Source organism: Streptomyces griseoflavus (assembly GCF_014649995.1).
Taxonomy (GTDB): Bacteria; Actinomycetota; Actinomycetes; order Streptomycetales; family Streptomycetaceae; genus Streptomyces; species Streptomyces griseoflavus.
Window position 1 is genome coordinate 902,177 of record NZ_BMUC01000001.1, and the last position, 56,233, is coordinate 958,409.

General features: G+C 72.7%; 56 protein-coding genes and 2 riboswitches (1 of these 58 only partly in view). Of the genes, 36 read left to right on the top strand and 20 right to left on the bottom strand.

From position 1 onward, the window contains the following. The first annotated feature begins 147 nt into the window (after positions 1–147). Together IE172_RS03935 and IE172_RS03940 are read left to right on the top strand one after the other, a co-directional pair. Positions 148–546 (top strand): cytochrome c oxidase subunit 4, encoded by a 399-nt coding sequence (locus IE172_RS03935; RefSeq protein ID WP_190095619.1) that lies wholly within the window; start codon positions 148–150, stop codon positions 544–546. 128 nt (positions 547–674) lie between these two features. Beyond that, complete coding sequence (locus IE172_RS03940; protein ID WP_190095620.1) at positions 675–1,949, top strand: L,D-transpeptidase; 1,275 nt, start codon at positions 675–677, stop codon at positions 1,947–1,949. 79 nt (positions 1,950–2,028) lie between these two features. Here IE172_RS03940 and IE172_RS03945 read toward each other — a convergent pair whose 3' ends face one another. Then, a complete protein-coding gene (locus IE172_RS03945) occupies positions 2,029–2,433 on the bottom strand; it encodes a response regulator (protein ID WP_190095621.1) in 405 nt (134 codons plus the stop codon). A 226-nt stretch (positions 2,434–2,659) separates the two neighbouring features. Between IE172_RS03945 and ctaE the strand changes: the two genes are divergently transcribed. From ctaE to IE172_RS03975, 6 genes are all read left to right on the top strand, one after another. Next, the gene (gene ctaE / locus IE172_RS03950; protein WP_190095622.1) at positions 2,660–3,271 is read left to right on the top strand and encodes an aa3-type cytochrome oxidase subunit III; all 612 of its coding nucleotides are present in this window, start codon (positions 2,660–2,662) and stop codon (positions 3,269–3,271) included. A gap of 79 nt (positions 3,272–3,350) precedes the next feature. Then, a complete protein-coding gene (qcrC, locus tag IE172_RS03955; protein WP_190095623.1) occupies positions 3,351–4,163 on the top strand; it encodes a cytochrome bc1 complex diheme cytochrome c subunit in 813 nt (270 codons plus the stop codon). Next, positions 4,160–5,218 (top strand): cytochrome bc1 complex Rieske iron-sulfur subunit, encoded by a 1,059-nt coding sequence (gene qcrA, locus IE172_RS03960; protein WP_190095624.1) that lies wholly within the window; start codon positions 4,160–4,162, stop codon positions 5,216–5,218. The genes qcrC and qcrA overlap by 4 nt, the downstream gene beginning before the upstream one ends. Further along, positions 5,215–6,852 (top strand): cytochrome bc1 complex cytochrome b subunit, encoded by a 1,638-nt coding sequence (gene qcrB / locus IE172_RS03965; RefSeq protein ID WP_190095625.1) that lies wholly within the window; start codon positions 5,215–5,217, stop codon positions 6,850–6,852. The genes qcrA and qcrB overlap by 4 nt, the downstream gene beginning before the upstream one ends. Before the next feature lie 156 nt (positions 6,853–7,008). Then, the gene (trpD, locus tag IE172_RS03970) at positions 7,009–8,073 is read left to right on the top strand and encodes an anthranilate phosphoribosyltransferase (RefSeq protein ID WP_190095626.1); all 1,065 of its coding nucleotides are present in this window, start codon (positions 7,009–7,011) and stop codon (positions 8,071–8,073) included. Between the two features lie 78 nt (positions 8,074–8,151). After that, a riboswitch (SAM riboswitch) is annotated at positions 8,152–8,268 on the top strand. Positions 8,269–8,432: 164 nt separating this feature from the next. Further along, positions 8,433–9,788, top strand: coding sequence for an aminotransferase class V-fold PLP-dependent enzyme (locus tag IE172_RS03975; RefSeq protein WP_190095627.1), 1,356 nt, complete (start codon positions 8,433–8,435; stop codon positions 9,786–9,788). A gap of 180 nt (positions 9,789–9,968) precedes the next feature. Here the strand turns inward: IE172_RS03975 and IE172_RS03980 are convergent, their stop codons facing one another. Next, a complete protein-coding gene (locus tag IE172_RS03980) occupies positions 9,969–10,250 on the bottom strand; it encodes an Lrp/AsnC family transcriptional regulator (protein ID WP_190095628.1) in 282 nt (93 codons plus the stop codon). After that, positions 10,247–10,981 carry a rhomboid family intramembrane serine protease gene (locus IE172_RS03985; protein ID WP_190095629.1) on the bottom strand — a complete coding sequence of 245 codons (735 nt, stop codon included), beginning with the start codon at positions 10,979–10,981 and terminating at the stop codon, positions 10,247–10,249. The genes IE172_RS03980 and IE172_RS03985 overlap by 4 nt, the downstream gene beginning before the upstream one ends. 157 nt (positions 10,982–11,138) lie before the next feature. Here IE172_RS03985 and IE172_RS03990 point away from each other — a divergent pair, with 157 nt between their 5' ends. The 5 genes from IE172_RS03990 to IE172_RS04010 all read left to right on the top strand — a co-directional run bounded on the left by IE172_RS03990 (position 11,139) and on the right by IE172_RS04010 (position 16,500). Next, positions 11,139–11,378 carry a hypothetical protein gene (locus IE172_RS03990; protein WP_004932140.1) on the top strand — a complete coding sequence of 80 codons (240 nt, stop codon included), beginning with the start codon at positions 11,139–11,141 and terminating at the stop codon, positions 11,376–11,378. Between the two features lie 67 nt (positions 11,379–11,445). Beyond that, positions 11,446–12,789 (top strand): NYN domain-containing protein, encoded by a 1,344-nt coding sequence (locus IE172_RS03995; RefSeq protein WP_190095630.1) that lies wholly within the window; start codon positions 11,446–11,448, stop codon positions 12,787–12,789. 231 nt (positions 12,790–13,020) lie between these two features. Continuing rightward, positions 13,021–14,061 carry a C40 family peptidase gene (locus IE172_RS04000; RefSeq protein WP_190095631.1) on the top strand — a complete coding sequence of 347 codons (1,041 nt, stop codon included), beginning with the start codon at positions 13,021–13,023 and terminating at the stop codon, positions 14,059–14,061. Positions 14,062–14,259: 198 nt separating this feature from the next. Further along, complete coding sequence (locus IE172_RS04005; protein ID WP_190095632.1) at positions 14,260–15,276, top strand: C40 family peptidase; 1,017 nt, start codon at positions 14,260–14,262, stop codon at positions 15,274–15,276. 33 nt (positions 15,277–15,309) lie between these two features. After that, positions 15,310–16,500, top strand: coding sequence for a hypothetical protein (locus IE172_RS04010; protein ID WP_229885765.1), 1,191 nt, complete (start codon positions 15,310–15,312; stop codon positions 16,498–16,500). 50 nt (positions 16,501–16,550) lie between these two features. Here the strand turns inward: IE172_RS04010 and IE172_RS04015 are convergent, their stop codons facing one another. After that, positions 16,551–17,786, bottom strand: a complete 1,236-nt coding sequence (locus IE172_RS04015) for a glycosyltransferase 87 family protein (protein ID WP_190095633.1) — start codon at positions 17,784–17,786, stop codon at positions 16,551–16,553. Between the two features lie 121 nt (positions 17,787–17,907). Here IE172_RS04015 and IE172_RS04020 point away from each other — a divergent pair, with 121 nt between their 5' ends. Then, on the top strand, positions 17,908–19,050 hold the full coding sequence (locus tag IE172_RS04020) for a glycosyltransferase family 4 protein (protein WP_190095634.1): 1,143 nt from the start codon (positions 17,908–17,910) through the stop codon (positions 19,048–19,050). Positions 19,051–19,173: 123 nt separating this feature from the next. Here IE172_RS04020 and IE172_RS04025 read toward each other — a convergent pair whose 3' ends face one another. Continuing rightward, positions 19,174–20,970, bottom strand: coding sequence for an AMP-dependent synthetase/ligase (locus IE172_RS04025; RefSeq protein WP_190095635.1), 1,797 nt, complete (start codon positions 20,968–20,970; stop codon positions 19,174–19,176). A gap of 298 nt (positions 20,971–21,268) precedes the next feature. Between IE172_RS04025 and IE172_RS04030 the strand changes: the two genes are divergently transcribed. The 6 genes from IE172_RS04030 (at position 21,269) to IE172_RS04055 (ending at position 26,560) form a co-directional block, all read left to right on the top strand. Continuing rightward, positions 21,269–22,066, top strand: a complete 798-nt coding sequence (locus IE172_RS04030; protein WP_190095636.1) for a metallophosphoesterase family protein — start codon at positions 21,269–21,271, stop codon at positions 22,064–22,066. A 139-nt stretch (positions 22,067–22,205) separates the two neighbouring features. Beyond that, complete coding sequence (locus IE172_RS04035; protein ID WP_190095637.1) at positions 22,206–22,649, top strand: SRPBCC family protein; 444 nt, start codon at positions 22,206–22,208, stop codon at positions 22,647–22,649. 83 nt (positions 22,650–22,732) lie between these two features. Beyond that, complete coding sequence (locus IE172_RS04040; RefSeq protein WP_190095638.1) at positions 22,733–23,905, top strand: ArsA family ATPase; 1,173 nt, start codon at positions 22,733–22,735, stop codon at positions 23,903–23,905. Between the two features lie 58 nt (positions 23,906–23,963). Continuing rightward, positions 23,964–24,488 carry a DUF5304 domain-containing protein gene (locus tag IE172_RS04045; protein ID WP_190095639.1) on the top strand — a complete coding sequence of 175 codons (525 nt, stop codon included), beginning with the start codon at positions 23,964–23,966 and terminating at the stop codon, positions 24,486–24,488. A gap of 126 nt (positions 24,489–24,614) precedes the next feature. Then, positions 24,615–25,568: an ROK family glucokinase gene (locus tag IE172_RS04050; protein WP_190095640.1), complete on the top strand. Its 954-nt coding sequence runs from the start codon at positions 24,615–24,617 to the stop codon at positions 25,566–25,568. A 236-nt stretch (positions 25,569–25,804) separates the two neighbouring features. Further along, on the top strand, positions 25,805–26,560 hold the full coding sequence (locus tag IE172_RS04055) for an endonuclease/exonuclease/phosphatase family protein (protein ID WP_190095641.1): 756 nt from the start codon (positions 25,805–25,807) through the stop codon (positions 26,558–26,560). 13 nt (positions 26,561–26,573) lie between these two features. Here the strand turns inward: IE172_RS04055 and IE172_RS04060 are convergent, their stop codons facing one another. Both IE172_RS04060 and IE172_RS04065 read right to left on the bottom strand, forming a co-directional pair. Next, positions 26,574–27,164, bottom strand: a complete 591-nt coding sequence (locus tag IE172_RS04060; RefSeq protein WP_190095642.1) for a hypothetical protein — start codon at positions 27,162–27,164, stop codon at positions 26,574–26,576. After that, positions 27,157–27,954 (bottom strand): alpha/beta hydrolase, encoded by a 798-nt coding sequence (locus tag IE172_RS04065; protein WP_190095643.1) that lies wholly within the window; start codon positions 27,952–27,954, stop codon positions 27,157–27,159. Before IE172_RS04065 ends, IE172_RS04060 begins: the two co-directional genes overlap by 8 nt. 255 nt (positions 27,955–28,209) lie before the next feature. Here IE172_RS04065 and IE172_RS04070 point away from each other — a divergent pair, with 255 nt between their 5' ends. The 4 genes from IE172_RS04070 to IE172_RS04085 all read left to right on the top strand — a co-directional run bounded on the left by IE172_RS04070 (position 28,210) and on the right by IE172_RS04085 (position 32,090). After that, complete coding sequence (locus IE172_RS04070; RefSeq protein WP_190095644.1) at positions 28,210–29,013, top strand: lysophospholipid acyltransferase family protein; 804 nt, start codon at positions 28,210–28,212, stop codon at positions 29,011–29,013. Between the two features lie 26 nt (positions 29,014–29,039). Continuing rightward, positions 29,040–30,299 carry a MacS family sensor histidine kinase gene (macS, locus tag IE172_RS04075; RefSeq protein ID WP_190095645.1) on the top strand — a complete coding sequence of 420 codons (1,260 nt, stop codon included), beginning with the start codon at positions 29,040–29,042 and terminating at the stop codon, positions 30,297–30,299. Further along, the gene (locus IE172_RS04080) at positions 30,296–30,988 is read left to right on the top strand and encodes a response regulator (protein ID WP_190095646.1); all 693 of its coding nucleotides are present in this window, start codon (positions 30,296–30,298) and stop codon (positions 30,986–30,988) included. Before macS ends, IE172_RS04080 begins: the two co-directional genes overlap by 4 nt. A gap of 106 nt (positions 30,989–31,094) precedes the next feature. Then, positions 31,095–32,090 carry a 2-hydroxyacid dehydrogenase gene (locus tag IE172_RS04085; RefSeq protein ID WP_190095647.1) on the top strand — a complete coding sequence of 332 codons (996 nt, stop codon included), beginning with the start codon at positions 31,095–31,097 and terminating at the stop codon, positions 32,088–32,090. On the opposite strand, the gene IE172_RS04090 is transcribed toward IE172_RS04085, so the two are convergent. Both IE172_RS04090 and IE172_RS35325 read right to left on the bottom strand, forming a co-directional pair. Further along, positions 32,042–33,946 (bottom strand): anthranilate synthase family protein, encoded by a 1,905-nt coding sequence (locus IE172_RS04090; RefSeq protein WP_190096006.1) that lies wholly within the window; start codon positions 33,944–33,946, stop codon positions 32,042–32,044. The genes IE172_RS04085 and IE172_RS04090 overlap by 49 nt on opposite strands. Positions 33,947–34,069: 123 nt before the next feature. Beyond that, on the bottom strand, positions 34,070–34,126 hold the full coding sequence (locus IE172_RS35325) for a trp operon leader peptide (protein WP_189556047.1): 57 nt from the start codon (positions 34,124–34,126) through the stop codon (positions 34,070–34,072). Between the two features lie 96 nt (positions 34,127–34,222). Between IE172_RS35325 and IE172_RS04100 the strand changes: the two genes are divergently transcribed. Both IE172_RS04100 and IE172_RS04105 read left to right on the top strand, forming a co-directional pair. Beyond that, positions 34,223–35,575 carry a class II 3-deoxy-7-phosphoheptulonate synthase gene (locus IE172_RS04100; protein ID WP_190095648.1) on the top strand — a complete coding sequence of 451 codons (1,353 nt, stop codon included), beginning with the start codon at positions 34,223–34,225 and terminating at the stop codon, positions 35,573–35,575. Positions 35,576–35,738: 163 nt separating this feature from the next. Next, entirely contained in the window at positions 35,739–35,966 is a 228-nt protein-coding gene (locus IE172_RS04105; protein WP_190095649.1) for a (2Fe-2S)-binding protein, read from the top strand. 16 nt (positions 35,967–35,982) lie between these two features. On the opposite strand, the gene bfr is transcribed toward IE172_RS04105, so the two are convergent. Further along, positions 35,983–36,501, bottom strand: coding sequence for a bacterioferritin (gene bfr, locus IE172_RS04110; protein WP_190095650.1), 519 nt, complete (start codon positions 36,499–36,501; stop codon positions 35,983–35,985). Between the two features lie 182 nt (positions 36,502–36,683). On the opposite strand from bfr, the gene IE172_RS04115 reads away from it, so the two are divergent. Further along, positions 36,684–37,331 carry a sulfite oxidase-like oxidoreductase gene (locus IE172_RS04115; RefSeq protein ID WP_190095651.1) on the top strand — a complete coding sequence of 216 codons (648 nt, stop codon included), beginning with the start codon at positions 36,684–36,686 and terminating at the stop codon, positions 37,329–37,331. A gap of 13 nt (positions 37,332–37,344) precedes the next feature. On the opposite strand, the gene IE172_RS04120 is transcribed toward IE172_RS04115, so the two are convergent. The 5 genes from IE172_RS04120 to thiO form a co-directional block, all read right to left on the bottom strand. After that, complete coding sequence (locus tag IE172_RS04120) at positions 37,345–38,223, bottom strand: deoxyribonuclease IV (protein ID WP_190095652.1); 879 nt, start codon at positions 38,221–38,223, stop codon at positions 37,345–37,347. Positions 38,224–38,271: 48 nt separating this feature from the next. Further along, on the bottom strand, positions 38,272–40,200 hold the full coding sequence (pknB, locus tag IE172_RS04125) for a Stk1 family PASTA domain-containing Ser/Thr kinase (protein ID WP_190095653.1): 1,929 nt from the start codon (positions 40,198–40,200) through the stop codon (positions 38,272–38,274). 163 nt (positions 40,201–40,363) lie between these two features. Beyond that, positions 40,364–41,158, bottom strand: coding sequence for a thiazole synthase (locus IE172_RS04130; RefSeq protein ID WP_190095654.1), 795 nt, complete (start codon positions 41,156–41,158; stop codon positions 40,364–40,366). A gap of 2 nt (positions 41,159–41,160) precedes the next feature. Next, positions 41,161–41,361, bottom strand: a complete 201-nt coding sequence (gene thiS / locus IE172_RS04135; protein WP_190095655.1) for a sulfur carrier protein ThiS — start codon at positions 41,359–41,361, stop codon at positions 41,161–41,163. Continuing rightward, positions 41,358–42,524 (bottom strand): glycine oxidase ThiO, encoded by a 1,167-nt coding sequence (thiO, locus tag IE172_RS04140; protein WP_190095656.1) that lies wholly within the window; start codon positions 42,522–42,524, stop codon positions 41,358–41,360. The genes thiS and thiO overlap by 4 nt, the downstream gene beginning before the upstream one ends. Beyond that, a riboswitch (TPP riboswitch) is annotated at positions 42,522–42,633 on the bottom strand. It overlaps the preceding gene by 3 nt. 50 nt (positions 42,634–42,683) lie before the next feature. Here thiO and IE172_RS04145 point away from each other — a divergent pair. The 6 genes from IE172_RS04145 to IE172_RS04170 all read left to right on the top strand — a co-directional run bounded on the left by IE172_RS04145 (position 42,684) and on the right by IE172_RS04170 (position 47,847). Continuing rightward, on the top strand, positions 42,684–43,046 hold the full coding sequence (locus IE172_RS04145) for an avidin-fold protein (RefSeq protein WP_190095657.1): 363 nt from the start codon (positions 42,684–42,686) through the stop codon (positions 43,044–43,046). A 9-nt stretch (positions 43,047–43,055) separates the two neighbouring features. Next, positions 43,056–44,297: an NAD(P)/FAD-dependent oxidoreductase gene (locus IE172_RS04150; RefSeq protein WP_190095658.1), complete on the top strand. Its 1,242-nt coding sequence runs from the start codon at positions 43,056–43,058 to the stop codon at positions 44,295–44,297. A gap of 91 nt (positions 44,298–44,388) precedes the next feature. Beyond that, entirely contained in the window at positions 44,389–44,754 is a 366-nt protein-coding gene (locus IE172_RS04155) for an Rv2175c family DNA-binding protein (protein ID WP_190095659.1), read from the top strand. 389 nt (positions 44,755–45,143) lie between these two features. Next, positions 45,144–45,806: a thiamine phosphate synthase gene (thiE, locus tag IE172_RS04160; RefSeq protein WP_190095660.1), complete on the top strand. Its 663-nt coding sequence runs from the start codon at positions 45,144–45,146 to the stop codon at positions 45,804–45,806. Positions 45,807–45,913: 107 nt separating this feature from the next. Further along, a complete protein-coding gene (gene metF / locus IE172_RS04165; RefSeq protein ID WP_190095661.1) occupies positions 45,914–46,837 on the top strand; it encodes a methylenetetrahydrofolate reductase [NAD(P)H] in 924 nt (307 codons plus the stop codon). 56 nt (positions 46,838–46,893) lie between these two features. Then, a complete protein-coding gene (locus IE172_RS04170; RefSeq protein ID WP_190095662.1) occupies positions 46,894–47,847 on the top strand; it encodes an SCO2102 family sporulation regulator in 954 nt (317 codons plus the stop codon). Between the two features lie 7 nt (positions 47,848–47,854). Here the strand turns inward: IE172_RS04170 and IE172_RS04175 are convergent, their stop codons facing one another. The 4 genes from IE172_RS04175 to IE172_RS04190 all read right to left on the bottom strand — a co-directional run bounded on the left by IE172_RS04175 (position 47,855) and on the right by IE172_RS04190 (position 53,267). After that, entirely contained in the window at positions 47,855–49,369 is a 1,515-nt protein-coding gene (locus IE172_RS04175) for a phytoene desaturase family protein (RefSeq protein WP_190095663.1), read from the bottom strand. Positions 49,370–49,793: 424 nt separating this feature from the next. After that, a complete protein-coding gene (locus IE172_RS04180) occupies positions 49,794–50,423 on the bottom strand; it encodes a TetR/AcrR family transcriptional regulator (protein WP_190095664.1) in 630 nt (209 codons plus the stop codon). A 35-nt stretch (positions 50,424–50,458) separates the two neighbouring features. Beyond that, complete coding sequence (locus tag IE172_RS04185; RefSeq protein WP_190095665.1) at positions 50,459–52,543, bottom strand: YhgE/Pip family protein; 2,085 nt, start codon at positions 52,541–52,543, stop codon at positions 50,459–50,461. Then, entirely contained in the window at positions 52,515–53,267 is a 753-nt protein-coding gene (locus IE172_RS04190) for an ATP-binding cassette domain-containing protein (RefSeq protein WP_190095666.1), read from the bottom strand. Before IE172_RS04190 ends, IE172_RS04185 begins: the two co-directional genes overlap by 29 nt. 175 nt (positions 53,268–53,442) lie before the next feature. Between IE172_RS04190 and IE172_RS04195 the strand changes: the two genes are divergently transcribed. The 3 genes from IE172_RS04195 to IE172_RS04205 all read left to right on the top strand — a co-directional run bounded on the left by IE172_RS04195 (position 53,443) and on the right by IE172_RS04205 (position 55,673). After that, positions 53,443–54,036 carry an SAV_6107 family HEPN domain-containing protein gene (locus tag IE172_RS04195; RefSeq protein ID WP_190095667.1) on the top strand — a complete coding sequence of 198 codons (594 nt, stop codon included), beginning with the start codon at positions 53,443–53,445 and terminating at the stop codon, positions 54,034–54,036. A gap of 176 nt (positions 54,037–54,212) precedes the next feature. Continuing rightward, entirely contained in the window at positions 54,213–54,983 is a 771-nt protein-coding gene (locus tag IE172_RS04200; RefSeq protein ID WP_190095668.1) for a methyltransferase, read from the top strand. A 288-nt stretch (positions 54,984–55,271) separates the two neighbouring features. Beyond that, entirely contained in the window at positions 55,272–55,673 is a 402-nt protein-coding gene (locus tag IE172_RS04205) for an SCO2097 family morphological protein (protein WP_190095669.1), read from the top strand. A 328-nt stretch (positions 55,674–56,001) separates the two neighbouring features. Here the strand turns inward: IE172_RS04205 and IE172_RS04210 are convergent, their stop codons facing one another. After that, positions 56,002–56,233, bottom strand: the 3' portion of a protein-coding gene (locus IE172_RS04210) for a transglutaminase TgpA family protein (protein WP_190095670.1). Its footprint extends 2,156 nt past the window's final position; the window shows 232 of its 2,388 coding nt (coding positions 2,157–2,388); the start codon falls outside the window, past its right edge; its stop codon occupies positions 56,002–56,004.

Here is a 56,233-nt window from a genome sequence, read left to right on the forward strand (position 1 = left end):
GCCGCGCCACAACTTCACCACCCTTCCGCGGATCCGCAGCGAATCCCCGGCGTTCGACCTGCACCACCCGGAGATCGCCGCGCTCGACCAGCTCGAGAACGCCGGTCACGGTGAGAAGGCCCTCGCTGGTGGCAAGGAGGCCGGCAAGTGAGAATCCAGGGCAACCTGTTCATGTGGCTGAGCCTCTTCTTCCTGATCGTCGCCGGTGTCTACGGCGTCTGGTCGAAGGAGCCGGTCGGCACCACCGCCCTCTTCCTGGCGTTCGGCCTGAGCATCATGATCGGCTTCTACCTGGGCTTCACCGCCCGGCGGGTCGACGTGGGCGCGCAGGACAACAAGGAAGCGGACGTCGCGGACGACTCCGGCGAGGTCGGGTTCTTCAGCCCGCACAGCTGGCAGCCGCTGGCCCTCGCCGTCGGTGGCGCCCTGGCCTTCCTGGGCATCGCGGTCGGCTGGTGGCTGATGTACTTCTCGGCGCCGGTGCTGCTGCTCGGCCTCTGGGGCTGGGTCTTCGAGTACTACCGCGGTGAGAACCGCACCCAGTAACACGCGCCACGGCACTTCGGGGCCCGGACACTCCGCCAGGAGCGTCCGGGCCCCCGCTTTTGCCCCGCGCCTCACCCGTTCGGGCCGTCCAGTGAGCCGACGCGGGCCCGGCTTCCTAGCGTGGGGCCATGAGACAGACAGAGTCCCCCCGTGGCGCGGGCGCCGGCCGGAGCCGCCTCGCCGGCTGCGCGCTGCTGGTGATCGCCCTGGGCGCGGGCGTCACCGGCTGCTCCTCCGACGGCAGCCCGCTGTCCGCCGAGCCGTACGACGCGACGGACCAGATCTCCTTCGTCGGGGTCGACGAGGGCAAGCCCACCGACCCCGACAAGCCCCTGGAAGTGGTCGCCGAGGATTCCGACGGCCGCATCACGGACGTCACCGCCGTGGACGCCTCAGGACGCCACGTGACGGGCGAACTGGCCGCCGACGGCAGCCGGTGGCACAGCACCTCGCCGCTGGCCGCGGACGCCCAGTACACGGTCCGGGTGAGCACCGAGGACGAGGACGGCGCCCCCGGCCGCAAGGTCATCACCTTCACCACCGGCCGGCCCACCTCCGCCAAGCGCCTGGACGTCGCCCTCGGACCCCGGGCGGGCACCTATGGCGTCGGCCAGCCCCTCACCGCCGAGCTGAACGAACCGGTCAGCGACCGGGCCCAGCGGGCCGTCGTGGAACGCTCCCTCAAGGTCGACTCCACGCCCGCCGTGACCGGCTCCTGGCACTGGGTCGACGACAAGAAGCTGCACTACCGCCCGAAGGAGTACTGGCCCGCCCACGCCACCATCCGGGTCCGCAGCACCCTGGAGGGCATCAAGGTCGGCGACCGCCTCCGGGGCAGCGCCACCGCGCCGCTCACCATCCGCACCGGTGACCGCGTGACGGTCCTCACCGACGCCGCCGCGCACCGCCTGACGGTCTACAAGAACGGCGAGGAGATCAAGCAGATCCCCGTCACCACCGGCAAGCCCGGCTTCGAGACCCGCAACGGCGTCAAGGTGGTCCTCGCCAAGGAACCCCTCGTACGCATGCGCAGCAGCACCGTGGGCATCGCCGAGGGCTCCTCGGAGTCGTACGACATGGACGTCCAGTGGGCCACCCGGGTGACGTGGAGCGGCGAATACGTGCACGCCGCCCCGTGGTCCGTCGGCTCCCAGGGCTCCGACAACGTCAGCCACGGCTGCGTGGGCATGAACACCGCCAACGCGCAGTGGTTCTTCGACACCGTGCGCGAGGGCGACGTCGTGGAGGTCGTCAACTCGGCCGGCGACACGATGGAACCCTTCGGCAACGGCTACGGCGACTGGAACCTCGACTGGGCCAAGTGGCAGGCCGGCAGCGCGCTGACGAGCCCCGCGCCCCAGGGCTCCGGCGAGCGGGCACGCCTCCGGCCGACGGCCGTGTAGCGCCCCGGAAGGGGCGCGGGGAGCCGCGCGAACGACCCCCACCGGCCGGCCGCCGCCGAAACGGGCGGGACCGACGGCGTCAGGAGGCGCTCTGCAACCGCTTCTGCCGCAGCAGCGCGGCCAGCGCGGACGCGAACTCCACCGGCTCGACCGGCAGGGTCACCGCGGCCTCCGCCCGGCTCCAGGTCGCCAGCCAGGCGTCCTGCGGCCGCGCGATCAGCAGCAGCACCGGCGGGCAGTTGAACACCTCGTCCTTGATCTGCCGGCACAGCCCCATGCCGCCCATGGGCACGGCCTCGCCGTCGAACACGCACACGTCGATGCCGCCCCGGTCCAGCTCCGTGAGCACGGCCGCCTGGGTCGCGCACTCCACGAACTCCACTACGGGCACGTCGGGGGCCGGCCGCCGGCCGGTGGCGAGCCGCACCTGCTCCCGGGTGTTGGCGTCGTCGCTGTAGACCAGCACCGTGGCGGTCGCCTGCATTGTTCCTCCACGCGTAAGAGAGAGGGCACGGCTCTGTCGGGAACTTCGGGTACCGATGGCGCGGATGCTACCCCCTCGGACCGCCTGTCAACACTGGTTCGGACACGGCTTCGAAGGGGCCCCGACGGGGCTCCGGGTGGGCCATCCGGGCAGTCCAGGACGGGGGAACACACCGAACGGCACCCCCGGGAGTGAGGGCGGGATAAGCGACCGACATAATGTCGGCGTGGCGACAGCAACGACAGTAGATACCGGGCACGCGCACCCGTCGGTCAACCGACCGAACCTCACCAGCGTCGGAACCATCATCTGGCTGAGTTCCGAGCTGATGTTCTTCGCGGCCCTCTTCGCGATGTACTTCACCCTGCGATCGGTGACCGGACCCGACTTCTGGTCGGAGAAGGCCGACCTCCTGAACTTCCCGTTCTCGGCGGCGAACACCACGATCCTCGTGCTCTCCTCCCTCACCTGCCAGCTCGGCGTCTTCGCCGCCGAGCGCGGTGACGTGAAGAAGCTCCGGATGTGGTTCATCGTCACCTTCATCATGGGTGCGGTCTTCATCGGAGGACAGGTCCTCGAGTACACCGAGCTGGTCAAGCACTACGGCCTGTCTCTCTCCTCCGACGCCTACGGCTCGGCCTTCTACCTGACCACCGGCTTCCACGGCCTGCATGTGCTGGGCGGACTCTTCGCCTTCCTGCTGGTCCTGGGCCGGACCTACGCGGCACGGAGGTTCACTCACGAGCAGGCGACAGCGGCCATCGTCGTGTCCTATTACTGGCACTTCGTCGACGTCGTCTGGATCGGCCTCTTTGCCACGATCTACATGATCAAGTAGCAGGGCCCACAGCCTCGCGCGCGAAGCCGCGCACCAACCAGAAGCATCGACGCAGAAGATCCTGACACCGGGGTAATCCGTGAAAAAGCTCTCCGCACGACGACGCCACCCGCTGGCGGCGCTCGTCGTCCTACTCCTCGCCCTGGCGTGCACCGGGGGGCTCTACGCCGTGTTCGCACCCGCGGACAAGGCGCAGGCCGACGAAACCGCCCAGTCCCTCACCATCGAGGAGGGCAAGAAGCTCTACGCGGTCGGCTGCGCCAGCTGCCACGGCACCGGCGGTCAGGGCACCTCCGACGGTCCGAGCCTGGTGGGCGTGGGCGCCGCCGCGGTCGACTTCCAGGTGAGCACCGGCCGTATGCCGGCCGCCACCTCGCAGGCCGCCCAGCTGCCCGACAAGCCGGCCGTCTACTCGCAGGCCGAGATCGACCAGCTGGCCGCGTACATCGCCTCCCTGGGCGCCGGTCCGGCGATCCCCACCGAGGAGCAGTACGGCCCCGAGGGTGCCGACATCGCCAAGGGCGGTGAACTGTTCCGCAACAACTGCGCGCAGTGCCACAACTTCACCGGCAAGGGCGGCGCGCTCACGCACGGCAAGTACGCCCCGGACCTCGAGGACGTCGCACCGAAGCACATCTACGAGGCCATGCTCACGGGCCCGCAGAACATGCCCTCCTTCCCGGACAGCACGCTGTCCGAGCAGAACAAGAAGGACATCATCGCGTACCTGGACACGGTCAACAGCTCCGAGTCCAAGAGCCCCGGTGGTCTCGCGCTCGGCGGATTCGGTCCGGTCTCGGAGGGTCTGTTCGCGTGGGTCTTCGGACTCGGCGCGCTGATCGCGGTCGCCGTCTGGGTCGCCGCTCGGACCGCAAAGGCCAAGAAGTCATGAGTAGCCAAGACATTCCAGAAGAGAACCTGCCCGCAGCGCAGGACACCACCGCCGGTGCGGTGAAGCTCGCGGACGAGAAGAACCCCTTCGCCGACCCGGGCCTGCCGCCGCACGAGCCGCGGATCCAGGACCTCGACGAGCGGGCCGCCAAGCGGTCCGAGCGCACGGTCGCCCTGCTGTTCACGCTGTCGATGCTGGCCACCGTCGGCTTCATCGTCTCGTTCGTGACCATCCCGGTCGACCAGTCCGTCTACATCTTCATGCTCGGTCACATCAGCGCGCTGAACTTCGCGCTCGGTATGACCCTCGGTGTCGCGCTGTTCGCCATCGGCGCCGGCGCGGTCCACTGGGCCCGCACGCTGATGTCGGACCACGAGATCGCCGACGAGCGTCACCCGATCGAGGCCTCCCCGGAGGTCAAGGCGAAGGTCATGGACGACTTCCGCCAGGGTGCCAAGGAGTCGGTGCTCGGCCGCCGGAAGCTGATCCGCAACACGATGTTCGGCGCCCTCGCGCTGTTCCCGCTCTCCGGAGTGGTGCTGCTGCGCGACCTCGGACCGCTGCCCGGGACCAAGCTGCGCGAGACCGCGTGGTCCAAGGGCAAGCTGCTGGTCAACATGAACACGAACGAGCCGCTGCGGCCGTCCGACATCATCGTGGGCTCGCTCACCTTCGCCCAGCCCGAGGGTCTCGACCCGCACGAGCACGGCTTCATGACCGAGATCGCGAAGGCCGCCCTGATGCTCGTCCGCATCCAGCCGGACGACATCAAGGACAAGCAGTCGCTGGAGTGGTCGCACGAGGGGATCCTCGCCTACTCGAAGATCTGCACCCACGTCGGTTGCCCGATCTCCCTGTACGAGCAGCAGACGCACCACGCGCTCTGCCCCTGTCACCAGTCCACCTTCGACCTCTCCGACGGTGCCAAGGTGATCTTCGGTCCCGCCGGTCACGCCCTGCCGCAGCTGCGCATCGGCGTGAACGACGAGGGCTACCTCGAAGCGCTCGGCGACTTCGACGAGCCCGTCGGTCCTGCCTTCTGGGAGCGCGGATGAGTACTACGACGACCCCCGAGTCCCGCTCGCGCGGGAAGGCACCGGCCGGCGAAAAGGTCGCCGACTGGGCCGACGGCCGGCTGGGGATCTACTCCCTGGCCAAGGCCAACATGCGGAAGATCTTCCCCGACCACTGGTCGTTCATGCTGGGTGAGATCTGCCTCTACAGCTTCATCATCATCATCCTCACGGGTGTGTACCTGACGCTGTTCTTCCACCCGTCGATGAACGAGGTGGAGTACCACGGCAGTTACATCCCGATGCAGGGCCAGCTGATGAGTGAGGCCTACAAGTCGACGCTGGACATCAGCTTCGACGTGCGGGGCGGTCTGCTGATCCGGCAGATCCACCACTGGGCCGCGCTGATCTTCCTGGCCGGCATGTTCGTGCACATGATGCGCGTGTTCTTCACCGGCGCGTTCCGCAAGCCGCGTGAGATCAACTGGCTGTTCGGCTTCCTGCTGTTCGTCCTCGGCATGTTCACCGGTTTCACCGGTTACTCGCTCCCGGACGACCTGCTCTCCGGCACCGGTATCCGCTTCATGGAGGGCGCGGTCCTGTCCGTGCCGATCGTCGGCACGTACCTGTCGTTCTTCATCTTCGGCGGCGAGTTCCCCGGCGACGACTTCATCGCCCGGTTCTTCTCGGTCCACGTCCTGCTGCTGCCGGGCATCATGCTCGGCCTCGTGGTGGCCCACCTGATCCTGGTCTTCTACCACAAGCACACGCAGTTCGCGGGTCCCGGCAAGACCAACAAGAACGTCGTCGGCATGCCGCTGCTGCCGGTGTACATGGCCAAGGCCGGAGGCTTCTTCTTCCTGGTCTTCGGTGTGCTCGCGGCCCTCTCGGCGATCGCCACGATCAACCCGATCTGGAACATCGGCCCCTACCGGCCGGACATGGTCTCCACGAACGCCCAGCCCGACTGGTACATGGGCTTCTCCGAGGGCCTGATCCGTGTCATGCCGGGCTGGGAGATCAACTTCTGGGGTCACACGCTCGTCCTGGGCGTCTTCATCCCGCTGCTGATCTTCCCGCTGGTCCTGGTCTCGATCGCGGTGTACCCGTTCATCGAGTCCTGGGTCACCGGCGACAAGCGCGAGCACCACATCCTGGACCGTCCGCGCAACGCCCCGACCCGCACCGCCTTCGGTGTCGCCTGGATCACGTGGTACTTCGTGCTCCTCGTCGGTGGTGGCAACGACCTGTGGGCCACGCACTTCAACCTGTCGATCAACGCGATCACCTGGTTCGTCCGGATCGGCTTCTTCGTCGCCCCGGTCGTGGCGTTCGTCGTCACCAAGCGGATCTGCCTCGGCCTCCAGCGCCGGGACAAGGAGAAGGTGCTGCACGGCCGGGAGACGGGCATCATCAAGCGCCTGCCGCACGGCGAGTTCATCGAGGTCCACGAGCCGCTCAGCCAGGAGCAGCTGCACACCCTCACCGCGCACGAGCAGTACAAGCCGCTCGAACTCGGCCCGGAGGTCGACGAGAACGGCGTCCGGCGCAAGGTGAAGATGAGCGAGAAGCTGCGCGCCAAGCTCAGCAAGGGCTACTACGGCGGGGAGTCCCAGATTCCGAAGCCGACCGTCGAGGAGTACAAGGAGATCACGAGCGGCCACGGCCACCACTGATCCACTTACCGCGCCTCGTCCCAGTCGCCACACGACGGCGAAGGGCCCCCGTCCGTTCTGCGGACGGGGGCCCTTCGGCGTCCCCGGAGCTGGATAGGGTGGAGTCCGGGGACCCGACCGGTTCCCCGGACTCTTCCACGACCATCAGGAGCGGCCATGAGCGCTGTGACCCCCGCTGGAGGCGACACCGCGGCGGGCCGCTCCTGGCCCGCCGTGCTGAACGGACTGCTGGACGGCCGGAACCTCTCCGCCGACGACACCGCCTGGGCGATGGACCTGATCATGCGCGGCGAGGCGACCGACGCGCAGATCGCCGGCTTCGCGGTCTCCCTGCGGGCCAAGGGCGAGACCGTCGAGGAGATCGCCGGCTGCGTACGCGCCATGTACGACCACGCCAACGTGATCGAGGTGCCGGGCGCCACCGTCGACATCGTCGGCACCGGCGGGGACGGCGCCAAGACGGTCAACATCTCCACGATGTCCTCGATCGTCGTGGCCGGCACCGGCGCGAAGGTCGTCAAGCACGGCAACCGGGCCGCCTCCTCCGCGTCCGGAGCCTCCGACGTCCTGGAGAAGCTCGGGGTCAACCTGCACCTCACCCCGCGACGGGTCGCCGAGGTCGCCGAGGAGGCGGGGATCACCTTCTGCTTCGCCGTGAAGTTCCACCCGGCGCTGCGCCACGTGGCCGCCGCACGCGGCCAGCTCGGCATCCGCACGGTGTTCAACTTCCTCGGCCCGCTGTCCAATCCGGCGCGGGTCAAGGCGCAGGCCGTGGGGGTCGCCGACCCGCGGATGGCGCCCATCATCGCCGGGGTCTTCGCCGGGCGCGGTCACTCCTCGCTGGTGTTCCGCGGCGACGACGGCCTGGACGAACTGACCACCACCGCCACGTCCAAGGTGTGGGTGGTCCGCGACGGCAAGGTCGACGAGCAGACCTTCGACCCGCGCGAGGTGGGCATCGAACTGGTGCCGGTGGAGGCCCTGCGCGGCGCGGACGCCTCCTACAACGCGGAGGTCGCCCGCCGGGTGCTGGACGGCGAGACCGGCCCGGTGCGGGACGCGGTGCTGCTGAACTCGGCGGCGGCGCTGGTCGCCCTGGAGCCGGGCACCGGCACCCTGACGGAGCAGATCCGCGCGGGGATGGCGAAGGCGGCCGAGTCCATCGACTCGGGGACCGCCAAGCGTGTCCTGGAGCGCTGGGTGGCCGTCAGCAACGCGTAGCCGCCCGCTGTGCACGATGTCCCGCGATCCGGACCAGGGTTGCGGGACATCGATCACTTCACGTAGTTTCCTGTCCCAGGTCATGAGTGACAGCCATCAGGCCCCGGCCGGCTGTCCGGCAACCCTCCGTCCGTGGCGGGGTGCCCCGGGTGAGGACCAGGCCGTGGGCAGCGAGGTCCACGGCAAGCGCGGACCCCTCGTACACCAGGGGTCCTGGTCGTCGAGGAGCCTCCCGTGAGCAAGCGAATGCGTTAGGGCCGCCGAGCCCCGCCTCCGCGCACCCTCCTTCCTCTTCCCTTCCGCGCTCGAGCGTCGTCCGCTCGCGCGGGGGTTCCGCCTGCCTCACCGGGAGTTCCGCCATGTCCGTTTCCACCGCTGCCGTCGACCGCCCCGTCCGTGCCCCGCTGGCCGCCCCGCTGCCCGTCCTCGGCCGCGATGTCACCGTCCCCCTCGTCACCGGTGGCGAGGTCACCTACGCCGCCCTCGACTACGCCGCCAGCGCGCCCGCCCTGCAGCGGGTGTGGGACGACGTGGCCGCCTACGCCCCGTACTACGGCAGCGTCCACCGGGGCGCCGGACACCTCTCCCGGCTCTCCACCGACCTGTTCGAGAACGCCCGCCGCACCGTCGGGGAGTTCCTGGACTGCCGCGCCGGCGACCAGGTGCTCTTCACCCGGTCCACCACCGACTCCCTCAACCTGCTCGCCGCCGCCCTCCCCGACGGGTGCGAGGTGTTCGTCTTCGAGACCGAGCACCACGCCTCCCTGCTGCCCTGGCGCGGAGCCCGCGTCACCTTCCTCGACGCGCCCGACAGTCCCCGCACGGCCGTGACGGTCCTGGAACGCGCCCTCGCCGACCGTGAGCCGTACGGCCCCGCGCTGGTCTGCGTCACCGGCGCCTCCAACGTCACCGGTGAGCTGTGGCCCGTGAGGGAGCTGGCGGCCGCCGCGCACGCGCACGGTGCGCGGATCGTGCTGGACGCCGCCCAGCTCGCCCCGCACCACGCGGTGAGCGTGCGCGACCTGGAGGTCGACTGGGTGGCCTTCTCCGGGCACAAGCTGTACGCCCCCTTCGGCTCCGGCGTGCTGGCCGGCCGCGCCGACTGGCTGGGGGAGGCCGAGCCGTACCTCGCGGGCGGCGGCGCCAGCCGGAGGGTCACCCGGGGCGCGGACGGGGGAGTGGGCGTGGAGTGGCACGACGGCGCCGCCCGCCACGAGGCCGGCTCGCCCAACGTCATCGGCGCGTATGCCATCGCCTCCGCCTGCCGGGCGCTCACCGAGGCCGGCTTCGAGGAGCTGGCCGCGCGGGAGGAGGCGCTGGTCCGCACGGTACGGGACGGGCTGGCGGACGTTCCCGAGGTGAGGTTCCTGTCGCTGTTCGGGGACGACGCCCCGCGGGTCGGCGTCCTGTCCTTCGTCGTCGAGGGCTGGAACAGCTCCCACTTCGCCGCCGCGTTGTCAGCGGAGTACGGGATCGGGGTGCGTGACGGGCTGTTCTGCGCGCACCCGCTGCTGCGCAGGCTGCTCGGGGGTGACGGGCAGGCGCGGGGTGGGTGCGGGGCCGCGGACAACGCGATCCGGGTGAGCTTCGGCGCGGGTACGCCGGACGAGCACGTGGAGCGGTTCGTGCGGGCGGTACGCGAACTCGTCCGCGACGGCGCCCGCTGGAGCTACCGCACGGTGGACGGGCGCTGCGTGCCGGACGTCTCCGCCTGAGGCTTCTCTCGCCCGTGTCCAGCGGCCGCGCGCCGGGCGCGGGGGACGAGGGAGGGACCGGCGACGGCCCCCCTCTCCAGCACGGCCGTGTCCTTCGGGCCGAGCGCCGCGAAGTGCCGCGTTCCGGGAGGGACGGCGGCGGCGGTCACGGCCGGACGCCGCGCACGGGCGGAGCCGGTGTCAGTTGTCCAGGCCGATGGCGAAGGCCGCCTCCAGGTCGTGCTGCGAGTACGTGCGGAACGCCACGTGCGTGTCGGTGCCCTCCACACCCGGGATCTTGCTGATCCGGCCGGGGATGACCTCCGCCAGGTCCTCGTGCTCGCGCACCCGGACCATGGCGATCAGGTCGTAGGTGCCGGTGACGGAGAAGACCTCGCTGACGCTGTCCAGCGCGGCGATCCGCTCCGCGATCTCGGGGATCCGGTCCACGCTGGTCTTGATGAGGACGATCGCGGTGATCACGGCTGGTTCTCTCCCTCGGGGGCCGGAGCAGGGGCGGACTTCACTGTAGTCGCCCCGCCGAAGCAGACCCACGCGCAGCCGAAGCCCAGGGCGAACCCCAGCAGGTGCGCCAGATACGCCACCCCCGGCCCGTCGTCCGCCCGTCCCGCCGCCGCCCACTGCAGCGCCGCCCAGAACGGCAGCACCACCCACGCCGGCAGCCGCACCGGCAGGAAGAACAGGAACGGCAGCAGACTGGTCACCCGGGCCCGGGGGAACAGGAAGAGGAAGGCCCCGAGGACCGCCGAGATCGCCCCCGAGGCGCCGACCAGGGCCCGCTCGGAGTCCGCGTTGGCGGCTGCGTACCCCAGCAGGGCCAGGGAGCCGCAGCCGACGTAGAGCACGGTGAACCGCAGCCGGCCCATCCGTGCCTCGGTCATCGCTCCGAACACGTGGAGGAACAGCATGTTGCCGAGCAGGTGCACCCAGCCGCCGTGCACGAAGAGCGCCGTCGCGGGCGTCAGGAGGGCCCCGGGGGAACCTTCGAACAGGTCTGCGGGGATGACGCCCCAGCGCCGGAAGTAGGCCCGCTGCGCGGCGAGCAGTTCGTCCCCCGAGCCGTGGACGGGCCCGAGACCCGGGACCGGGCTGGCCAGGAAGACCAGGCAGCACAGCACGACGAGGGTGTGCGTCACCGGCGCGGACGTGCCCCGGATCGCCGCGGCGGCCGACGCGCTCCAGTTGCGGATCATGGACACAGAGCATGACGCAACCGGACGGAACGGCGCATACCGCCTCGCCGCCGTGGACGGGCGGGCGGCGGGGACCCCCCAGGCCGTAGGGTTACGAGCCACACGCACCGGGCGGCCCGGTGCGTCACGCACACTGGAAGGAAGGCGAACAGCCACGATGACGGTTCCTCTGCCGACCGCCTCGACGCGGTGGCGCTGCACCCTCTGCGGCAACCTCACCCGCTTCGACGTGACCCGCTCGTCGAAGGTCGTCGAGTACGTCCACCTGGACCTGGCCGGAGAGCCCAGGGTCGAGGAGCGCGAGGTGCTCGGTGAGACCATCGAGTCGGTGCGGTGCCGCTGGTGCAACGCCGTGGACCAGGTGGAACTGGTGGACAGGCCGGGCGCCGGCTCCTGATGAGGAGCGGGCCCCGCTGACGACGACCCCGCTCCCGGGGTCGCACACAGGCATGGGGGTGTGACGGATGGTGGAGACCACGGGCGGGGGGCCGCAGGACGGCACCACCGAGGTGCTCGACCGTCCGCTGCCCGAAGGCGTGCGCCGCCGCGTCGTCCAGATCGTCGCCGACGGCTTCGGCGGCCTCACGGTCGCCGAGCTGCCCACCCAGCTCAAGCAGTACGCCCGATTCGCGCCGAACCGCCGAGCCAAGTTCGCCGGCAACGCCATGGCGGCGGCGCTGGAGACCGATCTGCTGTTCCGGCAGCGCATCGGGGAGAAGCTCAGGGAGGCCCAGCCGGAACTGACCGGTGCCCTCGACTCGGGCTCCCCGCCCCCGGCCGCGGACCCGCTCGACGTGGCGGCCGCGGCCTATGTGCTCCGCCCGGCCGGCTGGGTCAAGCTGGTGACCGCCGCCGGCGAGGAGGCCCAGCGCGCCGACGCCGAGCGCGCCGACGAGGAGTCCCGGGCCGAACTGGAACGGCTGCGCGCCGAACTCGACCGGGCCCGCGAGCACACCAGGTCCGAGACCGAGCGGCTGCGCGCCGAGCTGGAAGCGGCGAAGAAGGAGACCGACGCGCTCCACCGCAAGCTGCGCTCCGCCCTCAGCGACGTCAAGCGCGGCGAGGCCGCCCTGCGCAAGCTGCGGGCCGAGACGGAGGCCGTGCGCGCCGAGGGCGGTGCCCAGGTGTCGGCCGCCGAGAGCGAGAGCCGGCGCCTCAAGGCCCGTCTGGGGGAGACCGAGGCCGCCCTGGAGGCAGCCCGCCGGGCCGCCCGCGAGGGCCGCAGCGTTGAGGACATGCGGGTGCGGCTCCTGCTGGACACCGTGCTGGACGCGGCCCAGGGGCTGCGGCGCGAACTGGCGCTGCCTCCCGTGTCCGTCCGGCCCGCCGAGACCGTGGACGCCGTGGAGCCGGGGCGCATGACCCCGAAGGACATCGCCGCCCGCGCGCTGTCCGAGAACGACCCGGCCATCGTCGACCAGCTGCTGGCGCTGCCGCAGGCCCATCTCGTCGTCGACGGCTACAACGTGACCAAGACCGGCTATCCCCAGATGCCCCTGGAGAAGCAGCGTCTGCGCCTGCTGGGCCAGCTCGCCCAGCTCGCCGCGCAGACCGGCGCCGAGGTCACCTGCGTCTTCGACGGCGCCGAACTGGCCGCGCCGGTCCTGCTCGCGCCGCCGCGCGGCGTGCGCGTGCTGTTCTCCAAGCCGGGCGTCACCGCCGACGAGCTCATCCGGCAACTGGTGCGCGCGGAGCCGCCGGGGCGTCCCGTCATCGTCGCCTCCACCGACCGCGAGGTCGCCGATGGGGTCGCCCGCGCCGGCGCACGCCCCGTCGCGTCGGCGGTGCTGCTCAAAAGGCTTTCCTAGTATCTGATGCACATCCGTCCCTCGTGCAACGTACAGGGCCGATTGACCGAATTGACGGAACCGTCACGCAACGTAGCGTCAAGAAGGCGTTACCGCAGGTGAGTTGAGACCCGATAAACCCGCTGTGACGGAGATTTTCCGTCCGGGGATTTGAACTGATCACAAGAGAATCACTAGGGTCTCCCTCGAACCCTCGCTCGCGCGATCACTCTCGAGAAGGAGCTCGTCTCCGTGGCGTCCCACCGTCGTCCCAAGCAGCCGAGCCGCGCACGCGTGACCGTGCTCACCACCGCTGCCGCAGCTGCCGTCGTCATGAGCTCCCAGGCCGCCAACGCGGCCCCGAGCGAGAAGCCGAGCAAGGACGAGGTCAAGGCCAAGGTCGACAAGCTCTACGAGCAGGCCGAGCAGGCCACCGAGAAGTACAACGGCGCCAAGGAGAAGCAGGAGAAGCTCCAGAAGGAGATCTCCACGATCCAGGACAACGTCGCCAAGGGCCAGCAGGAGCTCAACGAGCTGCGCGACGGCCTGGGTTCGATGGCCAGCGCCCAGTACCGCAGCGGCGGCATAGACCCCTCGCTGCAGCTCTTCCTCTCCGCCGACCCGGACGACTACCTCGACAAGGCGTCCACCCTCGACCAGTTGAGCACCCAGCAGGTCGACGCGCTGAAGAAGATCCAGGAGAAGCAGCGCGAACTCTCCCAGCAGCGCTCCGAGGCGTCCGAGAAGCTCAAGGACCTCTCCTCCACGCGCACCGAACTGGGCAAGAAGAAGAAGGAAGTGCAGGGCAAGCTCGCCTCCGCGCAGAAGCTGCTCAACACCCTCACCGCCGAGCAGAAGGCCGAGCTCGCCGATGAGCAGAACCGTGCCACCCGCACCAGCGAGCGCGACGCCCTCTCCGTGAACGTCCCGGCCGGCTCCGGCCGCGCCGCCGCCGCCTTCGCCGCCGCCCAGAGCAAGCTCGGCACCCCGTACGTCTACGGCGCCACCGGCCCGTCCTCCTTCGACTGCTCCGGCCTCACCTCCTGGGCGTACGCCCAGGCCGGCGTCGGCATCCCGCGCACCTCCGAGTCGCAGACCGGAGCGGGCACCAGGATCTACTCGGCCAGCCAGCTCAAGGTCGGCGACCTCGTGTTCTTCTTCAACGACCTGCACCACGTCGGCCTCTACGCGGGCAACGGCCAGATCATCCACGCCCCGCGCACCGGCACCGTCGTGCGCTACGAGTCGATGAACACCATCGGCGGTCCCTTCATGTTCGGCGTCCGCGTCTAGCACCTCCCCGACGGCCCGCCGGTGCGCCCGTTAGAGGGAATCGCACCGGCGCCGCCCGGCCCCACGCCCCGCCTTCGACGCAGGTCACAGGCGGGGCGTCACTGTGTGTACGGGCCCGGGCCTTCGGTCCGTGCGCCGCCCCCGGCGCTACTGTCGGCCGCGTTTCCCTGTCCGCCAGCGGAAGGAGCGCGGCTTCCCGTGGGGTCCCATCGCCGTACCGCACCGTCCTCCGGATCCGACCGGAGTGCCGTCGTCGCCCTCGGCCTGCTGTCAGCGGCGGCCACCGCCCTCGGCGCGGCACCGGCCGCGGCGGCTCCGCCCGACGACACCCGGGCGGCCGACGTGGACCGCCTGTACGAGGAGGCGGAGCGGGCGACCGAGGCGTACAACGCGGCCGACGAACGCGCCGACGGCCTGCGCCGTCAGATCTCCGCCGCGCAGGACGGCATCGCCCGCAAGCAGCAGCGCGTCAACGCCATGCGGGAGTCGCTGGGGTCGCTCGCCGGTGCCCAGTACCGCTCCGGCGGCCTGGAACCGGCCCTCGCCCTGCTGCTCTCCGACGACCCGGAGGACTACCTCGAGAAGGCCTCCGTCCTCGACCGGATCACCGTCCACCAGGCCGGCGAGCTGAGGCACCTGCGGGGCGCCCTGCGCTCCCTCGCCCAGGACCGCGCGGAGGCGGCCGGGAAGTTCGGCGCGCTGGACCGGAGCCGCAAGGCGGCCGCCGCCCACAAGCGGACCGTCGAGCGCAAGCTCGCCGAGGCCCGCCGACTGCTCGACTCCCTCCCGGCCGGCGAGCGCGCCGCCTGGGACCGGGCCGGCCGCTCCGCCCGTGCGGATCTGCCCGGCCCCGGCGCCGCGGCGGCCTCGGGCCGTGCGGCCGCGGCCGTCGCCGCCGCCCGCTCCGCCCTCGGCAGGCCGTACGTGTGGGGCGCGAACGGCCCCTCCGGTTTCGACTGCTCCGGCCTCACCCAGTGGTCGTACGCACAGGCCGGGGTCGCGCTGCCGCGCACCTCGCAGGCCCAGCGGTACGCCGGCCGGCAGGTGCCGCTCTCCGAGGCACGCCCCGGTGACCTGGTCCTCTACCGCTCCGACGCGAGCCACGTCGGGATGTACATGGGCAACGGCCAGGTGATCCACGCGCCCTATCCCGGCGCCCCGGTGCGCTACGACCCGGTCGGGATGATGCCGGTCTCGTCGGTCACCAGGGTCTGACCGGGACGGCTCGGCGCCCGTACCCTCGGAAAGGTGGCTGATCGCAGGCGGGTGTCGGGGGCGTCGGTGGTGGCGCTGTGTCTGCTGCTCGTCTCCCTGGTGGCGTGCGGCGGCGGACCCGCGGTCGACGCCGCCCGCGCGGAGGTGCAGTCACTCCTCGACCGGCGCGCCGAGGCCGTCCTGGAGCGGGACGCCGCCGCCTACGCCGGTACCGGCGACCGGGCGGGGTTCGACAATCTGCGCGGGGTCCCGCTGGCGGACTGGTCCTACCGGGTCACCGCCCTGAACCGCACCGGCGACTCGGCCACCGCCTCCGCCGACCTGCGCTACCGCGTCGAGGGCCACGACCGGGCCCCGGTCGTCACCGCCCGCTCCCTGGCCCTGAGCCGGGACCGGGAGGGCCGCTGGTCCGTCGACTCCGACCGCCCCGCGCGCACGTCGGGCGAACAGCTGTGGGACCAGGGCGCGGCACAGGCCGTGCGCGGGGAGCGGAGCCTCGTCCTGGGCGTCGGACAGCCCGCCGTCAAGCTGCGCGAGTACGCGGCGCTCGCGGACCGCGCGGTGCCCGCCGTGTCCGACGCCTGGGGCCCGGAATGGCCCCGGCGCGTCGTCGTGCTGGTGCCGCGGTCCCTGGAGGGCATGGCGGGCCTGCTGGGGTCGCCCGCCTCCTCGTACCGGGGGATCGCCGCGGTCACCACCGGCGCCACCGGCACGGACGGGCGCGGTCCGGCGGACCGGGTCATCGTCAACCCGGACGCCTTCGGGCTGCTCGGCGACGCGGGCCGGCAGGTCGTCCTCACCCACGAGACCACCCACGTCGCCACCCGCGCCCACACCTCCGCCGCGACGCCGCTGTGGCTGTCGGAGGGGTTCGCCGACTGGGTCGGCTACCGCGGCGGCGACCGCGCCCCCGCCGAGGCCGCCCCGGAACTCGCCCACGCGGTGAGCCGGGGGGACGTCCCCGAAGCCCTGCCGCAGGACGAGGACTTCGGCTTCTCCGGGGACGCGGACGGCCTGGCCCGCGCCTACGAGGGCGGCTGGCTGGCCTGCCGTCTGATCGCCGAGCACTGGGGCGAGGAACGCCTCCGCGAGTTCTACCGCACGGTGGGCGCCCACGAGTCCCGCGAGGGCGCCGTCGAGCACGCCCTGGACACGGTCCTGGGCACCACCCCGGAAGCCTTCACCCTCCAGTGGCACGACTACGTCCGCACGGTCCTGCGCTGACCCGCGCCCGCCCCCGCTCGCCGCCGTCCGCGGGCGGTCGTGCCGCCGGGTCAGGACGCGACCGACCTCTCCGCGGCACGCACCGGCTCCGGCACCGCGGCGACCTCGCGCCGCCCCGGTACGGTCGCGCGCCACAGCCCGCGGCCCCCCACCACCGCCGCCGCGACCAGCAGCCCGTTGCGCACCACCAGCAACGACACCCCCAGCGCGTCACTCGCCACCACATGGGCGAACCACACCGGGAACTCCAGCACCGTCACCAGGCAGGCCACCAGCACCAGCCCCGCCGGCACCCCCATCCGGCTCCCCCGGAAGCACAGACAGACCGCGGCGAGCCCCACCAGCCACACCATGTACTGCGGACTGATCACCCGACTCGTGGCCGTGAACAGCAGCACCCCCACGAACGCCGCGTCCGCGACCGTGTGCGGCTCGGACCGACGCGCCAGCACCCGCCACACCACCAGCCACACCAGCGCCGCCCCCGACAGGAACAGCGCCCCCGTACTCACCAGGCTCACGTACGGCCCGAGGAACTCCACCGACCCGTAGTTGAGCAGTACCTCGCCCTCCCACCCGTGGTGCCGGGCCACGTGGAAGACCAGCGCGCCCAGCGACTCCACCTCCGTCCCCCGGTCCTTCTGGAACGTCAGGAACGCGAACGCCCCCGGCATCAGCACCGCGAACAGAGCGGCGACCGCCACACCGGTCACCCCCGCCGCCACCCACGCGGCGCGCCGCCGCACCCCGAGCAGCAGCAGCGCCGGCCACACCTTCAGCAACGCCCCGAACGCCGCCAGCGCCCCCATCAGCCGCGGATGCCGGACCCCGGCCAGCAGCGCGGCCACCGCCACCGCGGTCACCATCACGTCGTAACGCGCGTACACGGTCGGCCCGAGCAGCGGCACGCCCGCCACCCACACCCACGCCCCGCGCCGCGCCCGCCCGGGACCGCGGCCCGCCCGCAGCAGCAGCGCCAGCGTGACCAGGTCGGCGACGAGGGCCAGGACGAAGAACGCGGTGGCGTACTCCAGGAACGGCAGCAGACCGGGGGAGAGGATCGCCAGCGCCGCCGCGGGCGGGTACTGCCAGGTCACGTCGTCCCGCGGGAACGTTCCGGTGCTCAGGACGTCGAACCAGCCCCGGTAGATCACCGACACGTCACTGGTGACGTCCGGCCCCGGGAAGACGATCACCTTCAGCACGCACAGCAGCAGGGCCGCCCTCGTCAGCGCCCAGATGACCAGGAGCCCTGCGAGTGAGCCTGGTGCGGCCGTCGTCTTCACGTGAACCCTGCCCGTCCGGTGCGCCGTCGTGAGGGGCCATGATGTCCCGGACACCGGTGTACGTGCCACAGAGCGCCGCCGTGACGGGCGACCAGAACACCGTTCGATAGGGTCGGCGACGATGCACAAGACCTTGATCGTGACCAACGACTTCCCGCCCCGGCCCGGCGGCATCCAGGCGTTCCTGCACAACATGGCGCTGCGGCTCGACCCCGAGCGGCTCGTCGTCTACGCCTCCACCTGGAAGCGCTCCCGGGAGGGCGTCGAGGCGACGGCCGCCTTCGACGCCGAGCAGCCCTTCACCGTCGTACGCGACCGTACGACGATGCTGCTGCCCACCCCGGCGGCCACCCGGCGGGCCGTCGGACTGCTGCGCGAACACGGCTGCACCTCGGTGTGGTTCGGGGCGGCGGCCCCCCTCGGCCTGATGGCACCGGCGCTGCGCCGCGCGGGCGCCGAGCGGATCGTGGCCACCACCCACGGCCACGAGGCCGGCTGGGCCCAGCTGCCCGCCGCACGGCAGTTGCTGCGCCGGATCGGGGAGTCCACGGACACGATCACCTACCTGGGCGAGTACACGCGCTCCCGGATCGCCTCGGCGCTCACCCCCGAGGCCGCCGCGCGGATGGTGCAGCTGCCGCCGGGCGTCGACGAGAAGACCTTCCACCCCGGCTCGGGCGGTGACGAGGTGCGGGCGCGTCTGGGCCTGACCGACCGGCCGGTGGTCGTGTGCGTCTCCCGGCTGGTGCCGCGCAAGGGCCAGGACACGCTGATCCGGGCGATGCCCGCGGTCCTGGCGGCCGAACCGGACGCCGTGCTGCTGATCGTCGGAGGCGGACCCTACGAGAAGGACCTGCGCCGCCTCGCCGACGACACCGGCGTCGCCGCGTCCGTTCGCTTCACGGGCGCCGTCCCCTGGTCCGAACTCCCCGCGCACTACGGCGCCGGCGACGTCTTCGCCATGCCCTGCCGCACCCGGCGCGGAGGCCTGGACGTCGAGGGCCTCGGCATCGTCTACCTGGAGGCGTCCGCCACCGGCCTGCCGGTCGTCGCGGGCGACTCCGGCGGCGCCCCCGACGCGGTCCTCGACGGTGAGACCGGCTGGGTCGTGCCGGGCGACGACCCGGCCTGGACGGCCGACCGCCTCACCACCCTCCTCGCCGACGGGGAACTCCGCCGGCGCATGGGCGAGCGGGGCCGCGCCTGGGTCGAGGAGAAGTGGCGCTGGGACCTCCTGGCCGAACGGCTGAAGACGCTCCTGTGACGAGGCTCCCTCCTGGAGCGCCGTCCGGATCGGGGCGTCCCCGGGGGCGCGGGGAACCGCGCGACCAGCCACATACGGCCCGCACCCGCGAACGGCGCCCGGGCGGCACCCCGGACCGCGCCCCTACTTGGCGTAGATGGCCTCGATCTCGTGCGCGTAGTCCTTGGCGACGACGTTCCGCTTCAGCTTCAGCGACGGGGTCAAGTGCCCCGACTCCTCGGTGAACTGCGCCGGCAGCACCCGGAACTTCCGCACCGACTCCGCCTTGGACACCGCGGAGTTCCCGTCGTCGATCGCCGTCTGGATCGCGGCCAGCAGGTCCGTGTCCTCGCTCAGCGACGCCGCGGTCGAGCCCGCCGGCTTGCCGTGCTCGGCGCACCAACGGCCCAGGAACTCCTCGTCGATGGTGACCAGCGCGCCCACGAACGGCCGCCCGTCGCCGACCACCATGCACTCCGCGACCAGCGCGTGCGCCCGGATCCGGTCCTCGATGACCGCCGGGGCGACGTTCTTGCCGCCCGCCGTCACCAGTATCTCCTTCTTCCGGCCGGTGATCCGCAGATAGCCGTCCTCGTCGAGGGTGCCGATGTCGCCGGTGTGGAACCAGCCGTCGGCCAGCGCCTCGGCGGTGGCGGCCGGGTTGTTCCAGTACTCCTTGAACAGGTGCTCGCCGTGCAGCAGCACCTCACCGTCGTCCGCTATCCGGACGACCGACCCGGGCAGCGGCTGCCCGACCGTGCCGATCTTCTGCCGGTCCCAGGGGTTGAACGCGGTGGCCGCGCAGGACTCGGTCAGCCCGTAACCCTCCAGCACGCTGAAGCCGATACCGCGGAAGAAGTGGCCGAGCCGCTCGCCCAGCGGGGCGCCGCCGGAGATGGCGTACTCGCCGCGCCCGCCCAGCACCGCGCGCAGCTTGCCGTAGACCAGCCGGTCGAACACCTTGTGCTTGATCCTCAGGCCGACCGACGGACCGGACGGCGTGTCCAGCGCCCGGCTGTAGGCGATGGCGGTGTCCGCGGCCTTGTCGAAGATCTTGCCCTTGCCGTCGGCCTGGGCCTTGGCCCGCGCCGAGTTGTAGACCTTCTCGAAGACCCGCGGTACACCGAGGATCAGCGTCGGCCGGAACGAGGCGAGCTCGTCGGTGAGGTTCTTGATGTCCGGCACGAGGCCCAGCTTGATCGGCGCCACCATCGGCGCGATCTGCACCATGCGCCCGAAGACGTGCGCCAGCGGCAGGAACAGCAGCACCGAGCACTCGCCGGTGCGGAACAGCGGCCGCAGCCGCTCCACGATGTTGCCGCACTCGGCGAAGAAGCTGCGGTGGGTCAGCACACAGCCCTTGGGGCGGCCGGTGGTGCCGGAGGTGTAGACGATGGTCGCCGGGTCGTCGGCCTTCGCGACCGAGCTGCGCTCCTCGACCGTCTCGTCGGTGACGTCCCGCCCGAGCTTGTTCAGCTCGTCCAGGCCGCCGGCCTCGATCTGCCACAGGTGCTCCAGCGCGGGCAGCCGGTCGCGTACGGACTCCACGGTCGCCGCGTGGGCGTCGAGCTCCACGACACAGGCGGTGGCGCCGGAGTCGCTGAGGATCCACGCCACCTGCTCCGGCGAGCTGGTCTCGTACACCGGCACGGTGATCGCGCCCGCGCTCCAGATCGCGAAGTCCAGCAGCGTCCACTCGTAGCGGGTGCGGGACATCAGGGCGACCCGGTCGCCGGGCCGCACACCGGCGGCGATCATGCCTTTGGCGGCCGCCCGCACCTCGGCGAGGAAGGTGGTGGACGTCACGTCCTGCCACGTCCCTCCCACCTTGCGGGCGATGACGGCGACGTCGGGATGCTGCGCGGCGTTTCGGCGGACGATGTCGGCCAGATTGCCGTCCGCGGGGACCTCGTACAAAGCCGGAAGGCTGAACTCGCGCAAGACTGCTGCTCCTCTTAGGGCGCCGGCGCCACGACGTTGTGCGATGCGACGGTGCGGTCCAAGGCTCGGGCGGGTGCTCGCGAATTCACAAGTTGAAATCCCGAGCACGACTGGACTGCCCGGACGTTACCCGTCGGTATGGCCTCTGGGACAGGGGGTCCCCGCCAGATGTTCGCTGCGTCACACAGGTTGGTGTTCCATTGCGCACAGTAGTCCACCCCCGGACCGGCGAGCCAGTAACCGCAGGTAGGCCCGCCATTGTTCACGCGCGCGCGGCACGCGTCTACGCTTGATCGCCATGGCATCCACACCCGACGGGAACCGGCGCAATCGCGTCCACGTGGTCAGCGACGTGCACGGCAACGCCCGCGACCTCGCCCGGGCCGGCGACGGCGCCGACGCCCTCGTCTGCCTGGGCGATCTGGTGCTCTTCCTCGACTACGCCGACCACTCGCGCGGCATCTTCCCCGACCTGTTCGGCGCCGTGAACGCCGACCGGATCGTGGAACTGCGCACCGCCCGCCGCTTCGAGGAGGCGCGCGAGTTCCAGCGGAGGCTGTGGGCCGGCATCGGCACCGACCGGGCCGCGGCGATCGAGACGGCGGTGCGCAAGCAGTACGCCGAACTCTTCTCCGCCTTCCCCACGCCCACGTACGCCACGTACGGCAATGTCGACATGCCGCCCCTGTGGCCGGAGTACGCCGGGCCCGGCACGACCGTCCTGGACGGCCAGCGGGTGGAGATCGGCGGCTGGACCTTCGGCTTCGTCGGCGGCGGGCTGCGCACCCCCATGCGCACGCCCTACGAGATCGACGACGAGGAGTACGCGGCGAAGATCGAGGCCGTCGGCGAGGTCGACGTGCTGTGCACGCACATCCCGCCGGAGGTGCCGGAGCTGGTCTACGACACCGTCGCCCGCCGCTTCGAACGCGGCAGCCGCGCCCTGCTGGACGCCATCCGCCGCACCCGCCCCCGCTACTCCCTCTTCGGGCACGTGCACCAGCCGCTGGTACGGCGCATGCGGATCGGCGCCACCGAATGCGTCAACGTGGGCCACTTCGCGAGCACCGGACGGCCCTGGGCGCTCGAGTGGTGAGACCGGAAGGGCACGGATGTCCCAGGTCGGATGAGTTCCGGCGGTCCGGCGCACGGTAGCCTTCCGCTGCACGCGCGTGCGCCGGGCGTCCGGCGCACGGCATGACGACTACCGGCCCGCATCTGGAGGAGCCACGGCGATGGCGGAACACACCAGCTCGAGCATCACGATCGAGGCGGCACCGGCCGACGTCATGGGGGTGATCGCCGACTTCGACCGCTATCCCGACTGGACCGGTGAGGTGAAGGAGGCGGAGGTCCTCAAGACCGACGAGCAGGGCCGCGCCGAGCAGGTGCGTCTCGTCATGGACGCGGGCGCCATCAAGGACGACCAGACCCTGGCGTACACCTGGACCGGCGGACACGAGGTCTCCTGGACCCTGGTGAAGTCCCAGATGCTCCGCTCCCTCGACGGCTCCTACGTCCTCGCCCCGGCCGGCCCCGGCACCACCGAGGTCACCTACCGGCTGACCGTCGACGTCAAGATCCCCATGCTCGGCATGATCAAGCGCAAGGCCGAGAAGGTCATCATCGACCGCGCCCTGGCGGGCCTGAAGAAGCGCGTGGAATCCGGCTCCCGGTAGACCGGCCCGCCCCGGGGCGGACACCCGGCCGGCGCCGGTGACCGCAACCCGTCCCCGCCCGGCGTCGGTTAGCGTTCACCCCCATGCGCACCCTCCTGATCACGGGCCCCGGCGGCAGCGGCCGCACCACCACCGCTGCCGCCACCGCGCTCACGGCGGCCCGCGAGGGCACCCGCACCCTCCTGCTCGGCACCGACCGCACGGACACCCTCGGCGCGGTGCTCGGCACCCCCGTCGCGGCCGCGCCCACCCAGATCGCCCCCGGCCTCACCGCCCGCCGCGTCGACCCCGACACCGGCTTCCGCGAAGACCTCGCCGCCCTCCAGGACCGTGCCGCCTCCGCCCTCGACCTCCTCGGCGCCTCCCGCCTGGAACCCGAGGAGACCGGCCCCCTCCCCGGCGCGGAGGAACTCGCCGTGCTGCGCGCCCTGCGCGACGCCGCACTCCAGGACGACGCGTACGACCTGCTGGTCGTCGACCTCCCGCCCGCCCCCCGCGCCCTCGCCCTCCTCGCCCTTCCCGAGGAACTCCGCCGCCACCTGCGCCGCCTCCTCCCGCCCGAACGCCAGGCCGCCCGCGCGCTGCGCCCCGTGCTCGGCCGCCTCGCCGGCGTGCCGATGCCCGCGGAGTGGCTGTACGAGACGGCGGCCCGCCTGGACCTCCAGCTCGCCGCCGTCGAGACCCTCCTCGCCGGCCGCGACACCGCCGTGCGGCTGGTCGCCGAACCGGGCCCCGCGGGCGCCGACGCCGTCCGCACCGCCGGCCTCGGCCTCGCCCTGCGCGGCCTGCGCACCGACGCGCTGATCGCCACCCGCGTCCTGCCGGAGAGCGACGCCGACAGCTGGCTCGCCGGACCCGTCGCCCAGCAGCGCAAGACCCTGGACGCGTGGCGCGAGACGCACGACGTCCACCGGGTCGCCCACCTGGGACGCGACCCGCGCGGCGGCGACGACCTCGCCGCGCTCGCCGTGCCCGGTGCCGGGACGGGCCGCAGCGCCCCCGACTGGCCGGTCACCGACCGGCTCGCCGACGACGGCGTCCTCGTCTGGCACCTCCCCCTCCCGGGCGCCCGCCGGGACGAACTCGACCTGATACGGCGCGGCGACGAACTCGTCGTCACCGCGGGACCGTTCCGCCGCACCGTCCCGCTGCCCTCCGCGCTGCGCCGCTGCACCGTGGACGGCGCCGCCCTGCGCGAGGACGAGCTGCGCGTCCGGTTCCGGCCGGATCCGGGGCTGTGGCCGCGCACCCGCTGAAGCGACCGCGGCCGTTCGGGTACCGTCGATAAGGCCACCCGCAGTCAAGGAGTCCGTCATGAGCGAACAGCTCCCCCCGTTCGACGACGCCGGGGACGAGAGCGTCGACACGCCGGCGGACGACGTACGGACGGCCCCCGCCGCGTCCCACGCCGACGCCTGGGCGACCGCGGCCGCCGAGGACCTGGAGGCGGAGAAGGCCCGCCGCCGCGCTCAGTACGGACCGCCCCCCGGCTCGGCCGCCGAGGAACTGAAGAAGCTCGTCGACGCCGTCGCCGACAAGCTCTCCGGCCTGCAGTCGCCCCTCCTCGGAGCGGTCGCCGGACCCGCCGCCCAGCAGGTCGTCCGCCAGGTCGTCGAGCAGGCGAAGGCCGCCGTCGAACCCGTCATCGAACGCAACCCGGACGTCTTCGACCACCTCGCCGCCGCCGGCAGCGAACTCCTCGCCGCCTACCGCTCCGCCGTGCAGGACCAGGAGCGCCGCTGGACGGCCCCCGACCCCCGCCCCCGCGACACCGGGGAGCACCGTGACCGGGGCGACGACCCGGGCACCGGGGCCGGCGAGCACATCGACCTGGACTGACCCCACGGTCCCGGCGGAACACCCATGGTGCCCGCCGCGTCGCCCACCGTACGGACGCCGGGACTTCCCGGGCAGAGCCTCGGGTACCGTTGGCGGTAGCGGGGCTCGACCGGAACTGAGGGATTCATGGGACTCACCATCGGCGTCGATATCGGCGGCACCAAGATCGCGGCGGGAGTGGTCGACGAGGAGGGCAACATCCTCTCGATCCACAAGGTGCCGACCCCGGGCACGCCCGAGGAGATCGTGGACGCCATCGCCTCCGCGGTGGAAGGAGCGCGCACCGGACACGACATCGTCGGCGTGGGCATCGGTGCGGCCGGATACGTCAACCGCCAGCGCTCCGAGGTCTACTTCGCCCCCAACATCCACTGGCGCAACGAGCCGCTCAAGGAGAAGGTCGAGGCCCGTGCGGGCCTCCCGGTCGTCGTGGAGAACGACGCCAACGCCGCCGCCTGGGGCGAGTACAAGTTCGGCGCGGGCAAGGGCCACCGCAACGTCATCTGCATCACGCTCGGCACCGGCCTCGGCGGCGGCGTGATCATCGGCAACAAGCTGCGCCGCGGCCACTTCGGCGTGGCCGCCGAGTTCGGCCACATCCGCATGGTGCCGGACGGCCTCCTGTGCGGCTGCGGCTCGCAGGGCTGCTGGGAGCAGTACGCCTCCGGCCGCGCCCTCGTCCGCTACGCCAAGCAGCGCGCCAACGCCACCCCCGAGAACGCGGAGACGCTGCTCTCCCTCGGCGACGGCACCCCCGAGGGCATCGAGGGCAAGCACGTCTCCATGGCCGCCCGCCAGGGCGACCGGGTGGCCGTCGACTCCTACCGCGAGCTGGCCCGCTGGGTCGGCGCCGGCCTGGCCGACCTGGCCTCCCTCTTCGACCCCTCCGCGTTCATCGTCGGCGGCGGCCTCTCCGACGAGGGCGAACTGGTCCTCGGCCCGATCCGCAAGTCCTACAAGCGCTGGCTGGTCGGCGGCAACTGGCGCCCGGTCGCCGAGGTCCTCGGCGCCCAGCTCGGCAACAAGGCCGGCCTCGTCGGCGCGGCCGACCTGGCCCGCGAACCCGACCCCATCATGTGACCTCCGCTCACCCACCCGTCCGCGCCCGCCTGTTCCCTCCGGGGACGGCGGGCGCAGCCGTCGCCGCGCCACCGCTTCGCTCCGCCGGCACAAGGAGGCGCGGGGATCCGGGCTCCGAGCCGTACGGCGGGCGGGCCCACGGTTCGGGGGTGGCCCGCTCCGGTTGACGAGGCTTTCCCGGGCGGATGGAGCACTGGCCCGGGTCGGTGTGTGACGGTCGGCGTATGTTGATCCCCATGGCGACGACTCCGCTGCTGCCCGACTCCCGGACCGAGTCCGACGGTTCGGCCGTCGTGCGGGTGCTGAGCTACAACATCCGGTCGATGCGGGACGACGTCCGGGCGCTCGCCCGGGTGATCGGTGCGTGTGCGCCCGATCTGGTGCTGCTTCAGGAGGCGCCGCGGTTCTTCCGGTGGCGGAAGAAGCTCGCCCGGCTGGCGTCGGAGTCCCACCTGGTGATGCTCTCCGGGGGTGCCACCGCCGCCGGGCCCGCGCTGCTGTGCTCGCTGCGGGCCACCGTCGAGCGGACCGAGGACGTGCTGCTGCCGCTCACCCCGGGGCAGCACCGGCGCGGGTTCGCCACCGCCGTCGTACGGTTCGGCGGGGCGCGGGTCGGGGTGCTGAGCTGTCATCTGTCCCTGGACCGGAACGAGCGGTACGCGCAGGGCGGCATGCTGCTCGACCGGCTCGCCGGGATGGGTGTGCAGCACGTGGTGGCGGGCGGGGACCTGAACGAGGGGCCGGACGGGCGCACCTTCCGGCGGCTCGGGGAGTCCCTGACCGACTGCTGGGCCGCCGCGCCCCGGGGCGGCGAGCACACCTGGGTCCGGAACGAACCCCACCGGCGGATCGACGCCCTCTTCGTCAGCGAGGGCGTCGACGTGCTGGGGTGCGGGGTGCCGCACGGGCAGCCCGGGGTGAGCGAGCGGGACCTGGCCGCGGCCACCGACCACCTTCCGGTGCTGGCCGCGCTCCGGGTCCCGGCCTCCTAGCCGAAGCGGGCGGTCAGACCACCGCGCCGCGACCGGGGTCGTCCTCGTCGTCCTCGTCCGTGCGCATCCGCATCACCAGCGTGGCGAAGCCGCCGAGGAAGCCGCCGATGCACAGGGTGGTGAGCCACCAGGTCATCTCCCAGCCGAGGAGCACCGCGAGCAGCAGGAGCAGCGGACCGCCCAGCACACCGAGCCAGGCGAACCGGGAGGTCACGTCGGTCTCCGGCAGCGGTGGCGGCTCCGGCGGGACGAAGTGGCCCTCGTCGCTCTCGTCGAGGTCCTCCTCCGCGGGTTCGGCCACGCTGTAGTCGCGCGGGCCACCGCCGCCGACGCCGGGGGCGAAGGAGACGGAGCCGCCCAGCGGCTTGGCCGGCTTGTCCTCCGCCTTCCGGGGCGGCGCCTTGGTCCCGGCGCCGTCCTCGTCGTTGGTCTCCGCCTCCAGCAGCGCCAGATCCTCGACGGACTTGAACGGCTTGGCGCCCGGCGGGTCCGGCGGCTCCTCGCCGTAACCGGCGACGATCGCCTCCCACGCGGCGGTCTCGTCGAAGGGGACGCCCTTCTCCTCCGGCTCGCGGCCCTCACGGTCCGCGTCGTGTTCAGCCACCTGTGGTCGTCCCTTCCTTGCCGAGACCGGGCTCCTGGACCGCGCCGGGCGCCAGTCGGCCGATGAACGCGGCGCTCTCCTCGAAGATCAGCTCCGCGTCATGGTCCAACGTCGCCACGTGGTAGCTCTGTTCCAGCAGGACCTCCGTCACGTCCGCCGAGGACACCCGGCCGAGGATCCGCGCCGAGTCCGCGGGCGGCACGACATGGTCCTGGGGGCTGCGCATCAGCAGCAGCGGCTGGGTGACCCCGGGCAGCTCGCCGTCGACGAGCCGGAAGAAGTTCCGCAGCGAGTGCGCCGCGTGCAGCGGCACCTTCTCGTACCCGAGCTCCCTGGTCAGCGGCTTGGCGATGTCGCTCGCGATGCCCTTCGTCGCCGGGACGAGGTGACGCAGCACCGGAAGGGCGTGCGCGGCCACCCCGTGCACCTTGTTCGCCGGGTTGACGACCATCACTCCGCCGACCGCGTCGCCGTGCCGCGCCGCCAGCCGCAGCGCGAGCGCGCCGCCCATCGACAGCCCGGCCACGAACACCCGCTCGGAACGGTCCCGCAGCAGCCGCAGCTCGCGGTCCACCTGGGCGTACCAGTCCTGCCAGCCGGTGACCCCGAGATCCTGCCAGCGGGTGCCGTGCCCGGGCAGCAGCGGCAGCGAGACGGTGAGGCCGCGCGCGGCGAGATACTCCGCCCAGGGGCGCAGCGACTGCGGCGAACCGGTGAAGCCGTGGCAGAGGAGAACGGCGGTCTCCCCGCCCTCGTGGCGGAACGGCTCGGCGCCGGGCAGGAGCGACACCTGCGGCCTCCTGTTCGATGGGTCGATGAGTCGATGAGTCGATGAGTCGGTGGGTCGACGGATCGACGGGTCGATCCGTGTCGGTGGGAAGCGCCGGCGCGTCACGACGGCCGGACACGGGCGGCACACGGATTGCAGGACCTTCACCGTACGCGACCGCACTGACACCGACCAGGGCCGTCGGGCCCTTCGACGGCTCTCCGGGATATGGTCTGACCAACACGCACGGGAGGCACTCGGTTGTTGTACGGCACGATGAAGGTCGCCATCGGAGGGCCGCTGAAGCTCGCCTTCAGGCCCTGGGTGGAGGGCCTGGAGAACATCCCCGCCGAGGGCCCCGCCGTCCTGGCCAGCAATCACCTGTCGTTCTCGGACTCCTTCTTCCTCCCGGCCGTGCTCGACCGCAAGGTCACCTTCATCGCCAAGGCCGAGTACTTCACCACCCCGGGCGTGAAGGGCTGGATGACGGCCGCCTTCTTCAAGGGCGTGGGACAGCTCCCCGTGGACCGCTCCGGGGCGCGCGGTGCCGGTGAGGCCGCGATCAAGAGCGGCATAGAGGTGCTGGAGCGCGGTGAGCTGTTCGGGATCTACCCCGAGGGCACCCGCTCGCCCGACGGCCGCCTCTACCGCGGCAAGCCGGGCGGTCTCGCCCGCGTGGCGCTGGCCACCGGGGCGCCCGTGATCCCGGTCGCCATGATCGACACGGAGAAGATCCAGCCCCCCGGGCAGGTCATGCCCAAGCTGATGCGGCCCGGCATCCGGATCGGCCGGCCCCTCGACTTCAGCCGCTACCAGGGCATGGAGCACGACCGGTTCGTCCTGCGCGCGGTGACCGACGAGGTCATGTACGAGATCATGAAGCTCTCCGGCCAGGAGTACGTCGACATGTACGCCACCGCCATGAAGCGGCAGCTCACGGAGGCGGCCAAGGCCGAGAAGGAAGCGGAGAAGGCGGCGAAGGCCGCCCTCGCCCGCGCCGAGAAGGAACAGGCCGAGAAGCTGAGGGCCGCGATGGAGCAGTCCGACCGGGAGCGGACCGAGAGAGGCTCCGGCCCCTGAGCGGGCCGGACGGGGGCATGGGGGACATGGCCAAGCGCGAGACAGTCGTACGCATGTCGGTCGAGCAGCCGCTGTGGCGCGCCCTGGCCGGCTACCGGGTCCTCACCATGCTGTACGCGGTCGGGCTGTTCGCCGCCGCCCACGAGGAGTTCACCCGCCCCTGGCTCGCCGTCGGCTTCTTCGCCGTGCTCGCGGTGTGGACCCTCGCCACCCTGCCCAAGGTCGCGAGCGCCGCCGCCTGCACCAAGCGCTTCCTCGCCGCCGACCTGACCCTCGCGCTCACCGGCATCCTGCTCACCCCCGTCGCCGACGCGGCCGAGCGCGTCCACGCGGGCGGCCCGACCCTGCCGTCGATCTGGACCGCGGGATCGGTCCTCGCCTTCGCCGTCAAGGGCGGCTGGCGCTGGGCGGCCCTCGCCTCCACCCTCGTCGCCGTCGCCAACCTGATCGAACGCGGCGGCCCCGCCCGCGACACCGTCCACAACGTGATCCTGGTCTGGGTCGCCTCCATCGCCATCGGCTACGTCGTCGAGGTGGCCCGCGCCTCCGAGCGCACCCTCGCCCGCGCCCTGGAGATCGAGGCGGCGACCCGCGAACGCGAGCGGCTCGCGCGGGACATCCACGACAGCGTGCTCCAGGTGCTGGCGATGGTGCAGCGGCGCGGCGCCGTGATCGGCGGCGAGGCCGCGGAGCTCGGCCGGATGGCCGGCGAGCAGGAGGTGGCCCTGCGCACCCTGGTCTCCGGCGGCCTCGTCCCCGTCTCCCGTGTCTCGAAGGACACCGCCCGGGGCGCCGTCGTACGGGCCGTGGACCGGGACGAGGAGGCCGCCGCGGACGACGGCCCGGTCGACCTGCGCTCCCTGCTCGCCCCCTACGCCGGAGCCCTGGTCAGTCTCGCGGAGCCCGGAGCGCCGGTGCCGCTCGCGCCGGCCGCCGCCCGGGAGGTGGCCGCCGCCGTCGGAGCCGCCCTGGACAACGTGCGCAGGCACGCCGGGGAGCGGGCGCGCGCGTGGATCCTCGTCGAGGACGAACCGGACGAGGTGATCGTCACCGTCCGCGACGAAGGACCCGGCATTCCCGAGGGACGGCTCGCCCAGGCCGAGGGGGAGGGACGCCTCGGCGTGGCCCTGTCCATCCGCGGCCGGCTGCGCGACCTCGGCGGCAGCGCCGAGCTGATCTCGGTACCGGGCCAGGGCACGGAGGTCGAACTGAAGGTGCCCAAGGACGCCGGGGAGAAGGGGACGAAGAACGTGGACGACCCGCGGGGGAAGGCGGAGCAGCGATGACGAAGACCACCGGCGAGCCGGCCGGTCCGATCAGGGTCATGGTGGTCGACGACCACCCCATGTGGCGCGACGCCGTCGCCCGCGACCTGTCCGAGTCCGGATTCGAGGTCGTCGCCACCGCCGGCGACGGCGACCAGGCGGTCCGCCGGGCCAAGGCCGCCACACCCGACGTCCTCGTCCTGGACCTGAACCTGCCCGGCAAGCCCGGCGTCCAGGTCTGCAAGGAGGTCGTCGCCGCGAACCCCGCCGTCCGCGTCCTGGTGCTGTCGGCCAGCGGCGAGCACGCCGACGTCCTGGAGGCGGTGAAGTCCGGCGCCACCGGCTACCTGCTGAAGTCGGCCTCCACCGGGGAACTCCAGGACGCCGTGCGCCGGACCGCCGCCGGCGACCCCGTGTTCACCCCGGGTCTGGCCGGACTCGTCCTCGGCGAGTACCGCCGCCTCGCCTCCGAACCGGCCGGCGCCGCGCCCGCCGACGGGGAGGGCAAGGCCCCCCGGCTGACCGACCGGGAGACCGAGGTGCTGCGCCTGGTCGCCAAGGGCCTCAGCTACAAGCAGATCGCCGAACGGCTCGTCATCTCCCACCGCACCGTGCAGAACCACGTGCAGAACACCCTCGGCAAGCTCCAGCTGCACAACCGCGTGGAGCTCGTCCGCTACGCCATCGAGCGCGGCCTCGACGACGAGTAGACGGCCCCGCACAGGTTCGTCCCCGCCCGTCCCCGCCCGGACGGGCGAGCGGCGCCCGTATATTCGCCGGTACGGCAACACCCCGCACGACATCCGGAGGGAACCCGTGGAGATCCTGGCGTTCGGTGTGCAGGCGGACGAGAAGCCCCTGATCGAAAGGGCCTTCGAGGGCCACCACCCGGTGCGCGGACTGGACGTCTTCCTCAACGCGGACACCGCCCCCATCGCGGCGGGCCACGAGATCATCTCCACCAGCGTCAACTGCGACCTCGGCGCCGAGGTGCTCTCCGACCTCGCGGCCGGCGGCACCCGGATGGTCGCCCAGCGCTCCACCGGCTTCAACAACGTCGACCTGGAGGTCGCCGAACGCCTCGGCCTCACGGTCGCCCGGGTCTCGTACTACTCGCCGTACTCGGTCGCCGAGTTCGCCTGGACCCTCGCCATGGCCGTCAACCGCCGGGTCGTCCGCGCCTCCATCCGCACCCGCGACTTCGACTTCCGGCTCGACGGCCTGATGGGCCGCGACCTGCACGGCCGCACCGCCGGGATCCTCGGCACGGGGAAGATCGGCGAGGCGTTCGCCCGCATCGCCCACGGCTTCGGCATGCGGCTGCTCGGCTGGGACGTCGCCGAGAACCCCGCCTGCCGGGACCTCGGCATGACGTACGTCCCCAAGGAGCAGCTCCTCGCCGAGTCCGACCTGATCAGCCTGCACGTCCCGCTGCTCCCCGCGACCCAGCACCTCATCGACGCCGACGCCCTGAAGGCGATGCGGGACGACGTGATCCTGGTGAACTCCAGCCGTGGCGGTCTCATCGACACCGCGGCCCTCGTCGCCGAACTGCGCGCGGGCCGCTTCACCGGCGTCGGCCTCGACGTGTACGAGGCGGAGGCGGGACTGTTCTTCCTCGACAAGTCCCTCGAGGCCGTCGACGACGACACCCTCGCCCGCCTCGTCACCTTCCCCAACGTGCTGATGACCTCCCACCAGGCGTACTACACCGAGGACGCCGTCGGACAGATCGTCGAGACCACCGTGGACAACGTCCTCGACTACACCGCGGGCCGCCGCTCCGAGAACGTGCTGGTGCCCCGCAGCTGACCCATCAGCTCCCGCACCACCGTCGCGCCGTTCAGCGTCAGCACCGACTCGGGGTGGAACTGCAGCGACGCGAAGCCCGCGCCCCGCAGCGCGTGCACCTCACCGCCCGCCGTGCGGCTCACCTCGACGCCGTGCGCGGCCAGCTCCCGGGCGGTGTCGTCGTCGCAGTGCGCCACGAAGCTGTTGTAGAAGCCGACCGTCTCCGTCCGCCCGAACAGGTCGATCTCCGTCTGGGCCCCCTGGTAGGGGACGTCCTTGCGGACGATCTCCAGGCCCAGCTCGGCCGCGATCAGCTCGTGGCCGAGGCAGACGCCGAGGACGCCGTGGCGGTTGTCCCGGACGACGTCGGCGGTCAGCGCGCGCAGGAAGCGCATCTTCGCGTCGGCCGAGTCGGACGGGTCGCCCGGACCGGGGCCCAGCACCACCGGGCCCTCGTGCGCCCGCACCGCCTCCCGCAGCCCCGGCTCGTCGTACCGGCGCACGGTCACCTCCAGACCGGTGGCGCGCAGCACGTGGGCGAGCATCGCCGTGAAGGTGTCCTCGCCGTCGACGACCAGGGCGTGCCCGGAGAGTTCCGCCGACCGCTCCTGCATCCGCAGCCAGAACGGCGCCAGCCGGGACCGGCGCCCGTCCAGCGCCGCCCGCACCCGCGGATCGCCGGCCAGCCGCGGCCGTGCCGCCTCCTCGCGCGGACGTCCCGGACGCACCCCCAGGGCCGCCAGCACCCCGGCCGCCTTGGCGTGGGTCTCCGCCACCTCGCCCGCCGGGTCCGAGCCGCGCACCAGCGTGGCCCCGACCGGCACCCGAAGCCGCCCGGCCGCGTCGATGTCGGCGGTCCGGATGAGGATGGGGGAGTCCAGCGTCTGGGCGGCGACGGAACCCTCCGCCCCGCCGCTCCCCGGGTCCCGGCCGATCAGCGCCAGCGCCCCCGCGTAGTAGCGGCGTCCGCCGACCTCGTGCCGTTCGATCACCCGGCAGGCGTTCTGCACCGGCGACCCGGTGACGGTCGCCGCGAACATGGTCTGCCGCAGCACCTCGCGCACGTCCAGCGAGGACCGGCCGCGCAGCTCGTACTCGGTGTGCGCGAGGTGCGCCATCTCCTTCAGCCGGGGGCCGACCACCACCCCGCCCATGTCGCCGACGGTGCACATCATCTTGAGTTCCTCGTCGACGACCATCGACAGCTCCTCGATCTCCTTGCCGTCGGCGAGGAAGTCGAGCAGGTGCTCGGGGGTGGGCCCTTCGGCGGGGTAGCGGTAGGTGCCGCTGATCGGGTTCATCACGACCGTCCCGCCGGACGCCCTGACATGCACCTCCGGGCTGGCCCCGACCAGCGTCCGGTCCCCGGTGTGGACGACGAACGTCCAGTACGCGCCCCGCTCGCCCTCCAGGAGGCGCCGGAACAGTGCCAGCGCGTCGGACCGCCCGAACCCGGGGATCTCACCCTCGTACGTCCGGCGGATCACGAAGTTGGCGCCCTCGCCCCCTCCGATCTCCTCGTCGAGGACCCGGCCGACGATCCGCGCGTACTCCTCGTCGCCGACGTCGAAGCCGCCGCCCTCGACACGGACCTCATGGGCGGGGAGCCGGCGGAGGGCCTCGGCGAGGGGAATGTCGTGGCGCTCCTCGGGGGTCAGCACCAGCAGCGGCGTGCCGTCGTCGCGCACGTCGAAGCCGCGCTCGCGGATCTGCCGGAAGGGGACCAGCGCCAGGCCCTCGTCGGGGAGGTCGGCCAGGTGCTCGCGGGTGCTCACCGGGCCGATCAGCAGCTCGACCACCCCGTGGTCGTGACCGGGGGTGCGGCGGCGCAGCAGGGCGAAGGGGCGGTCGTCGTGGAGAAGCTGTGCCAGGTCCATGGGGGACGTTCCTCGTTTCGTCTCGGTCATGAGCGGAACCGTCATGAGCGTCGGAGGAACGACCCGGAAAACACCGAAGGCCGCCCCTCGGGCGGCCTTCGCGCAGTCTGTGCGTACGCGCAGTCAGTGGGCCGCCGGGAGAGCGGTCCACCACCAGTTACGGGTCGAGTGCGCGAACATGGCCCCGACCCTAGCGCATTCCCGGGCCGTGCGGCCCCTGTCTCATTTGCTGGGCGTCAGGCTGGACGACCGATCCGACCCCGTAATGTGGGTTCCGTGACCGTGAACGCTAAGACCAGCCCGAGCGCTGGCAACACCTGGCGAGACCTGCCCGCGGCGCAGCAGCCCGAGTACCCCGACACCGAGGCTCTGCGCGCAGTGATCGCGGACCTCGAGTCGTATCCGCCGCTCGTCTTCGCGGGCGAGTGCGACCAGCTGCGCGCCCGGATGGCGTCCGTCGCCAGGGGAGAGGCGTTCCTCCTCCAGGGCGGCGACTGCGCCGAGGCCTTCGACGCCGTGTCCGCCGACCACATCCGCAACAAGCTCAAGACGCTCCTGCAGATGGGCGCCGTGCTCACCTACGCCGGCTCCGTGCCCGTGGTGAAGGTCGGGCGGATCGCCGGCCAGTACTCCAAGCCGCGCTCCAAGCCGACCGAGACCCGCGACGGCGTGACGCTGCCCACCTACCGGGGCGACTCGGTCAACGGGTTCGACTTCACCGAAGAGGCCCGGATCCCGGACCCCGAGCGGCTGAAGCGCATGTACCACGCGTCGGCCTCCACGCTGAACCTGGTGCGCGCCTTCACCACCGGCGGTTACGCCGACCTGCGCCAGGTGCACGCCTGGAACCAGGACTTCGTGAAGTCGTCCCCGTCCGGCCAGCGCTACGAGCAGCTCGCCCGCGAGATCGACCAGGCGCTGAACTTCATGCAGGCGTGCGGCGCGGAGCCGGAGGAGTTCAAGACCGTCGAGTTCTTCTCCTCGCACGAGGCGCTGCTGCTCGACTACGAGTCCGCGCTGACCCGGGTGGACTCCCGCACCGGGCAGCTGTACGACGTCTCCGGGCACATGGTGTGGATCGGCGAGCGCACCCGGCAGCTGGACCACGCGCACATCGAGTTCGCCTCGAGGATCCGCAACCCGATCGGCATCAAGCTCGGTCCGAGCACGACGGCCGAGGAGGCGCTGCAGTACATCGAGCGTCTCGACCCCGAGCGCGAGCCCGGCCGGCTCACCTTCATCGTGCGGATGGGCGCGGACAAGATCCGCGACAAGCTGCCCGAGCTGGTCGAGAAGGTCACCGCGTCCGGTGCCACCGTGGCCTGGGTGACCGACCCGATGCACGGCAACACCTTCGAGGCGGCCTCCGGCCACAAGACCCGTCGCTTCGACGACGTGCTCGACGAGGTGAAGGGCTTCTTCGAGGTCCACAAGGAGCTCGGCACCCACCCGGGCGGCATCCACGTGGAACTGACGGGTGACGACGTCACCGAGTGCGTGGGCGGCGGCGACGAGATCTTCGTCGACGATCTGCACCAGCGCTACGAGACGGCCTGTGACCCCCGGCTCAACCGCAGCCAGTCCCTGGACCTGGCGTTCCTCGTCGCGGAGATGTACCGCGACCAGTAGCGGGACCCGCCGGTGACCCGGCGGGAAGGGGTGGGGCGCGCATCACATGCGAGGGCGCCCCACCCCTCTTCTGTGCCCCGGAGGCGGCAGGTAAGGTTAGGTTAGCCTCACCGATCAGGGGTCGGTTCGGCTCGACCCAGTACTCCGTCGGGAGGTGACCCGCGTGTTCGTCTGCAGCTGCTTCGGCGTGACCGAGGAACAGGTGAGGGGCCACGCGGCGGCCGGAGCGTGCACGCCCCGGCAGATCGCCTCCGTCTGCAAGGCCGGCACCGACTGCGGCGGCTGCGTGCGGCGCATCCAGGCGCTGCTCGGCCGCGGCTCCTGCCCGCGCCGGCAGCTGATCGACCAGGGCGGGCAGCCGCTCACCACGGAGCTTCCGGAAGCCGCTTAGGGCCCGTCCCCGGCAGTCAGTGCGTCGAGAAGCCGCCCGTTCCCGGGCCGGACGCGTCGGGCTGGGACTGCTCGATGACCGTGGACAGGTAGAGCGACTCGCCCAGCTTCTCGATGAGCTCCAGCTGGGTGTCCAGGTAGTCGATGTGGTGCTCCTCGTCGGCCAGGATCGCCTCGAAGATGTTGGCCGACGTGATGTCGTTCTTGTTGCGCATGACCTCCACCCCGCGGCGCAGCCGGTCGATCGCCTCGAGTTCGACCTCCCGGTCGGCCTGGAACATCTCGGTGACGGTCTGCCCCACCCGGACGTGGAACAGCCGCTGGTAGTTCGGCAGGCCGTCGAGCAGCAGGATGCGGTCGGTGAGCACCTCCGCGTGCCGCATCTCGTCGAAGGACTCGGCACGCGTGTACTGGGCCAGCTTCGTCCAGCCCTTGTGGTCCTGCAGCTTCGAGTGCAGGAAGTACTGGTTGATCGCCGTGAGCTCGGCGGTCAGCTGCTCGTTCAGGAATTCGATGACCTCGGGGTCGCCCTGCATCGCATGGGCTCCTTCCGCGCGGGAACTGGCAGGTTGGGGCGCATGATTGCACCGGCGCGGACAATCGTCCAGTAAGTGATGACTTAGTAAGTACGTACATACTCAGTCCGTTTCACGCCCGATTGCCCGAACCTGCCGGGCCCGGTTCAGGGGCATCGCCCCCGGTCTGTCAGGATGGAGACATGGGTCAGCCGGCGGAACGCGAATCGGGGGAGCGCGCAGCAGAAGGAGCGGCACATCCCGAGCTCCCGCCGGGGCAGCGGCTGCAGAAGGGCTGGCCGGTCACCCACTACGGGCCGGTCCCCAAGTTCCGGCCCGAGCGCTGGGATTTCCGGATCTTCGGCGCGACCGCCGACGGTGAGAAGCACTGCTGGAACCACGAGGAGTTCACCGCACTGCCGTACGCCACCGTCGTGGCCGACCTGCACTGCGTCACCAAGTTCAGCATGGTCGGCGCCGAGTGGGGCGGGATCCCGGCGCGCACCGTCGTCGACATCGCCCCGCCCGCGCCCGACGTCACCCATGTGATGGTGTGGGCGGAGTACGGCTTCAGCTCCAACCTGCGGCTCGAGGACTTCACGTCCGCGCGGTCCCTCTTCGCCACCCACAAGGACGGCGAACTGCTGACCGCCGAGCACGGCTTCCCGCTGCGGCTGATCGTCCCCCATCTGTACGCCTGGAAGGGACCCAAATGGGTCCGCGGCGTGGAGTACATGACCGCCGACCGCCGGGGCTTCTGGGAGGAGCGCGGCTACCACAACGTCGGCGATCCGTGGCGGGAACAGCGCTACTCCTACCAGGAGGAGCCCGGGGAGGGCCCCGAACTCTGACCCGCCGCCCCGCTCAGGCGTCCCGGAGCTTCTTCAGCCGCTCCACGTCCGCGGCGTGCCCCTCCTTGCCGCCGGGCGTCTCGATGACCAGCGGCACGCCCTCGGTCGCCGGGTGCGTCATCAGCGCCCGGAACGGATCCTCGCCGATGTGTCCCTCCCCGATGTTGGCGTGCCGGTCCTTGTGGGCGCCGGCCACGTCCATCGAGTCGTTGGCGTGGATCAGCTTCAGCCGCCCCTCGCCGACCGTGTCCACCAGCAGATCCAGCGTCCGGTGCATGCCGTCCGGCCCGGTCAGGTCGTGTCCGGCCGCGAAGACGTGGCAGGTGTCCAGGCAGACGCCGAGCTTCGGATGGGCGTCCAGCGCCTCGAAGTACGGTCCGAAGTCCCAGGTGCGCGAGCACAGGGAGGCGCCCTGGCCGGCGGTGGACTCCAGCAGCAGGAACGGATCGTCGTCGTGGGTGAGCTCGTCGAGCAGCGGCAGCATGTGCTCCCGCACCTGCCTCAGCGCCACCGCCCGCTCCCGGCCGCCGGTCGCGCTGCCCGTGTGCACGACCACGCCGAGCGCGCCGATCGCCCGCGCCCGCCGCAGGGAGTGCCGCAGCGACTCCACCGACCGTTCCACGGTCGCCTCGGTGTGGGAACCGAAGTTGATCAGGTACGGGGCGTGCACGTACGCCGGGATCGACTCGGCGGCGCAGGCGGCGCGGAACGCCTCGTCCTGCCGGGGGTTCCCGGCCGGGGTGGCCCAGCCGCGCGGATTGGCGACGAAGACCTGCACGGTCTCGGCGCGCAGGTCACGGGCGTAGGACAGGCCGACGGAATGCAGGCCGCCGGCCACGGGGACGTGGCCGCCGATCGGGTTGCGGGCAGGGCCGGACGGGTGACTCTTCACCCGTCAAGGGTGACACGAGCGGACGGGCCGCCCGCCCGGCCCCTCCCGTCAGCGGATCTCGATGGTGATCGTCGAACCCTTGGGCGCGGTGTCGCCGCCGTCCACGGACTGGCCCTTGACGGTGTCGCCGAACAGGCCGAGCAGCCCGCGGTCCTCCTTCACCCGGAAACCGGCGCCCTCCAGCCGCTCCCTGGCGTCACCCACGCTGTCACCGACCACGTCCGGCACCTCGACCATCTCGGGGCCCTTGGACAGCGTCAGCGTCACCGTGTCGCCCTCGGCGGCCTGCCGGCCGGGGGCAGGGCTCTGCCGGGCCACCTCGCCCGCGTCGTGCTCGGAGTTGACCCGCTCCTCGGCGATCTTCACCTTCAGGCCGGCCTCCTCCAGCTCGGCGCGCGCGTCCGCCACGTCGTCACCGGCCACGTCGGGCACGTCCACCGGGCGGCCCCTGCTCACCGTCAGCGCCACCGCGGAGTCCGCGCGGACCTTGGTGCCCTTGCCCGGCTCCGTGCCGATCACCGAGCCGGCGGCCACGGTCTCGCTGAACTCCTCGGTCGTCATGCCGGGCTTCAGGCCCTCGTCCTCCAGCAGCGAGCGCGCCTTGTCGAGCGGATAGCCGTCGAGGTCGGGCACCCGCACGGTCCGCGGGCCCTTGGAGACGGTCAGCGACACCGAGTCGTTGCCGCGGATGCGGGCACCGGCCTTCGGGTCGGTGGCGATCACCTTGCCCCGCTCCACCGTGTCGCTGTACGCCTCCTCCACCCCGCCGACGTCCAGCCCGGCGTCCGCCAGCCGGTCCCGGGCCTCCTGCTCGGTCTTGGTCAGCAGCGGAGGGACCTTGGTGAACTGGCCCGAGTTGATGTACCAGACGCCCGCGCCGAGGCCGAGGGCCAGCAGCACGGCCACCACGATCGCCATCGGGCCGCGCGGCAGCGCCGTCCGGCGCCGGGGCGGCAGCGGCGGCGGGGACTGGAGCCGGCTGGTGTGCCGCACCGGGTCCTCGTCGCCGTCGACGGGCAGCGGGCGCGGCAGGGCGGGCGCGCGCGGGATGACGCTCGTACGGTCGTTGGTGTTGTCGTGGGGGTCGTGCTCCGAGCCCAGCGCCTGCGGCGGCACCGCGTCGAGCTGCGCGTCGTCGAGCCGGCCGCGCGCCTCGCGGGTCCGGGCGAGCAGCGCCACCGCGTCGTACGGACGCGCCTCGGGGTTGCGGGCGGTCGCGGTCGCGACCAGCTCGTCCAGCTCGTAGGCCATGCCGGCCACGGCGGACGACGGCGGCGGCACGTCGTCGTGCAGGTGCTTGTAGAGCACGATCGCGGGGGAGTCGCCGTCGTGCGGCTTCTCGCCGGTCAGCATCTCGTACAGCAGGATGCCGCAGGCGTAGACGTCCACCCGGGGGTCGGCGACGCCGGCGTCGATCTGCTCCGGGGCCAGGTAGGAGACCGTGCCCAGCACGGTGCCGGTGGTGTTCGTCACCGAGTCCACCGCGCGGACCAGCCCGAAGTCGGCGACCTTGACCCGGCCGTCGTCCCCTATCAGCACGTTCTCCGGCTTCATGTCCCGGTGTACGAACCCGGCCCGGTGCGCGGCACCGAGCGCGGCCAGCACCGGCTCCAGGATGTCCAGCGCGGCCCGCGGCTGGAGCGCCCCGCGCTCGCGCAGCACGTCGCGCAGGGTGCAGCCGGCGATGTACTCCATCGCCAGGTAGACGTACGCCCCCTCGGCGCCCTGGTCGAAGACCTGCACCACGTTCGGGTGGGCCAGCCGGGCGACGGACTTGGCCTCGCGGATGAACCGCTCGACGAAGGAGGCGTCGGCGGCGAGCGAGGGGTGCATCACCTTGAGCGCGAGGATGCGGTCGAGGCGGGTGTCCATGGCCCGGTAGACCGTGGCCATCCCGCCGACCGCGATCCGCGCGTCGACGCGGTAGCGGCCGTCGAGCACCTGCCCGACCAGAGGGTCCTGAAGGGTCGTGTCCACGCAGCGAGTCTACGAGGCCCCGCCGACACCCCCGTCCGCTCCGTCCCCGTTGCAGCGGACCTGTGACGTGCACCGCCCGCCCGTGCGGAGCCGCGGGCGGGGGAGGCGCCCGGCGGATCCCGGCGAGCGGAGCCCGCCCCCGCCCGGCACCGGCGGGCGGCACCTAGAAGGCGGGCCGCTCCGGATCCAGTACGGCCATGCCCTCCGCGGGGGAGGACGCCGTGGCGAACCACCGCCGGGGGATCCGCCCGGCGCGCCGCGCCAGCCGCCCCGCCTCCACCGCCCCCCGCATCGCACCGGCCATCAGCACGGGCTCCTGCGCCCGCGTCACCGCCGACGCCAGCATCACCGCCGCGCATCCCAGCTCCATCGCCAGGGCCGCGTCGGACGCGGTGCCCGCCCCCGCGTCGAGGATCACCGGCACCCCCGCCCGTTCCACGATCAGCTCGAAGTTGTGCGGATTGCGGATCCCCAGCCCCGACCCGATCGGCGACCCCAGCGGCATCACCGCCGCGCACCCCACGTCCTCCAGCTTCCGCGCCAGCACCGGATCGTCGTTCGTGTACGGCAGCACCGTGAACCCGTCGTCCACCAGCGTCTCCGCCGCGTCCAGCAGCTCCACCGGGTCCGGCAGCAGCGTCCGCTCGTCGGCGATGACCTCCAGTTTGACCAGGTCCGTGCCGAGCGCCTCCCGCGCGAGCCGCGCGGTCAGCACGGCCTCCCCGGCGGTGAAGCACCCCGCCGTGTTGGGCAGCACCCGGATGCCCAGCCTCTCCAGCACCGACAGCACGGACCCGTGCACCGAGGCGTCCACCCGCCGCATCGCGACGGTCGTCAGCTCCGTCCCGGACGCCACCAGCGCCCGCTCCAGCACGTCCAGGCTCGGCGCCCCTCCCGTACCCATGATCAGACGGGACGTGAAGGACACACCGCCGAGGACGAACGGATCGTCGGCCATGGTCAGCCTCCTTGGACGGCGGTGAGGACCTCCACCCGGTCCCCCTCCGCGAGGGGGGTGGAGGGCCACTGGGCGCGCGGGACGACGGTTTCGTTGAGGGCGGCGGCCACCCCGGAGGGCGCCGCGGTGAGGGACCTCACGACGAGGTCGAGAGCCGTACCGGGGGTGAACTCCCGGGGCTCCCCGTTGACGGAGATGTTCATGCGGGCTGCTCCGTGAGGACGGCGGCACCGAAGCGCCGGGGGGTGAACGGGCGTGCCTCCGGGGGCAGTTCACCGGTGGTCAGGACGTCCGCCAGGGCGTCGCCGGTGACCGGCGTCAGCAGGACGCCGTTGCGGTAGTGGCCGGTGGCCAGCAGCAGCCCCTCGAGCTCGGTCGGGCCGAGCAGCGGCGCGTTGTCGGGGGAGCCGGGACGCAGTCCGGCCCGGGTCTCGGTCAGCGCCAGTTCGGTGATGCCGGGGACCAGCTCGTGGGCGTCGCGCAGCAGCTCGTACACGCCGCCCGCGGTCACGGTGGTGTCCCAGCCCATCTCCTCGCTGGTCGCGCCGATCACCAGTTCGCCGCTCTCGCGCGGCACCAGGTAGACATGGCTGCCGCGCACCACGGCGCGCACGGTCCGGCTGAGGAAGGTGCCGGGGCGCTCCGGCATCGTCAGCCGCACCACCTGCCCCTTCACGGGCCGCACGGGCGGCAGCACGTGCGGTGGGACGCCCGCGAGACGCCCGCTGAGGCTGCCCGCGGCGAGCACCACCTGCCCGGCGGCCAGCCCGGTGCCGTCGGAGGTGACGACGCCCGTCGCGCGTCCGCCCGTGACGACGAGCCGTTCGGCCCGGGCGCGGTGCACGCTGACGCCGGACCGCTCGCACGCGCTCACCAGGGCGGCCGCCAGCCGCCGCGGGTCGATCTGGTGGTCGCCGTCCACCCGCAGCCCGCCGCGCACCCCGGGCGCGAGCATCGGCTCCAGGCGCCGGCACTCCCGTCCGGACAGCCACTGCGCCTCCAGGCCCGACCGCTGTTGCAGGGCGTGCAGTTCGCGCAGGTGGGCGCGGTCGTCGGCGTCCAGGGCCACGGCGAGCGTGCCGCAGCGGCGGTAGCCGAGGCCGTGGCCGGTGAGTTCGGTGAGCTCGGCGGCGAAGTCGGGGTAGCGCCGGGCCGAGGCGAGGTTCAGACCGAGCAGGGTCTCCTCGCCGTAGTGCAGTTCGGTGACCGCGGCGAGCATCCCGGCGGCCACCCGGGCGGCGCCGCCGCCCGGCTCGGGGTCCACCACGGCCGTGGCGAGCCCGCGCTGCGCGGCCCGCCAGGCGGTGACCAGTCCGATGATCCCGCCCCCGACGACGAGGACGTCCGGGGTGCTCGTGGGCGACATGGGTGTCCTGCCCCTCCCTTCGCCGGCATGACCCGGATCAGGTTCGTACGGTCGGAGGCCGTCAGCCTCCCTCTCAGCCCGGTGCGTCCGGGCTCCCGCGAGTGTTCTACGTTGGCCACCCTAGCCCTCAAAACCGCGCGCTCGTAAGGGAGCCCCCACATGGCCCGATCCCTCGACGGACTCGTCCTCGCCCCGGTCGCCGACCAGGCCCCCGGCCAGGTCGGCACCCGCACCCGTTTCCACTACCACGAGCGGGACGGTGAGATCTGGGCCGCGTACGCGGGCGGCGACGTGGTACGCGGGCACCTGGTGGGCACCCGTGCGGGGGACCGGCTCGACTTCCGGTACGTGCAGCTCAAGCAGGACGGCACGACGTCCTCGGGGCACTGCGTCTCCACCGTCGTCGACCTGCCCGACGGGCGGGTGCGGCTGGAGGAGGACTGGCGGTGGGAGTCGCAGGCCGGCAGCGGGACGAGCGTCGTGGAGCAGATCGACGGATCTGATGCCCTGCCAGGTGTCTAAGGTGATCGGGTGAGCGAGCAGACGCAGGAACCGGGACGGTCCGCACCGCGGCGGGTGGTGGTGGCGGGCGCGGGCATGGCCGGCGTGCAGACCGCGGCCGCCCTGCGGGAGCAGGGATTCACCGGCACCGTGACACTGATCGGCGCGGAACCCCACCAGCCCTACGACCGGCCGCCGTTGTCCAAGGCGGTGCTGCTCGGCAAGGCCGAGGACTCCGCCTTCGACCTCGACTTCGAGGAACTCGGCATCGAACTGCGGCTCGGCTGCGAGGTGCTGGGCCTGCGCCCCGGCGACCACGAACTGGACACCGAGGCCGGGCCCGTCCCCTACGACGCGCTGGTGATCGCCACCGGAGCGGAACCGGTGCGGCTGCCGGGGGCGGAAGGTGTCCCCGGCGTGCATCTGCTGCGCACCCTGGACGACGCCGAGCGGCTGCGGCCGGTGCTCGCGCGGCAGCACGACATCGTGGTGGTGGGCGCGGGCTGGATCGGCGCGGAGTTCGCCACCGCGGCCCGGGAGGCGGGCTGCGCGGTCACCGTCGTCGAGGCCGGGGAGCGGCCACTGGCCGAGGCGCTGCCCGCCGAGGTGACCGCCCCGATGACCGCCTGGTACGCCGAGGCGGGTGTCACGCTGCGCACGCACACGCGGGTGGAGCGCGTCGAGGCGGACGCCGTGGTCCTGGACGACGGCACGCGGCTGCCCGCGGGTGCGGTGGTCGTCGGCATCGGGGCCCGCCCCGCCACGGCCTGGCTGGCGGGCTCCGGAGTCGTCCTCGGGGAGCGCGGCGAGGTCGTCGCCGACCGCCGCCTGACGACCTCCGTGCCGGACGTGTACGCGGTCGGCGACTGCGCGTCCTTCCCGTCCGGGCGCTACGGCGAGCGTCTGCTGGTCCACCACTGGGACAACGCCCTCCAGGGGCCGCGCACCGTCGCCGCGAACATCGTGGGCGGCCCCGCCGGCCGGGAACCGGCGGTGTACGACCCGGTGCCGTACTTCTGGTCCGAGCAGTTCGGGCGGTTCGTCCAGTACGCGGGACACCACGCCGACGCCGACCGCACGGTGTGGCGCGGGGACCCGGCCGGGGCCGCGTGGAGCGTCTGCTGGCTGCGGGAGTCCCGCCTGGTCGCGCTGCTCGCGGTGGGGCGGCCCCGGGACCTGGCGCAGGGGCGCCGGCTGATCGAGGCGGGCACGGCGATGGACGCGGAACTGCTGGCGGACCCGGCGCGTCCGCTGAAGTCCGCGACGGCCTGACCCGCCCCGGGCCGGTGGGTGCGGCCGACGCGTCCGCCCAGGTGGCGGGGGCTGACTTCCGACTGTCAGCGGCAGGTGGCAGGCTTGTCCCGTGACCGAGATTGACGCAAAGATCGATGCTCTCGTCCCCGCCTGGCTCACTCTCCCCGACATCGCCGAGCAGTTCGGCGTCGAGGTGACGCGCGTCCGGCAGCTGGTCAAGGAGGGCCAGCTCATCGCCGTACGCCGGGGTGAGAACCGCGCACTGCACGTGCCCGCGGCCTTCGTCGACGGGGACAAGGTGGTCAAGGGCCTGACCGGGACCCTGACGCTCCTGCGGGACGACGGCTTCACGGTCGAAGAGATGCTGGAGTGGCTCTTCACCCCCGACCCGACCCTGCCCGGCACCCCCGCGCAGGCGCTGAGCGAGAACCGCGGCACGGAGGTGAAGCGCCGGGCCCAGGCACTCGCGGTCTGACCCGCACCCGACAGGTCCGGGCGGGCCCGGCAGGTCCGGGCGGGCCCGGCAGGATCCCGCCCGGCCGCCGCCCGCCCGGCCGGACGAGCCCGGCGGTGACCCGCCGGACCGGGCCGCCCGTACCGCACCCGCGTCCCGAGGGCCGACCGTGGGCCTGCGTGCCACGGCCGCCCTCCTCCCGGCGCGGTGAGCCGCGCCGGGAGGAGGCCCGCATACGCCGGCCGGGCCGCCCTCCGCCGGGCGGGAACACCCACGCACGACCCACCGGGCGGGTACGCCCGTCCACGGCCCACCGGGCGGGTACGCCCGTCCACGGCCCACCGGTGGCCCCGGCGGAGACCCGTCGGGCCCGTCCGGTGGGCACGTCCACCACATCCTGGGGGGAACCTATGACCGACACCGAACGCGGCCGGCTCGCCGGCGCCCGGGTCTACCTGTGCACCGACGCGCGCAAACGGCAGGGGGACCTTCCCGAGTTCCTGGACGCGGTGCTGGCCGGCGGGGTCGACATCGTGCAGCTGCGCGACAAGGGCATGGAGGCCGCCGAGGAGCTGGAGCACCTGGCCGTCCTCGCCGACGCCTGCGCCCGGCACGGCAAGCTGCTCGCGGTCAACGACCGCGCGGACGTCGCCCACGCCGCCGGCGCCGACGTCCTCCACCTCGGCCAGGGCGACCTCCCCGTCCCCGCCGCCCGCGCCGTCCTGGGCGACGACATCCTGATCGGCCGCTCCACCCACGCCGAGTCCGAGGCCGCCGCGGCCGCCGTCCAGCCCGGCGTGGACTACTTCTGCACCGGCCCCTGCTGGCCCACCCCCACCAAGCCCGGCCGCCACGCCCCCGGCCTGGACCTCGTGCGGTACACCGCCGCCCTGGGCACCGACCGGCCCTGGTTCGCCATCGGCGGCATCGATCTCGGCAACCTCGACGAGGTGCTGGACGCGGGCGCCCGGCGGATCGTCGTGGTCCGCGCGATCACCGACGCCGACGACCCGGGAGCGGCGGCGGCCGAGTTCGCCGAGCGGCTGCGGCAGGCGGCTCCGGACGCCGGATGACCCCGGCGCGTCTCAGATCTGTCCAAAGGGTGGACGGCAAGTCGACAAATAGGACAAATATCCCGCTTTTGGTTGGGGGACCGCGACGCCCTGGCTAACCTGCCGGTATGGCCCTCGGAACCGCATCCACCAGGACTGACCGCGCACGCACCGTGCGCGACATGCTCGCCGCAGGCAAGACGACGTACTCCTTCGAGTTCTCGGCGCCGAAAACCCCCAAGGGTGAGCGGAACCTGTGGAGCGCGCTGCGCAGGGTCGAGGCGGTCGCCCCGGACTTCGTCTCCGTGACCTACGGCGCGGGCGGCTCCACCCGCGCCGGCACGGTCAGGGAGACCGAGCAGATCGCCGCCGACACCACCCTCACCCCGGTCGCCCACCTCACCGCGGTCGACCACTCCGTCGCCGAGCTGCGCAACATCATCGGCCAGTACGCCGACGCGGGCATCCGCAACATGCTCGCGGTGCGTGGCGACCCGCCCGGCGACCCCATGGGGGACTGGGTGCCGCACCCGCAGGGCCTCACCTACGCGGCCGACCTCGTCAGGCTCATCAAGGAGTCGGGCGACTTCTGTGTCGGTGTCGCCGCCTTCCCGGAGATGCATCCGCGTTCGGCCGACTGGGACACCGACGTCGCCCACTTCGTCGACAAGTGCCGGGCCGGCGCCGACTACGCGATCACCCAGATGTTCTTCCGCCCCGAGTCGTATCTGCGGCTGCGTGACCGAGTCCACGCCGCGGGCTGCGAAACCCCCGTGATTCCCGAAGTCATGCCGGTGACCAGCGTGAAGATGCTGGAGAGGTTGCCAAAGCTCAGTAACGCGGAGTTCCCCGACGCCCTGAAAGAGCGCATCCTGACAGCGAAGGACGATCCGGCGGCGGTACGCTCCATCGGTATCGACTTCGCCACGGAGTTCTGTGCGCGGTTGCTGGCCGAGGGAGTGCCGGGACTGCACTTCATCACGCTGAACAACTCCACGGCGACGCTGGAAATCTACGAGAACCTGGGCCTGCACCACCCACCGCGGGCCTAGACCGGTCGCACGCACATACGACACACTGCGTAACGACCACTGGGAGAGGGGCGTACATGGGCTGGGCGGTCCTCTACATCGCGTTCGGCATCGTCGCGCTGTGGTTGCTCGGTGAGGTGCTGCTGCAGTACAAGGCGCGGCTGCGCTGGCGGTTGCTCGCCTTCGCCGGCTTCCTCGGCGTCGTGCTGGGCGTGCTGATCCCCTCCGTGATCGTCATCGGACTGGGCGCCGCCGCGTTCGCGGTCGGCCAGACCTACGTCACGCTGTCGTTCCGCCGCGGATTCGCGGCCGGCTGGGCGGTCAACGCGCCGGCGCTGGCCGCCGCCAAGGGCGGCCGCGGCGGACGCGGGCGGCAGGAGCCGACCCTGGAGGTCTCCGACCTGGAGGCGTCCCGCGACGGCTACGGCGACGAGAGCGACGGCCACCGCGACGGCACCGGCTACGGCGTGGACGACGACCACGACCGCGACGACGTGTTCACCCCCGCCCGCCCCGAGCAGATGACGGCCGCGGAGACCACCGCCGTCTACGAACCGCAGCCCATGCCCGACGACACCGGCTCCTACGGCGTCTACGGCGGCGACCCCGGGTACGCGGCCCCGTCCCAGGACCAGTACGCGGCGGCCGCCCAGGGCGCCGACCAGAACAACTACGCCTACGACTACTCCGGTTACGGCCAGCAGCAGGGCTACGACACCACGGGCCAGCAGTACGCCGCCTACTCCGACCCGTACATCGGCAACGCGACGTACGGCGACACGTCCTACGACACCGGCTACGCCGACCCGCAGCAGTACGCCCGGCAACAGGGCTACGGCCAGGACCCGTACACCGCGGGCTACGGCGGCGAGACCCCGGCCGGCGGGCTGTGGGTCCCGCAGCAGCGCACCGCCGACGACCCCTACGGCGGTGAACTCCCGCCGGAGCAGCAGCAGTACCCGTACCAGGGCGACGGGCAGACGCACGGCAACGGCAATGGCAACGGGTACGACGAGCAGTACCGTTTCTGACGCGGCCTCACTGGGAGCCGCGGAAGCCGGGCCCCTCCACGACGAGTCCGGCGACCAGCGCCCCCGACATCCCGGCGTGCGGCAGTCCGCCGCCGGGATGTGACCAGCCGCCCACGCGGTACAGCCCCGGCAGCGGGGTGACGTTCGCCGGAAGCAGGAACCGGCCCCCGCCCGCCGCGAGCGCCGGGGCGGGGATGCCCCCGAGCGCGGCGCCGGTCTCCTCGTCGCCGTCGTCGGGCGTACGGACCTCACGCCACAACACGCGCTCGCGCAGGCCGGGAACGGCTTCCCCGGCGGCCTCGACGACCAGGTCGGCGAACCGCCGGTCGAGGTCGCCCTCCCCCCACTCCTCGTCCGAGGGGACCACGGCGGACACGACCACGGACTCGTGCTCCCCGTCGGGGCGCAGCGCGGGGTCGTCCGGCCGCAGCACGGTCACCGTGGGCCGCACCGGGGACCCGGTGCCGCCGGTGAGGAAGTCCAGCTCGCCGGAGCGGTCGGGGGTGTGCACGACCGTGCGGTGCGGCGCGCCCTCCTCGCGCCGCCCGCGCAGGGCCAGCAGCACGGTGAACCGTCCCGGACGCGACCACTGCCCGGCGAGGTCGGGCCGCACGTCCCCGTCGCCGTACAGCCGGTGCCCGGTCATCCCCTCCAGGCGGTGGTGGTCCACGCCGGCGACCACGATGTCCGCCTCGGCCACCGTCCCGTCGCGGAACTCCACGCCGGCCGCCCGGCCGTCCTTCTCCACGATCCGCGCGGCCTCCGCGCCGAAGACGAACCCGACCCCGCGCGCCAGGCACCGCTCGTACACCGCACGCGCCAGCTCCCGCATCCCGCCGCGCACGTACCAGACGCCGAAGGCGTGCTCCATGTACGGAAGCACCGCGGCGCTCGCCGGGGTCCGGCGGGGATCGAGACCGAACGCCAGGGCGTGGCTCTCCAGCAGGGCGGCCAGCCGGGGATCGCGCAGTTCCCACGCGCCGACCTCGGCGAGCGTGCCCGCCCTGCGGGTGCGCAGCAGCTTCTTGTGGGGAACCGCCGGATAGGGCTCGCGCTCGGCCAGCACCCGCCAGTTGGGCCACAGCGGCTCCTCCAGCAGCGGCCGGCGCGAACGGTCCCAGGCCTCCCGGGCCCGGACCAGGAAGTCGCCCCAGCGCCGGGCGGCGTCCGGGCCGAGCGTCTCCACCAGCGCGGAGACGACACCCGCGCGGGAGGCGTTCGGCAGCGACAGGCGCGTGCCGTCCGGGAACACGTGGTGCGACGACGGGTCGACCTGGACGAGCTCGACGCACTCCTCCAGCGGCTCCCTGCCGGTCTTCAGGAACAGGTCGCGGTAGACGGCGGGCAGCGGGAGCAGCCCCGGCCCGGTGTCGAAGGCGAACCCGTCGCGCTCCACCCGGCGCAGCGCGCCACCGTACGTCTCCGTCCGCTCGTACACCGCCACCCGGTGGCCCGCGACGGCCAGCCGGGCGGCGGCCGCCATCGCGCCCATCCCGGCGCCGATCACCGCAATCCGTGCCATGCCAGGGACTTTATCCGCAGCCCACCGGCGCGCCGTCCCCGAGTACCCGCGCCCCCGCCCGCGTGACCAGCCCGCGGCCGGGAGGGGTGGGGCCGGCCGCGCACACGTGAGTACCCGTACTCAGCCGCCCAGTTGAGTACGTACGCGGATGGGGGCCGGCCTGCGGAAACGAGAGAGTGGGGACCACGGAAAGGGGCGCGGCCCCCGAAACCGGCGGCACGGGGCGCCGGAGCGGGGACCGGGCCCGCGATCCGCTCCTTCCGCCGGCGACGCCGGCGGGAGCGAGGCACGGGGACCCGGGGGACGACCACGACGGGGGTCACGGGGGAACGCACGGGGGAGCAAGGGGAAGGCGCCGGTCCGACCGGTGGCCCGCGGGGGACGCGGCCACCGCCGGACCGGCGCCTTCCCGCGTGCGGCGGGGTCAGCGGCGTCCGCTGACCCGCCCCTGCAGCAGCCGGGACAGCGCCGCGTGCACGTCGTCCAGGGAACGCCCGGGCTGGAACGACTTCCAGTCCAGCGCCGCCACCAGCACCATGCCCACCAGCGCCGCCGCCGTCAGCGGGACGTCGATCTCCTCGCTGAACTCGCCGTTCGCCACACCCTCGTGCAGCACTCCCTCGACCACCGCCACGGCCTGCTGCCGCACCACCAGCAGCGTGGAGTTCCAGGCCCGGTTGGTGCGCCACAGCTCGGCCACGTACAGCTGGGTGAAGGCCGGGTAGCGGTCGATGAAGACCAGCCCCGCGCGGATCATCGCGTCCAGCGCGTCGACCCTGGTGCCGCCCTCGCGGACGGTCCTCTCCGCCGCCTCCCGCAGCGAGGCGGTCAGCAGACCGACCCCGTGCCGCAGCAGCTCCTCGAAGAGGACCGACTTGCTCGCGAAGTTGTAGTAGACGGTGCCCTTCGCCACTCCCGCCCGCTCGGCGATCTCGTCCACGGTGGTGGCCGAGAAGCCCTGCTCGGCGATGAGGGTGACGGCCGCCTCGTAGAGCTTCTGCCGGGTGGCCTCGCGGCGGGCACTGCCGCCCGGCGTGGTGCTACTGCTTTCCATGGCCCTGATTGTCACAGGAGCACCGGCCCGCCCGGTCACAGGCTCAGCTCCGGGTGCAGCCGGGCCGGCGTCCACACCTGGCGGCGGCGGGCCGCCAGCGCGGTCAGCGCCAGGGCACCCGCGGTGAAGGCCGCCAGCACGGCGCAGGCCTGCCACACCGGCCCGAGGCCACCGCCCGTGATCAGCCGCCTCAGCGCCTCGACGACGTAGCTCATCGGCAGGAACGGGTGCAGCGCGTTGAAGAACGGCGGACTCGTCTGGACGGGGTACGTGCCGCCCGCCGAGGTCAGCTGGAGCATCAGCAGGGCGAGGACGAGGATGCGGCCGGCCGCGCCGAAGCGCGCGTTCAGCCACTGCACGATCGCCGCGAAGCAGGCCGTCACCAGGAACAGGAAGCCCACCGTCCCGGCCGCCCGGACCATCTGCAGCCCGAGCGCCCAGTGCAGCACCGACATCAGGGCCACCGTCTGCAGCACCCCGATCGCCACCACGGGCAGCCAGCCCGCCAGCGCGATCCGCCAGGCCGAGGCGCCCGCCGCCAGCGCGCGCCGGTTCATCGGCGCGATCAGCATGTACGCCACCATCGCGCCCACCCACAGCGACAGCGGGATGAAGTACGGGGCGAAACCGGTGCCGTAGTTCGCCGCCTTGTGCGCGTCGCCGGAGACCAGCCGCACCGGGTCGGCCATCACCTCGGTGCGCCGGTCACGGTCCGCCTCGTCGTAGTCGGGGATCCTCGCGGCACCGTCGTGCAGGCCGCCGGCCAGTTCGCCGGAGCCGTCGACGAGCTTGTACAGGCCGCCCTCGAGGTCGTCCGCGCCGGTCTTCAGTTCGCCGACGCCCTTGTCCAGCTTCTCCGCGCCGGTCTCGGCGGTGCCGAGACCCTTGGTGAGCTTCTTCGCGCCGGCCGCGACCTTGCCCGCCCCGGTGTTCAGCTTGTTGATCCGGGCGACGGCGTCGTCGAGGTCCTCGGAGAGGTGGGGGGCGCGTTCGGCCAGCGCCCCCGCCTGCTTCTCCAGGCCGGCGAGCTGCCCGTCTAGCTTCTTCCACTCCGCGCGGTGGTCGGTGACCAGCGAACCGACGTCCTCGGCGACGTCCGCCGCCGTGGCCGCCGCGTCCCTGGCCTTCTTCAGGTCCGGGCAGGCGGGATCGGGCGGGGAGGCGTCCTCGCAGCGCGTCCTGTGGACGCCGTCCACGGCGGTGGAGGCCGCGCGGGCGTCCTTGGCGGCGGCCGGGGCCCGCTCCTTCAACGCGTCGAGGTCGTCGCGGAGCCGGCCGGCCGAGCCGGCGACGAACCGCGCGGTGTCGCCGATGGCCTTCTCGTCGTCCTTCAGGAGCGGTCCCACGGCCGCGTCGACCGCGTTCACCTTGTCGGCGAGTCTGCGCGTCCCGTCCGCGACCTTCCGGGAGCCGTCCGCCACGTCGTCCGCGCCGTCGTGGAGGTCCTTCAGGCCCCGGGAGAGCTTGCCGCTGCCCTTGCGGGCGTCGGTGAGGCCGTCGGCCAGGTCCTTCGACCCCTTCTCCGCCTTCCCGATGCCGCCGTTCAGCTCGTCGGCGCCCTTCGCCGCCTTCACCGTCTCGCCGTGGATGTCGGAGAACGAGACGAAGATCCTGTCCAGGAAGGAGCGGGAGGTCTTGGTGGACGCGGCCCTCCGCACCTCGCCGAAGACCGTCCGGGAGATCTGTCCGACGATGTAGTTGTTGGCGTCGTTCGTCCGCACCCGCAGGGCGCCGGTCTCGGGGGAGTCGCCCGAACTGGAGGCGATGCGGCGGCTGAAGTCGGCCGGCACGGTCAGCGACAGGTAGTAGGTGCCGTCCTCGACCCCGCGCCTGGCCTCCCGCGCGCTCACCTCCCGCCAGTCGAAGGTGCCGCTGTCGCGCAGGCCCTCGGCGATGTCGTCGCCCGCGGTGATCCGCCCGCCGTCCGCACTCGCCCCCTCGTCGTCGTTCACGAGCGCCACCGGGATGCGGTCCAGACGCCCGTACGGATCCCAGAACGACCACAGGTACAGGGCGCCGTAGAGCAGCGGCAGCACCAGCAGGGCGACCAGCGCCGCGCGCGGCAGGGTGCCCCGGCCGAAGCGCCGGAGCTCAAGAGCGGCCAGTCGCGGCGAGCGCATCGGCTGCCTCCTCCTTCGCCTCGTCGTGCGGGCCGGCCGCGGTACGGACGACGACCGCGTCGCCCGGTGCCTCGCCGCACACGGCCAGCACCGTGGTGCCGGTGCCGGCGACGGACCTCAACAGGGCCCAGATCTCCTCCCGTTCGGCGGGGGAGAGCTTCAGATCCGTGTCGTCCACCCCGAGCAGCCGGGGGCGCCCCAGCAGCGCCAGGGCGACCGACAGCCGCAGTGCCTGGGTCCGCTCCAGGTCCCGTACGGCCGTCCGCGGGCCCTTGGGCAGGGCCGCGGGGTCCAGGCCGGCCGTGCTCAGGGCGGTGTCCACGCGTTTCCTCTCCTCCCGCGCCCGCTCACCGCGCGCACGCGGCGTGAACCCGGTGGACGAGCCGCCGAACCGGCGTTGCAGCAGCGCCTGTTCACGCAGGTGCTCGCCGACGGTGAACGCCGGGTCGAGCTCGGTCACCCCGGCGACGTGGGCGAGGGCGCTGCGGCGGCGTACGGCGGCCATCCGCCGGGGCAGTTCCAGGCCGCCGACGGCGGCCGATCCCTCCGTGGGCCGCATCCGCCCGGTGAGCGCGAGCAGCAGGCAGGTGCGGCCCGAACCGGACGGCCCCTCCACCGCGATCAGCGATCCTGCCTCCGCGTCGGCCGAGACGCCGCGGAACGCCCAGCCCTTCGAGCCCTTCAGGCCGAAGTCGCGGGCCGTGACGGCGAGTCCGTCGTCCACAGTCCCCCCTCTGTCGAGACAATTTGAACTGACTGGTCAGTGCAAAAACTAGCCCGAACGTCCGAGCGAGGCAAAAGCGCAGGTCAGAACGGATTGTCAGTGGCATACCTCACGATGTGCACATACGGCACCCCGTCTCGGGGCGTGCCGTCACGAAGACGACAGGAGGTTCGTCATGGCCAACTCGTCCGCAGCCGCCGCCCGTCGGCGCCGCGCATCCGGCCCTGCCCCCTCACTGAACGGCCCCGCGAGCGACGTCCACCCGGTGCTGCGCCGCGCCGCCGCCCCGCCCGCCGCCCTCGACCTGCTCGCCCAGGCCCGTGCCGGCCTCGACGAGACCACCGTCCTCGAAACGCCGAACGAGCGCTACGCGACGGCCCACCTGGCCGCCCTGCGCACCGCCGCCGCCGTGCTCGCCGCACGCGGCCGGCCCGAGACCTCGCCGAGGGGCCGGGCCAGGATCCGCAGCGCCTGGGACGTGCTCCCCGAGATAGCGCCCGAGCTCACCGAGTGGAGCGCGCTGTTCGCCTCGGGCGCCGGCCGCCGTGCCCGTGCCGAGGCGGGCATCCAGGGCGCCGCGACCGCCCGCGACGCCGACGACCTGATACGGGACGTGACGATGTTCCTCCGCCTGGTCGAGCGCATGCTGGTGCTCCAGCCGATCCTGCCGCCGCCGCGCGCCGACGGCGGCGGCGAGACGCCCCGGGGGCGCGGAGCCGTACCGGCGGGCGGTTCCGCCGCGGAGCGGGAGGGAGGCCTGGGAGCGTAGCCCCCGGCGACGGGACCGGAAGGGGCGGCGGGGGCGCATCGCCGAGAAGGCCCCGCCGCGGGCCCCGGGCGGGTGACCGGGACGCGCGCCGCAGGCCATAGGGTGGACGGCACAGCACCCCCGTCCCGACCGCCCCGCCGCACACCCCGGCGGAGCCCCGCCGAGGAGTCACTACCGTGTCGGACCCGATGCGACCCCGCGCCGCTCTCCGTACCGCCGTGGTCTGGGAGGTCCTTCAGGACGCCCTGGAACGCCGGGTCCGGGCGACAGGACGACAGGCGCTCGACATCCTCGACACCGGCGGCGGCAGCGGCAACTTCGCCGTGCCCCTCGCCCGTCTCGGCCACCGGGTGACCGTCGTGGACCCCAGCCCCAACGCCCTGTTCGCCCTGGAGCGCCGCGCGGCCGAGGAGGGTGTCGCCGACCGGGTCCGAGGCGTCCAGGGCGACGCCCACGGCCTCTTCGACGTGGCCGAGCGCGGCGGCTACGACGTCGTGCTCTGCCACGGCGTGCTGGAGTACGTCGACGACCCCGCCGAGGGCGTCCGCAACGCGGTGGCCGCGCTGCGCCCCGAGGGCGTCCTGAGCCTCCTCGCCTCGGGCCTGGGCGGCGCGGTACTCGCCCGCGCCCTCGCCGGTCACTTCACGGAGGCCAGGCAGGCGCTCGACGACCCGAACGGCCGATGGGGCACCGGCGACCCCATGCCGCGCCGCTTCACCGCCGAACAGCTCACCGCGCTGGTGGAGGGCGCGGGCCTGCGGATCGGCGCCGTGCACGGCGTACGGGTCTTCGCCGACCTCGTCCCCGGCGTGCTCGTGGACACCGAGCCGGGCGCCCTGGACGCCCTGCTGAGGCTGGAGGCCGCGGCGGCCGAGCTCGCCGCGTTCCACTCCGTGGCCACCCAGCTCCATGTGCTCGGTGAGACGCGAGAGGCCCGGGGGGCCTGAGCCGCGACCGGGGCGCGCCGCTGATCAGCGACGCGTCCGGCGGTCCCGCTGTGCATGGAGTGCGCCACAGGCCCCCCGAATGGCGGCTGGGCGCCGTATGATCGAGGGAGACCGCCCGGCATGACGGGCCGGCCGCCGGGGAATGAGAAGCCTCAGCGGGCCGGCACGTGGTGGTGGGTACCGGTTGGCCAATTGGCGTAGAGGGGCGGGTTTCACGGGGGCGATTCCCTGCCTATCCTGAAGGGACCCCCCGGGTCGCCCCGGCGACTGCACGATGAGGAGGACTCCGTGCCGCTCTCGGAGCACGAGCAGCGCATGCTCGAGCAAATGGAGCGAGCGCTGTACGCCGAAGATCCCAAGTTCGCGACGGCGCTCGAGGGAAGCGGACTGCGTACGTACACCCGGCGACGGGTCTACCAGGCGGTCGCGGGCTTCCTCGTGGGTATTGCGCTCCTCATGGCCGGTATGGTCGCCCAGCAGGTCTGGCTCAGTGTCGTGGGATTCCTCGTGATGCTGGGCTGCGCCGTACTCGCGGTGACCGGCTGGCGCAAGGCCCCCAAGCCGGGCGAGCAGGGCGCCGGTGCCGGTACCGCCCCGCAGGCGGGGCGTCAGGGAAGACAGCGTCGCTCCATGATGAACCGCATCGAGGATCGGTGGCAGCGGCGCCGGGACGAGCAGGGCGGGCGCTAGGTCCGCCCTCTGGCGCATCGAGACATGGTCGAGGGGGTGACCACCCGCGTGGTGGTCACCCCCTCGACCATGTCTGCCTCAGGGCGGCCCGCGCTGCCGGGCCCTCCGCCCCGCGCTGCCGGCCCCGGACACCCGGCGCCCCTGTCCGGCCCGGGAGCGGCGCACCGCCCGCCACGAGGTGCCGCCCCGCTCTCGTCTCCGCTCCGGCGCGAGGCAGGCACTCCTTCCTGCCCGTCCATGGGCGCGACCGGCCGGCGGGACGCCCCGACCAAGCCCACGACGCCGCCCACGGGCCCGCGGTGATGACCCGCGGACCCGTGGGCCGCTGTCAGCCCTGCTGGCGGGACGGGCGGCGCCAGGCCGGGCGGAAGGACAGCAGGCGGGCCCGCAGGTCCGACCACCGGGCCGACAGCGCCCAGGCGACCCGGACCACCGACCGCGGCGCCAGAACCGCGCGCAGCCGTTCCCGCCGGCCGGCCGAGGCACGCAGCCCCGCGATCACCCGGCGCACCTCGTCGGCCAGACCCGCCACCGGCCGCGGTCGCGGCGCGTAGAGGATC

Excerpts from the sequence above, each read along its gene's own strand:
- IE172_RS03940 (WP_190095620.1), top strand. The coding sequence starts at position 675 with ATGAGACAGACAGAGTCCCCCCGTGGCGCGGGCGCCGGCCGGAGCCGC.
- IE172_RS03945 (WP_190095621.1), bottom strand. The coding sequence starts at position 2,433 with ATGCAGGCGACCGCCACGGTGCTGGTCTACAGCGACGACGCCAACACC.
- qcrA (WP_190095624.1), top strand. The coding sequence starts at position 4,160 with ATGAGTAGCCAAGACATTCCAGAAGAGAACCTGCCCGCAGCGCAGGAC.
- qcrB (WP_190095625.1), top strand. The coding sequence starts at position 5,215 with ATGAGTACTACGACGACCCCCGAGTCCCGCTCGCGCGGGAAGGCACCG.
- trpD (WP_190095626.1), top strand. The coding sequence starts at position 7,009 with ATGAGCGCTGTGACCCCCGCTGGAGGCGACACCGCGGCGGGCCGCTCC.
- IE172_RS03975 (WP_190095627.1), top strand. The coding sequence starts at position 8,433 with ATGTCCGTTTCCACCGCTGCCGTCGACCGCCCCGTCCGTGCCCCGCTG.
- IE172_RS03985 (WP_190095629.1), bottom strand. The coding sequence starts at position 10,981 with ATGATCCGCAACTGGAGCGCGTCGGCCGCCGCGGCGATCCGGGGCACG.
- IE172_RS03990 (WP_004932140.1), top strand. The coding sequence starts at position 11,139 with ATGACGGTTCCTCTGCCGACCGCCTCGACGCGGTGGCGCTGCACCCTC.
- IE172_RS03995 (WP_190095630.1), top strand. The coding sequence starts at position 11,446 with ATGGTGGAGACCACGGGCGGGGGGCCGCAGGACGGCACCACCGAGGTG.
- IE172_RS04020 (WP_190095634.1), top strand. The coding sequence starts at position 17,908 with ATGCACAAGACCTTGATCGTGACCAACGACTTCCCGCCCCGGCCCGGC.
- IE172_RS04030 (WP_190095636.1), top strand. The coding sequence starts at position 21,269 with ATGGCATCCACACCCGACGGGAACCGGCGCAATCGCGTCCACGTGGTC.
- IE172_RS04035 (WP_190095637.1), top strand. The coding sequence starts at position 22,206 with ATGGCGGAACACACCAGCTCGAGCATCACGATCGAGGCGGCACCGGCC.
- IE172_RS04040 (WP_190095638.1), top strand. The coding sequence starts at position 22,733 with ATGCGCACCCTCCTGATCACGGGCCCCGGCGGCAGCGGCCGCACCACC.
- IE172_RS04045 (WP_190095639.1), top strand. The coding sequence starts at position 23,964 with ATGAGCGAACAGCTCCCCCCGTTCGACGACGCCGGGGACGAGAGCGTC.
- IE172_RS04050 (WP_190095640.1), top strand. The coding sequence starts at position 24,615 with ATGGGACTCACCATCGGCGTCGATATCGGCGGCACCAAGATCGCGGCG.
- IE172_RS04055 (WP_190095641.1), top strand. The coding sequence starts at position 25,805 with ATGGCGACGACTCCGCTGCTGCCCGACTCCCGGACCGAGTCCGACGGT.
- IE172_RS04070 (WP_190095644.1), top strand. The coding sequence starts at position 28,210 with ATGAAGGTCGCCATCGGAGGGCCGCTGAAGCTCGCCTTCAGGCCCTGG.
- macS (WP_190095645.1), top strand. The coding sequence starts at position 29,040 with ATGGCCAAGCGCGAGACAGTCGTACGCATGTCGGTCGAGCAGCCGCTG.
- IE172_RS04080 (WP_190095646.1), top strand. The coding sequence starts at position 30,296 with ATGACGAAGACCACCGGCGAGCCGGCCGGTCCGATCAGGGTCATGGTG.
- IE172_RS04090 (WP_190096006.1), bottom strand. The coding sequence starts at position 33,946 with ATGGACCTGGCACAGCTTCTCCACGACGACCGCCCCTTCGCCCTGCTG.
- bfr (WP_190095650.1), bottom strand. The coding sequence starts at position 36,501 with ATGCAGGGCGACCCCGAGGTCATCGAATTCCTGAACGAGCAGCTGACC.
- IE172_RS04115 (WP_190095651.1), top strand. The coding sequence starts at position 36,684 with ATGGGTCAGCCGGCGGAACGCGAATCGGGGGAGCGCGCAGCAGAAGGA.
- IE172_RS04130 (WP_190095654.1), bottom strand. The coding sequence starts at position 41,158 with ATGGCCGACGATCCGTTCGTCCTCGGCGGTGTGTCCTTCACGTCCCGT.
- thiS (WP_190095655.1), bottom strand. The coding sequence starts at position 41,361 with ATGAACATCTCCGTCAACGGGGAGCCCCGGGAGTTCACCCCCGGTACG.
- thiO (WP_190095656.1), bottom strand. The coding sequence starts at position 42,524 with ATGTCGCCCACGAGCACCCCGGACGTCCTCGTCGTCGGGGGCGGGATC.
- IE172_RS04145 (WP_190095657.1), top strand. The coding sequence starts at position 42,684 with ATGGCCCGATCCCTCGACGGACTCGTCCTCGCCCCGGTCGCCGACCAG.
- thiE (WP_190095660.1), top strand. The coding sequence starts at position 45,144 with ATGACCGACACCGAACGCGGCCGGCTCGCCGGCGCCCGGGTCTACCTG.
- metF (WP_190095661.1), top strand. The coding sequence starts at position 45,914 with ATGGCCCTCGGAACCGCATCCACCAGGACTGACCGCGCACGCACCGTG.
- IE172_RS04170 (WP_190095662.1), top strand. The coding sequence starts at position 46,894 with ATGGGCTGGGCGGTCCTCTACATCGCGTTCGGCATCGTCGCGCTGTGG.
- IE172_RS04175 (WP_190095663.1), bottom strand. The coding sequence starts at position 49,369 with ATGGCACGGATTGCGGTGATCGGCGCCGGGATGGGCGCGATGGCGGCC.
- IE172_RS04180 (WP_190095664.1), bottom strand. The coding sequence starts at position 50,423 with ATGGAAAGCAGTAGCACCACGCCGGGCGGCAGTGCCCGCCGCGAGGCC.
- IE172_RS04185 (WP_190095665.1), bottom strand. The coding sequence starts at position 52,543 with ATGCGCTCGCCGCGACTGGCCGCTCTTGAGCTCCGGCGCTTCGGCCGG.
- IE172_RS04195 (WP_190095667.1), top strand. The coding sequence starts at position 53,443 with ATGGCCAACTCGTCCGCAGCCGCCGCCCGTCGGCGCCGCGCATCCGGC.